Source organism: Umezakia ovalisporum Ak1311 (assembly GCF_029891685.1).
Taxonomy (GTDB): Bacteria; Cyanobacteriota; Cyanobacteriia; order Cyanobacteriales; family Nostocaceae; genus Umezakia; species Umezakia ovalisporum.
On record NZ_JANQDJ010000067.1, the window covers coordinates 1 to 57,671 of the forward strand.

At 40.6% G+C, this 57,671-nt stretch carries 54 protein-coding genes and 1 pseudogene (1 of these 55 running past the window's edge); 28 read left to right on the top strand and 27 right to left on the bottom strand.

What is annotated here, in order from left to right:
• Positions 1 to 216 (bottom strand): annotated as a pseudogene (locus NWP25_RS12320) (photosystem II D2 protein (photosystem q(a) protein)); the annotation flags it as partial.
• 446 nt (positions 217 to 662) lie between these two features.
• On the opposite strand from NWP25_RS12320, the gene NWP25_RS12325 reads away from it, so the two are divergent.
• The 8 genes from NWP25_RS12325 to NWP25_RS12360 all read left to right on the top strand — a co-directional run bounded on the left by NWP25_RS12325 (position 663) and on the right by NWP25_RS12360 (position 9,094).
• Positions 663 to 1,259 carry a photosystem I assembly protein Ycf4 gene (locus NWP25_RS12325; RefSeq protein ID WP_280651215.1) on the top strand — a complete coding sequence of 199 codons (597 nt, stop codon included), beginning with the start codon at positions 663 to 665 and terminating at the stop codon, positions 1,257 to 1,259.
• 96 nt (positions 1,260 to 1,355) lie between these two features.
• The gene (locus tag NWP25_RS12330; protein WP_280651208.1) at positions 1,356 to 2,126 is read left to right on the top strand and encodes a peptidylprolyl isomerase; all 771 of its coding nucleotides are present in this window, start codon (positions 1,356 to 1,358) and stop codon (positions 2,124 to 2,126) included.
• 110 nt (positions 2,127 to 2,236) lie between these two features.
• Entirely contained in the window at positions 2,237 to 3,430 is a 1,194-nt protein-coding gene (locus NWP25_RS12335) for a beta-ketoacyl-ACP synthase (RefSeq protein WP_280651209.1), read from the top strand.
• Between the two features lie 110 nt (positions 3,431 to 3,540).
• On the top strand, positions 3,541 to 4,929 hold the full coding sequence (locus tag NWP25_RS12340) for a folate/biopterin family MFS transporter (RefSeq protein ID WP_280651210.1): 1,389 nt from the start codon (positions 3,541 to 3,543) through the stop codon (positions 4,927 to 4,929).
• A 169-nt stretch (positions 4,930 to 5,098) separates the two neighbouring features.
• Positions 5,099 to 6,388, top strand: coding sequence for a Glu/Leu/Phe/Val family dehydrogenase (locus NWP25_RS12345; RefSeq protein ID WP_280651211.1), 1,290 nt, complete (start codon positions 5,099 to 5,101; stop codon positions 6,386 to 6,388).
• 114 nt (positions 6,389 to 6,502) lie between these two features.
• A complete protein-coding gene (locus tag NWP25_RS12350) occupies positions 6,503 to 6,934 on the top strand; it encodes a nucleoside deaminase (protein WP_280651212.1) in 432 nt (143 codons plus the stop codon).
• Between the two features lie 238 nt (positions 6,935 to 7,172).
• Positions 7,173 to 7,553 (top strand): calcium-binding protein, encoded by a 381-nt coding sequence (locus NWP25_RS12355; protein WP_280651213.1) that lies wholly within the window; start codon positions 7,173 to 7,175, stop codon positions 7,551 to 7,553.
• Between the two features lie 359 nt (positions 7,554 to 7,912).
• Positions 7,913 to 9,094, top strand: a complete 1,182-nt coding sequence (locus NWP25_RS12360; RefSeq protein WP_280656673.1) for a patatin-like phospholipase family protein — start codon at positions 7,913 to 7,915, stop codon at positions 9,092 to 9,094.
• Between the two features lie 298 nt (positions 9,095 to 9,392).
• Here the strand turns inward: NWP25_RS12360 and folB are convergent, their stop codons facing one another.
• A complete protein-coding gene (gene folB, locus NWP25_RS12365) occupies positions 9,393 to 9,761 on the bottom strand; it encodes a dihydroneopterin aldolase (protein WP_280651794.1) in 369 nt (122 codons plus the stop codon).
• A 116-nt stretch (positions 9,762 to 9,877) separates the two neighbouring features.
• Between folB and menD the strand changes: the two genes are divergently transcribed.
• Both menD and menB read left to right on the top strand, forming a co-directional pair.
• A complete protein-coding gene (gene menD / locus NWP25_RS12370; RefSeq protein WP_280699514.1) occupies positions 9,878 to 11,632 on the top strand; it encodes a 2-succinyl-5-enolpyruvyl-6-hydroxy-3-cyclohexene-1-carboxylic-acid synthase in 1,755 nt (584 codons plus the stop codon).
• A 152-nt stretch (positions 11,633 to 11,784) separates the two neighbouring features.
• A complete protein-coding gene (gene menB / locus NWP25_RS12375; protein WP_280651792.1) occupies positions 11,785 to 12,621 on the top strand; it encodes a 1,4-dihydroxy-2-naphthoyl-CoA synthase in 837 nt (278 codons plus the stop codon).
• A gap of 118 nt (positions 12,622 to 12,739) precedes the next feature.
• Here menB and NWP25_RS12380 read toward each other — a convergent pair whose 3' ends face one another.
• Complete coding sequence (locus NWP25_RS12380; protein ID WP_280651791.1) at positions 12,740 to 13,054, bottom strand: hypothetical protein; 315 nt, start codon at positions 13,052 to 13,054, stop codon at positions 12,740 to 12,742.
• 328 nt (positions 13,055 to 13,382) lie between these two features.
• Positions 13,383 to 13,925 carry a DUF721 domain-containing protein gene (locus tag NWP25_RS12385; RefSeq protein WP_280651790.1) on the bottom strand — a complete coding sequence of 181 codons (543 nt, stop codon included), beginning with the start codon at positions 13,923 to 13,925 and terminating at the stop codon, positions 13,383 to 13,385.
• Between the two features lie 649 nt (positions 13,926 to 14,574).
• Here NWP25_RS12385 and NWP25_RS12390 point away from each other — a divergent pair.
• The 7 genes from NWP25_RS12390 to NWP25_RS12420 all read left to right on the top strand — a co-directional run bounded on the left by NWP25_RS12390 (position 14,575) and on the right by NWP25_RS12420 (position 21,482).
• On the top strand, positions 14,575 to 14,883 hold the full coding sequence (locus NWP25_RS12390) for a zinc ribbon domain-containing protein (protein ID WP_280651789.1): 309 nt from the start codon (positions 14,575 to 14,577) through the stop codon (positions 14,881 to 14,883).
• 130 nt (positions 14,884 to 15,013) lie between these two features.
• Positions 15,014 to 15,721 (top strand): PspA/IM30 family protein, encoded by a 708-nt coding sequence (locus tag NWP25_RS12395; RefSeq protein ID WP_280651788.1) that lies wholly within the window; start codon positions 15,014 to 15,016, stop codon positions 15,719 to 15,721.
• 162 nt (positions 15,722 to 15,883) lie between these two features.
• On the top strand, positions 15,884 to 16,654 hold the full coding sequence (locus NWP25_RS12400; RefSeq protein ID WP_280651787.1) for a PspA/IM30 family protein: 771 nt from the start codon (positions 15,884 to 15,886) through the stop codon (positions 16,652 to 16,654).
• 314 nt (positions 16,655 to 16,968) lie between these two features.
• Entirely contained in the window at positions 16,969 to 17,304 is a 336-nt protein-coding gene (locus NWP25_RS12405) for a thioredoxin family protein (RefSeq protein WP_280699516.1), read from the top strand.
• Positions 17,305 to 17,335: 31 nt separating this feature from the next.
• Complete coding sequence (locus NWP25_RS12410; protein WP_280699518.1) at positions 17,336 to 18,526, top strand: LL-diaminopimelate aminotransferase; 1,191 nt, start codon at positions 17,336 to 17,338, stop codon at positions 18,524 to 18,526.
• A gap of 265 nt (positions 18,527 to 18,791) precedes the next feature.
• On the top strand, positions 18,792 to 20,678 hold the full coding sequence (gene uvrC / locus NWP25_RS12415) for an excinuclease ABC subunit UvrC (RefSeq protein ID WP_280699520.1): 1,887 nt from the start codon (positions 18,792 to 18,794) through the stop codon (positions 20,676 to 20,678).
• Positions 20,679 to 21,281: 603 nt separating this feature from the next.
• Complete coding sequence (locus tag NWP25_RS12420) at positions 21,282 to 21,482, top strand: replication restart DNA helicase PriA (RefSeq protein ID WP_280651783.1); 201 nt, start codon at positions 21,282 to 21,284, stop codon at positions 21,480 to 21,482.
• Between the two features lie 4 nt (positions 21,483 to 21,486).
• On the opposite strand, the gene rlmN is transcribed toward NWP25_RS12420, so the two are convergent.
• Together rlmN and NWP25_RS12430 are read right to left on the bottom strand one after the other, a co-directional pair.
• Entirely contained in the window at positions 21,487 to 22,545 is a 1,059-nt protein-coding gene (gene rlmN, locus NWP25_RS12425) for a 23S rRNA (adenine(2503)-C(2))-methyltransferase RlmN (RefSeq protein ID WP_280651782.1), read from the bottom strand.
• Between the two features lie 169 nt (positions 22,546 to 22,714).
• Complete coding sequence (locus NWP25_RS12430; RefSeq protein ID WP_280686521.1) at positions 22,715 to 23,017, bottom strand: TIGR03792 family protein; 303 nt, start codon at positions 23,015 to 23,017, stop codon at positions 22,715 to 22,717.
• 247 nt (positions 23,018 to 23,264) lie between these two features.
• Between NWP25_RS12430 and NWP25_RS12435 the strand changes: the two genes are divergently transcribed.
• A complete protein-coding gene (locus NWP25_RS12435; protein WP_280651780.1) occupies positions 23,265 to 23,588 on the top strand; it encodes a phasin family protein in 324 nt (107 codons plus the stop codon).
• Positions 23,589 to 23,671: 83 nt separating this feature from the next.
• Complete coding sequence (locus NWP25_RS12440) at positions 23,672 to 24,193, top strand: FKBP-type peptidyl-prolyl cis-trans isomerase (protein ID WP_280651779.1); 522 nt, start codon at positions 23,672 to 23,674, stop codon at positions 24,191 to 24,193.
• A 93-nt stretch (positions 24,194 to 24,286) separates the two neighbouring features.
• On the opposite strand, the gene dnaB is transcribed toward NWP25_RS12440, so the two are convergent.
• The 11 genes from dnaB to NWP25_RS12495 all read right to left on the bottom strand — a co-directional run bounded on the left by dnaB (position 24,287) and on the right by NWP25_RS12495 (position 36,980).
• Positions 24,287 to 25,639, bottom strand: a complete 1,353-nt coding sequence (gene dnaB, locus NWP25_RS12445) for a replicative DNA helicase (protein WP_280651778.1) — start codon at positions 25,637 to 25,639, stop codon at positions 24,287 to 24,289.
• A gap of 175 nt (positions 25,640 to 25,814) precedes the next feature.
• Positions 25,815 to 26,273 (bottom strand): 50S ribosomal protein L9, encoded by a 459-nt coding sequence (gene rplI, locus NWP25_RS12450; RefSeq protein ID WP_280651777.1) that lies wholly within the window; start codon positions 26,271 to 26,273, stop codon positions 25,815 to 25,817.
• A gap of 219 nt (positions 26,274 to 26,492) precedes the next feature.
• A complete protein-coding gene (locus NWP25_RS12455) occupies positions 26,493 to 27,506 on the bottom strand; it encodes an Npun_R2821/Npun_R2822 family protein (RefSeq protein WP_280699522.1) in 1,014 nt (337 codons plus the stop codon).
• Positions 27,507 to 27,524: 18 nt separating this feature from the next.
• A complete protein-coding gene (locus tag NWP25_RS12460; RefSeq protein WP_280651775.1) occupies positions 27,525 to 28,415 on the bottom strand; it encodes an Npun_R2821/Npun_R2822 family protein in 891 nt (296 codons plus the stop codon).
• A 3-nt stretch (positions 28,416 to 28,418) separates the two neighbouring features.
• Entirely contained in the window at positions 28,419 to 29,393 is a 975-nt protein-coding gene (locus NWP25_RS12465; protein ID WP_280651774.1) for an Npun_R2821/Npun_R2822 family protein, read from the bottom strand.
• Positions 29,394 to 29,398: 5 nt separating this feature from the next.
• The gene (locus NWP25_RS12470; RefSeq protein ID WP_280699524.1) at positions 29,399 to 30,358 is read right to left on the bottom strand and encodes a glycosyltransferase family 10 domain-containing protein; all 960 of its coding nucleotides are present in this window, start codon (positions 30,356 to 30,358) and stop codon (positions 29,399 to 29,401) included.
• 17 nt (positions 30,359 to 30,375) lie between these two features.
• Positions 30,376 to 31,245, bottom strand: a complete 870-nt coding sequence (locus tag NWP25_RS12475; RefSeq protein WP_280651772.1) for a polysaccharide pyruvyl transferase family protein — start codon at positions 31,243 to 31,245, stop codon at positions 30,376 to 30,378.
• The gene (locus tag NWP25_RS12480; RefSeq protein WP_280699526.1) at positions 31,245 to 32,384 is read right to left on the bottom strand and encodes a glycosyltransferase; all 1,140 of its coding nucleotides are present in this window, start codon (positions 32,382 to 32,384) and stop codon (positions 31,245 to 31,247) included. Before NWP25_RS12480 ends, NWP25_RS12475 begins: the two co-directional genes overlap by 1 nt.
• A 99-nt stretch (positions 32,385 to 32,483) precedes the next feature.
• Positions 32,484 to 34,331 carry an ABC transporter ATP-binding protein gene (locus NWP25_RS12485; protein WP_280651770.1) on the bottom strand — a complete coding sequence of 616 codons (1,848 nt, stop codon included), beginning with the start codon at positions 34,329 to 34,331 and terminating at the stop codon, positions 32,484 to 32,486.
• Positions 34,332 to 34,416: 85 nt separating this feature from the next.
• Positions 34,417 to 35,595, bottom strand: a complete 1,179-nt coding sequence (locus NWP25_RS12490; protein WP_280651769.1) for a glycosyltransferase family 4 protein — start codon at positions 35,593 to 35,595, stop codon at positions 34,417 to 34,419.
• A gap of 20 nt (positions 35,596 to 35,615) precedes the next feature.
• A complete protein-coding gene (locus tag NWP25_RS12495) occupies positions 35,616 to 36,980 on the bottom strand; it encodes a glycosyltransferase (protein ID WP_280657507.1) in 1,365 nt (454 codons plus the stop codon).
• A gap of 321 nt (positions 36,981 to 37,301) precedes the next feature.
• Here NWP25_RS12495 and gloB point away from each other — a divergent pair, with 321 nt between their 5' ends.
• The 3 genes from gloB (at position 37,302) to NWP25_RS12510 (ending at position 40,404) form a co-directional block, all read left to right on the top strand.
• Entirely contained in the window at positions 37,302 to 38,075 is a 774-nt protein-coding gene (gloB, locus tag NWP25_RS12500; RefSeq protein ID WP_280651767.1) for a hydroxyacylglutathione hydrolase, read from the top strand.
• Positions 38,076 to 38,232: 157 nt separating this feature from the next.
• On the top strand, positions 38,233 to 39,207 hold the full coding sequence (locus NWP25_RS12505; protein ID WP_280651766.1) for a GDP-mannose 4,6-dehydratase: 975 nt from the start codon (positions 38,233 to 38,235) through the stop codon (positions 39,205 to 39,207).
• Between the two features lie 99 nt (positions 39,208 to 39,306).
• The gene (locus NWP25_RS12510) at positions 39,307 to 40,404 is read left to right on the top strand and encodes a glycosyltransferase family 4 protein (RefSeq protein WP_280651765.1); all 1,098 of its coding nucleotides are present in this window, start codon (positions 39,307 to 39,309) and stop codon (positions 40,402 to 40,404) included.
• 206 nt (positions 40,405 to 40,610) lie between these two features.
• Here the strand turns inward: NWP25_RS12510 and pyk are convergent, their stop codons facing one another.
• The gene (gene pyk, locus NWP25_RS12515) at positions 40,611 to 42,383 is read right to left on the bottom strand and encodes a pyruvate kinase (RefSeq protein ID WP_280651764.1); all 1,773 of its coding nucleotides are present in this window, start codon (positions 42,381 to 42,383) and stop codon (positions 40,611 to 40,613) included.
• A gap of 432 nt (positions 42,384 to 42,815) precedes the next feature.
• Between pyk and crtR the strand changes: the two genes are divergently transcribed.
• Positions 42,816 to 43,706 (top strand): beta-carotene hydroxylase, encoded by an 891-nt coding sequence (gene crtR / locus NWP25_RS12520; RefSeq protein WP_280651763.1) that lies wholly within the window; start codon positions 42,816 to 42,818, stop codon positions 43,704 to 43,706.
• Between the two features lie 473 nt (positions 43,707 to 44,179).
• Here crtR and aroH read toward each other — a convergent pair whose 3' ends face one another.
• The 3 genes from aroH to NWP25_RS12535 form a co-directional block, all read right to left on the bottom strand.
• Positions 44,180 to 44,593, bottom strand: a complete 414-nt coding sequence (aroH, locus tag NWP25_RS12525; protein ID WP_280657509.1) for a chorismate mutase — start codon at positions 44,591 to 44,593, stop codon at positions 44,180 to 44,182.
• A gap of 81 nt (positions 44,594 to 44,674) precedes the next feature.
• Positions 44,675 to 45,496, bottom strand: a complete 822-nt coding sequence (sppA, locus tag NWP25_RS12530) for a signal peptide peptidase SppA (RefSeq protein ID WP_280699527.1) — start codon at positions 45,494 to 45,496, stop codon at positions 44,675 to 44,677.
• 497 nt (positions 45,497 to 45,993) lie between these two features.
• A complete protein-coding gene (locus NWP25_RS12535; protein WP_280651760.1) occupies positions 45,994 to 46,290 on the bottom strand; it encodes a hypothetical protein in 297 nt (98 codons plus the stop codon).
• Positions 46,291 to 46,698: 408 nt separating this feature from the next.
• Between NWP25_RS12535 and NWP25_RS12540 the strand changes: the two genes are divergently transcribed.
• The 4 genes from NWP25_RS12540 (at position 46,699) to plsY (ending at position 50,047) form a co-directional block, all read left to right on the top strand.
• A complete protein-coding gene (locus tag NWP25_RS12540) occupies positions 46,699 to 47,496 on the top strand; it encodes an MlaE family lipid ABC transporter permease subunit (RefSeq protein ID WP_280651759.1) in 798 nt (265 codons plus the stop codon).
• Between the two features lie 62 nt (positions 47,497 to 47,558).
• Complete coding sequence (locus tag NWP25_RS12545; RefSeq protein WP_280651797.1) at positions 47,559 to 47,975, top strand: DUF3119 family protein; 417 nt, start codon at positions 47,559 to 47,561, stop codon at positions 47,973 to 47,975.
• A 116-nt stretch (positions 47,976 to 48,091) separates the two neighbouring features.
• Complete coding sequence (locus tag NWP25_RS12550; RefSeq protein ID WP_280699528.1) at positions 48,092 to 49,324, top strand: DUF3086 domain-containing protein; 1,233 nt, start codon at positions 48,092 to 48,094, stop codon at positions 49,322 to 49,324.
• 42 nt (positions 49,325 to 49,366) lie between these two features.
• Entirely contained in the window at positions 49,367 to 50,047 is a 681-nt protein-coding gene (gene plsY / locus NWP25_RS12555; RefSeq protein WP_280699530.1) for a glycerol-3-phosphate 1-O-acyltransferase PlsY, read from the top strand.
• A gap of 101 nt (positions 50,048 to 50,148) precedes the next feature.
• Here plsY and tatC read toward each other — a convergent pair whose 3' ends face one another.
• From tatC to NWP25_RS12575, 4 genes are all read right to left on the bottom strand, one after another.
• Positions 50,149 to 50,940, bottom strand: coding sequence for a twin-arginine translocase subunit TatC (tatC, locus tag NWP25_RS12560; protein WP_280651756.1), 792 nt, complete (start codon positions 50,938 to 50,940; stop codon positions 50,149 to 50,151).
• Between the two features lie 110 nt (positions 50,941 to 51,050).
• The gene (locus NWP25_RS12565; RefSeq protein WP_280699531.1) at positions 51,051 to 53,246 is read right to left on the bottom strand and encodes a lytic transglycosylase domain-containing protein; all 2,196 of its coding nucleotides are present in this window, start codon (positions 53,244 to 53,246) and stop codon (positions 51,051 to 51,053) included.
• Positions 53,247 to 53,429: 183 nt separating this feature from the next.
• On the bottom strand, positions 53,430 to 54,695 hold the full coding sequence (locus tag NWP25_RS12570) for an FAD-dependent hydroxylase (protein ID WP_280651754.1): 1,266 nt from the start codon (positions 54,693 to 54,695) through the stop codon (positions 53,430 to 53,432).
• 182 nt (positions 54,696 to 54,877) lie between these two features.
• A complete protein-coding gene (locus tag NWP25_RS12575) occupies positions 54,878 to 55,024 on the bottom strand; it encodes a hypothetical protein (protein ID WP_280651798.1) in 147 nt (48 codons plus the stop codon).
• A gap of 36 nt (positions 55,025 to 55,060) precedes the next feature.
• Here NWP25_RS12575 and NWP25_RS12580 point away from each other — a divergent pair, with 36 nt between their 5' ends.
• Positions 55,061 to 55,762 carry a class I SAM-dependent methyltransferase gene (locus NWP25_RS12580; protein WP_374912304.1) on the top strand — a complete coding sequence of 234 codons (702 nt, stop codon included), beginning with the start codon at positions 55,061 to 55,063 and terminating at the stop codon, positions 55,760 to 55,762.
• A 90-nt stretch (positions 55,763 to 55,852) separates the two neighbouring features.
• Here the strand turns inward: NWP25_RS12580 and NWP25_RS12585 are convergent, their stop codons facing one another.
• A complete protein-coding gene (locus NWP25_RS12585) occupies positions 55,853 to 56,128 on the bottom strand; it encodes a hypothetical protein (RefSeq protein WP_280651753.1) in 276 nt (91 codons plus the stop codon).
• Between the two features lie 107 nt (positions 56,129 to 56,235).
• Positions 56,236 to 57,671: the 3' end of an efflux RND transporter permease subunit gene (locus NWP25_RS12590; RefSeq protein ID WP_280651752.1), read on the bottom strand. 1,714 nt of this gene lie beyond the right edge of the window; 1,436 of the gene's 3,150 nt are visible here — the last part of the coding sequence; the start codon falls outside the window, past its right edge; its stop codon occupies positions 56,236 to 56,238.

The window sequence follows — 57,671 nt, forward strand, 5'->3', positions numbered from 1 at the left end:
GTTACAGCCTTCTAGGTAAGATGAAGCTAATCCGTGGGTGTACCAAGAAGTGACGAAGGTTGTACCGGTTAGCCAACCGCCTAATGCTAAGTAAGCGCAGGGGAATAATAATATCCCTGACCAGCCTACGAATACAAAGCGGTCGCGTTTTAACCAGTCGTCTAGTACGTCAAACCACCCTCTTGTACTGGGGGCGCGCCCAACTGCGATGGTCATTGAACTAAAATCCTCTTTTACTAAAATTGCAACGTTTTTTTGAAGCAACGCTGTCGGCAATTTTCCCGACTTAATGCGACTGCGATGAGGAATTAACGTTTATTTGAGAATCTCAGCAGCGTGAAAGCGTCTGAGAGCCTGAGGCTTCACCGTCTTGATGAACGGCATTTCTCAGAGTTATTACATTACACGTACCATCGGCCAATTATTTAGCTTTTGGTAGCTTAATGATTCTTAACTTATCACATTAGTTTGGGTTTTCGCCCAATTGATTTCAGTAAATTAGGTATTAAACACAAACCTATTACTTATTAAAAATATCAGAATTTTAACAATCTGACACAAGTTTTCTCAGAAATCTGAAAACTATAGCTCCTTAACTTGCAAGAAAAGCTCCCGAAATGGCAGACTTGAACAGGGAAGAACTCACGAGCCAATGTAGTTCAATGACGGCATCAACAAAAATTAACGCGGGCGATTTGCCCAATGGCGATCGCAAACCTTCAACTACCCTGCATCAAAATGTTTTGGGTTCTCGTCGGTTTAGCAACTACTGGTGGGCAAGTATCGTTACAATGGGAGCCACAGGCTTCTTGTTGGCTGGGATATCAAGTTACTTGAAGGTAAATTTACTTCTAGTTACTGATCCAACTCAACTGATATTCGTACCCCAAGGACTAGTTATGGGACTATACGGTACTGCAGGCCTACTTTTAGCCTCATATCTATGGCTAGTGATCTTATGGGATGTGGGAGGCGGTTACAACGATTTCAATCAGGAAACTGGTGGGATCAAAATATTTCGTTGGGGATTTCCTGGCAAAAACCGTCGCATTGAAATTGACTGCCATATTCAAGATGTGCAGTCTGTACGAATAGAGATAAAAGAAGGTCTCAATCCCCGTCGTGCGCTCTACCTACGCGTCAAGGGGCGGCGAGACATCCCTTTAACACGGGTAGGTCAACCCTTATCTTTAGCAAAGTTAGAAACTACAGGGGCAGAATTAGCCCGCTTTTTGGGAGTAGCGTTGGAAGGATTGTGAGAAAGAGGTAAGAAACTTAAAAATCGCAATACTCAATTTAAACTCTCAAAAATCACTTAAAAGGATAAGATACTCTGATTGAATCAGTAACTGACTATGCGGTTTAAAGTTCCACAATTTCTAGTTGCGTTTTTGATAGTCGGTGCTTTGATGTTGGGAGGATGTTCAACACAAGATGTGACTTCTAATTCAGCAATCGCTGAAGCAAACACTGAAGCAACATCTGTATCTGAATCTGAAACAATAAGTAATAATGTTCCGGGAATGAAAAATTTACCACACCTCGAAGGTAAAGCCACTGTGGTGATGACGGTTAACGGTTCGCCGATTACTATCGAGGTAGACGGCACTAATGCCCCATTTACAGCTGGCAACTTCGTTGATTTAGTCCAAAAAGGTGTTTACGATGGGTTAGTTTTCCATCGAGTTATACGCGAACCCCAACCTTTTGTGGTTCAAGGCGGCGATCCTCAAAGCAAAGACCCAAACTTTCCAGAAAATAAACTGGGAACGGGTGGTTACGTTGACCCAAAAACCGGGAGAGAACGCCGTATACCCTTGGAAATTAAGGTGAAAGGGGAAAAAGAGCCAATTTATAGCAAGACATTGGAATCGGCTCGGGTCACTAAGCCACCTGAGTTGCAACATAAACTCGGTGCAGTGGCAATGGCCCGATCGCAAATGCCAGATTCAGCTTCCTCACAGTTTTACTTTGCCCTATCAGATTTAGCTTTCTTGGACGGTAACTACGCTGTGTTTGGTAATGTTACCGAAGGGTTTGATGTAGTTAACAAAATTCAGCAAGGCGATCGCATTGAATCAGCTAAAGTCACTGAAGGCGCAAACAATCTGAAAACAGCTAATTAGGATAAATTAGGGCAGTAGAAGGTCAGGAATTTTAAATTTTAGATTATGTTTTCATCTAAAACACCTGCTGAAATTGACTTTCTCTGTCCCCATTATTCCTCATTGCCGAAATGGTTGTTGTCACTGGTATTGGTTTAGTTTCATCCTTGGGAACCAGCTTAGAGCATAGCTGGCAAGAGTTAATGGCAAATAAATCTGGTATTCAATGGCATCAACCATTTTCAGAACTGGAAGCATATCCTCTGGGTCTAATTGGTACACAACCTGCTGAATTAGAAATTTTGACCCAACTGGTTGTCTCTGCAGCATTAAAAGATGCTGGATTAGTTCCTCCTTTACCTGATTGTGCCGTGGTGATTGGATCAAGTCGCAGTCATCAGGGTTATTGGGAGTTGCTGTCCCGGAAAATGTATGGGAATAATATCCTCCAAGCTGCTGTTCATAGTAAGAAGGTAGTAATAGAGAACTGGTTAGATTTTTTACCTCATATGATCGCAATGGCAGCCGCTCGACAAATCGGTACATCTGGCATAGTTTTAGCACCAATGGCTGCTTGTGCTACTGGCATTTGGGCCATGGCTCAAGCCACTTTACTGATTGAAACTGGGCAATGTCAACGAGTGATCGCAGGTGGGATAGAAGCACCAATTACACCCCTCACGCTGTCAGGGTTTCAAAAAATGGGCGCTCTGGCAAAAACAGGGGCTTATCCCTTTGACTTGCACCGACAGGGCTTGGTACTAGGTGAAGGTGCCGCAGTGTTTGTGTTGGAATCGCCAGAATTAGCAAAACAGCGTCAAGCTAAAATTTATGGCAGTATTCTGGGTTTCGGCTTGACAACAGATGCTTTTCATGGTAGCAAACCAGAATGTACAGCAAAAAGTGCGATCGCAGCTGTTCAGCAATGTCTACAAAGAAGCTCTCTCAGACCAAGTGATATTGATTACATTCATGCTCATGGCACAGCCACAGAGCTAAATGATAGAATAGAGAATAAAATTATACAAAATATCTTCCCGAAGGAAGTAGCAGTAAGTTCTACCAAAGGCGCTACAGGTCACACTCTAGGAGCATCGGGAGCTTTAGGTGTGGCATTTTCGCTTTTAGCCATGCAGAAGAAAATACTACCACCTTGCGTAGGATTAAAATCACCAGAATTTGATTTAAATCTGGTAATGGAGCCGCGTGAAAGTCAATTACAAAACGTTTTATGTTTCAGCTTTGGCTTTGGTGGTCAAAATGCCATTATCGCTTTGAGTAATAAAACTGAATCCAATTTAGGAGTTGAGATTACCCAAAAATAAATTCGCCAATTCGTTAAATTTACCAGCCCAACCATCGCCTCCAGCAAAACCTAGATTGTAAGAAGTCGATATGATAGAAAAGTAGATAAAACTTAAAAAATATCAATCAAATGCTGATTGACTTACCCGGCTTGGCCAAAGTCAAAGACTCAGTAAAAGAAAAACTTTTCTTCGGTCATGAACCCAGCGGCGAATTAATTGCAATTCTATCCGTGTACCTTGTCCAAGGAATTTTAGGGTTGGCGCGTCTAGCCGTCAGCTTTTTTCTGAAAGATGAATTGCTATTAAGTCCAGCTCAAGTCTCAGCAATATTGGGAGTTGTGGCCTTACCTTGGATGATCAAACCAGTATTTGGCTTTGTTTCCGATGGTTTACCCATATTCGGCTACCGTCGCCGACCATATTTAGTCATATCTGGCATCTTAGGAGCCACTTCTTGGATTAGTCTGGCAACCATAGTTCATACTAGCTGGGCAGCTACCTTGGCCATCGCCCTTGGTTCTCTCTCGGTTGCGGTGAGTGATGTCATAGTTGACTCATTAGTTGTTGAAAGAGCAAGAGTAGAATCTCTAGCAGGAGCCGGTTCACTACAATCTCTATGTTGGGGTACTTCGGCATTTGGAAGTTTACTGACTGCCTACTTTAGCGGAATGCTGCTAGAAAACTTTACCACGCGCACTGTATTTTGGATTACTGCCTCATTTCCCCTCATCGTTTCTGTAGTAGCTTGTTTAATTGCTGAAACCCCCATCAGCAAAAATGGTAAAGATCATCAAAGCAATAATTCTCTCAGCACTAAGGATCAAATCAAGCAACTACGCCAAGCAATTACCCAAAAATCAATTTGGCTACCTACAGCTTTTCTATTTGTCTGGCTAGCCACCCCAACAGCAGATTCCGCCTTTTTCTTCTTCAGTACTAACGAACTACATTTTGAACCAGAATTTTTAGGCCGGGTACGACTGGTAACAAGTGCTGCTTCTTTACTGGGAATTTGGATTTTTCAACGCTTCCTTAAAAGTGTTTCATTTCGCAAGATTTTTGGTTGGAGTACAGTCATTTCATCAGCCTTGGGAATGACAATGCTCCTGCTGGTGACTCATACTAACCGAGTTTTGGGCATAGATGACCGCTGGTTTAGTTTAGGTGATAGTCTTATCCTTACTGTCATGGGGCAAATCGCTTATATGCCAGTGCTGGTACTCGCAGCAAGATTGTGTCCCCTAGGAGTAGAAGCGACATTATTTGCCTTATTGATGTCCGTTTCTAACCTAGCCGGAATGGTTTCCTATGAATTTGGCGCTATGATCATGTATTGGCTGGGTATTACCGAAACTAACTTTGAATTGCTCTGGCTATTAGTGATTATTACTAACCTCAGCACACTATTACCACTGCCCTTCATTAGTTGGTTACCTGCTAACGACCCGGAAACCGAGTCACCAAAATTACAACCCCCTCCAGTAAAGGGTAGAGAAGAAACATTTTTGCCTCAATGAATGCTAATTCGTCAAAAAAGTGCGGGCAAGTACGAAATGCGCCCAACTCCTTAACAACAAATGAAAATGTAACAAAAACTACAGAATAACTATTTCTTCTCCAAGTCTAGGATAAAATAGGCGGACATATATCCGGTACGCAAAGATACCGCGACTAGGAGAAGATTTTATGGTTTTAACATCTCCGTTGCCTTTAGCAGCCACTACTCCGGCGCACATTTGCCCCTTTGCTCAAGCTTGTAGTTACTTAGAAGCAGCAGGTAAAGAATTAAAGCTACATCAAGGTGTATTGGAAATCCTCAGCCATCCCCGCAAAGTAGTGACGGTTTCCATTCCCGTAAAATTAGATAATGGTGAAATTCAAGTTCTTGCCGGACATCGGGTACAGCACTGTGATATTTTAGGCCCCTATAAAGGAGGAATTCGTTACCACCCATCTGTGACATTGGGAGAAGTTTCAGCTTTGGCCATGCTCATGACGTGGAAATGTGCGTTGTTGGGTATACCTTATGGTGGTGCAAAGGGCGGTATAGCCATAAATCCTAAAAGTTATAGTGTCAGCGAATTAGAAAGAATCAGTCGCCGCTATATCAGTGAGTTAATTAAAGATATAGGACCATCAGTAGATATACCTGCCCCGGACATGGGTACTTCTGCCCGTGAAATGGCTTGGATGATGGATACTTATTCTGTAAACGTTGGTCACGCTGTTCCAGGAGTTGTGACCGGTAAGCCTCTTTCTATTGGTGGTTCCTTGGGACGGGAAATGGCAACGGGAAGAGGTGTAATGATTATTGTACGTGAAGCGTTAGCAGAACAAGGTAAATCCCTGACCGGAGCCGAAGTAGTCATTCAGGGTTTCGGTAATGTCGGGGGTGCAGCAGCAGAATTGTTACACGAGGTAGGAGCGAAGATTATAGCTGTCTCAACGGGTGCAGGAGGTATTTTTGCCCCAGATGGTATTGATATTCCAGCATTGAAAGCCTACGCTGCCGAAAATCTTAAAAGTGTTGTAGGTTTTCCAGGAACAATACCAATTACCAATTTAGATTTACTAACTTTACCTTGCGATGTTTTGATTCCAGCAGCTTTAGAAAACCAAATTACCACAGAAAATGTGAATCAGGTACAGGCGAAAATTATTGCAGAAGCTGCTAATGGGCCAGTGACCTTAGAAGCTAACAAATTTCTAGAAGCCCGTGGTGTAACAGTTCTACCAGACATTTTAGCTAATGCTGGCGGTGTTGTTGTCAGTTATTTAGAGTGGGTGCAGGGTCTTTCTTATGTGTTTTGGGGTGAGGAGCGTGTTAATCATGAAATGGAAAAATTAATGGTGCAAGCTTATCAACAAGTGATCCAGCAGTCGAAGATGAAGCAAATTCCTTTGCGATTAGCAGCTTACACTTTGGGGGTGGGTAGAGTTGCACAAGCCCTGACCGATAGGGGTATTTATCCTTAGTCATTGGTTATTGGCACTCAATTTATTATGGTTAGTTTATTTTAGTATGCGAAACTTAGTCAGCCAGGGGAGTGTCAATGACACGGTTATCACAATCTATAGGAGAATTAACAAATGGATGAATTTATGAAAGCCGCGATGGCAGAGGCAAAACAAGGTAAAAAAGAAGGTGGGATTCCTATCGGTTCTGTTCTTGTCAAGAATGGTAAGATTCTCGGTCAAGGACACAACAAGCGTGTGCAAGATGATGATCCTGTCACCCACGCCGAAATAGATTGTCTCCGCAATGCTGGTAGAGTTGGTAGCTATAAAAATACAACACTCTATTCAACCTTAATGCCGTGCTATTTGTGCGCTGGTGCAGTAGTGCAATTTGGTATTAAAAAAGTCATCGTAGGTGAATCGAGAACTTTTCCAGGTGCTAAAGAATTTATGGTATCCCACGGTGTAGAAGTCATTGATCTCAATCTTGATGAGTGCGAACAAATGATGAGTGAATTTATTGCCGCTAATCCCCAATTATGGCATGAGGATATTGGCAAGTAGTCAAAAATATGGTGATTCACAATTAAAGAAAGACCCACCACCAGGCTTGATCATTGACCTTTGCTAATTTACCTTTAACAACTCAAATTCACCGTTTTTTTGCAACAAAGTCTAAATATTGGCGAAATACCTATGATTCGTTGCCTCCATGATTGGATAAAACAGTAAATAGCAAATTGACAGAAGAGCTTCAAAAGGCTATACCTATCAAGGTGCATCATACATAAGCTGTAATCTTATGCCTAGTGTTGAACGTGACGAAAATAGAGAGCATCGCATTGAAACAGAAATAATTGTCGATGCTGAAGATAAAGAAGACAGGGCAATGGGTTGGTATTACTACCTGGACGATACTTTAAACGTGCCTTTTATGGCTAAGTTGATTAAGAAATCACGTAAAACATCCACAGAGGAGGAGAAAATAGTTGAGGTGCTGGGAATGGCACCAGACGATGAATGCTTAAAAGATATGTATGTGGAAGTAGTTGAACCCAATGGCAAGGATGAAGACGTGTTTACTGCCAAGCTCTCAGATATAGTAGCAATTGATACCGACAGTGAAACTGAAGAAGCCATGGCAGATTGGCGTTATTGGCTTGCCAGAGGTTATAAATTCTAGAAGCGAGCCAGTAAGAAAATTACGTTGCTAGGACTAATAATACAATTAGTAGTCTTGTGGCTGATTGTCAGTTCTGGACAAATAATTGCACTACCGCCAATGGGAAAATTACATCACTAAAAACAGTTAGCTCACAGGCTTTTAGCCCTGGGATGGGTGCCTATTACCTTTAGGTGCAGTGATTAATTCAAATTTACTTGATTGAGACACCATAACCACTGTGCAATGGTGTGCCTAAAACTTTAATTTTCAAAAATAATTACTGGTAAATATACTGTTCCAGTTTGTACATTAATATTGATAAATCTTTAATTAAGAGTTATTACAGAAAAATATTATTGCAAGGAGTTGGGTCAAACATGCCCTTTCGGATTTTAAGTTTAGACGGTGGGGGTATTCGTGGAGTAGTTGCGGCAGCTATGCTGGCTGCCATTGAGAAGGACATTAATCAACCCTTAAATCAGTACTTTGACTTAATTGCCGGAACTTCCACCGGGTCGATTTTAGCAGCTGCCATCGCCACAGGAATCACTAGTCAAGAAATTATTGACATATATAAAGAAAAAGGCTCGATTATTTTTCCCTACACAAGTTATTTTTCATTAAAGCGAATTCCTTTATTATTCAGGTATGGTTTATCTGCTCCGAAGTTTTCAGATCGTGGTTTGACTCAAGTCCTTACAGAAACTTTAGGAAATACAAAACTATTAGATATTACGGATCCGTTACTATTAATTTTTGCTTATGATACCATTACCAGAGAGCCAATAGTATTTAAAAGCTGGCGTGAAGATGCATATTATGGAAATCTGCCTTTATGGCAAGCCTGTGTTTGTTCGGCTTCTGCCCCAACTTTTTTTCCGGCACATAAATTAGACAAAAGAATCAATGGAACAGTGCAATGTGCAACTGTAGATAGCCTTATTTTATGTGATCAGGTATCTTCAACTAACAACATATACAAAAATGCACAGTTGAGAATAACCAGTGGCCCAGGGAAAGGTCAAATTCGTACTATTAAACAGTATGAAGGAACAAAACGACGAGCCTGGATAGATTCCCCTTGGGAAAATATCCCAGATAATACCTCTGGCTACTCTATTAAGACTATCTATTCTGCCATTGATGGTGGTATTGCTGCTAATAATCCTTCGAGTTGTGCAGTTGCTGAAGCTATAAAATTAGGCCATAAAATTGAAGATATTACTGTCCTCTCCATAGGCACAGGGGACCTTACACGAATCATACCATTTGAAAAAGTGCAAACTTGGGGTACCCTACAATGGGTGCAGCCTTTAATCGGTCTATTGTTGGATGCTTCTTCAATTGTTCATGAATACATCACCAATCAAATCATTGGAGAGCGGGTTTTGCGGTTGCAATTCAAGCTTGATAGAGAGTTAACAGGTGAACGCTTAAGTGATGATATTGATGATGTGAGTGAAAAGAATATCAATAATTTAATTGAGGCGGCAGAAGTTTATATTCAACAACCAACAGTGCAAGCTGACTTGCAGAAGTTTTTAGAACTTAACAAATAAATATTGAATTGATAAAACTTATGAGTAAATTGTGATAGCGTTTATCCGTTGAGCGACATAGAAGAACCCCACCCCCAAGCCTCCCCCCAGAAGGGAGGAGAGGAACATAGAGGAATATAGTATATGGGAATCTGATTTGATGGATGAAAAAACTAAGTATTTTAAGGTGCGTGGGGATTAAATCCGCAAAGCACTATTATTACGCTTTGTTACGTTACTTGTCTGTTCAAAAATCAGATAGGAGTCCTTTGACCCACAATTGAAAAATTGTATCATTAAGCAAAAGCAGGTTAGAAATTCACAGGTTAGACCTAGTTCTGGTGTATTCAATACTGATTTTGCCGCCAAAATCTGGAATAGGTGCGGCGGGTTTACTGACAATGACTTGGACTTGTGTAACGCCATCACATTGTTGGAGAATAGAATCAGCGATCATACCCACTAACCTTTCCAGCAAAGAAAACTTAGCAGTTTTAACGATATGTTGTATCGAGCTAATGACGCTGCGATAATCTAAGGTATCTTCAATTACGTCAGTCTTAGCAGCTGTGGAGAGATCTAACCATAACTTCACATCCACCTCAAACCATTGTCCTAGTACCTGTTCTTCTGGTAGATACCCAGTGTAGCCATAGCAGCGAATATTGGTTAAATGAATGCAATCCATAAGACCTAAGAATGAATTTGACATTTGGGGGAAAGTGCAAAAGCCCAACTTGATCAGAAGAATTTTAAATTGAATTTAACTATACAAAATCTAAAATTAAAAATTATTTGATATCTATGCTTGATTCAATACCGTTTGCCCATAAAAATGTTAATCAACTTTGGGCTTATATCTTAACCGAGACACTAAAGCGCCTGGGATTGAATTGTGTCATCATTTGTCCTGGCTCACGTTCTACACCTTTGGTAGTCGCCTTTGTGCAACAAATACCTCATATTGAAGCTATTTCTATTCTCGATGAGCGTTCAGCCGCCTTTTTTGCCATGGGTAGAGCTAAAGCCACTGGGCTTCCCGTAGCATTAGTTTGCACTTCTGGAACAGCAGGAGCGAATTTTTACCCAGCAATCATTGAAGCCCAAGAAAGTCGCATACCATTATTAGTCCTCACCAGTGATAGACCACAAGAATTGAGAAATTGTCATTCTGGGCAGACCATAGACCAAGTTAAATTATACGGTAATTACTCAAACTGGCAAGCAGAGTTAGCTACACCCTCCCCAGACATAGGAATGCTCGCTTATCTGCGACAAACAATTATTTATGCTTGGGAGCGCTGTCAAATTCCTACACAAGGGCCAGTACATTTAAATATTCCCTTTCGTGACCCCCTTGCACCCATTCCTGATGGAGTTGACTTGACTGATTTACAGTCACAGTTCAACTCAGAAGAGTTTTTTTCAGGTACAGCCAATAGCAACCCTGTTTCCCATTCGCCATTCCCTATTCCCCAGCAGTGGTTAAAATATCAACGAGGGATAATTATTGCTGGTGTAGCCCAACCCCAAAAACCAGAGAAATACTGTCAAGCAATTGCGCTTCTTTCTCAAACACTCAACTGGCCTGTTTTAGCTGAGGGACTTTCCCCTGTGAGAAATTATGCTAACCTTAACCCCTATTTAATTTCTACCTACGATATCATTTTACGCAATCAGCAACTTGCCCAAGAATTAATGCCAGAAATAGTAATTCAGGTTGGGGAAATGCCTACTAGTAAAGAACTACGTAACTGGCTATCTAACACGCAACCCCAACGCTGGATCATCGATAGTAGCTATCAAAATTTAGACCCTTTACATGGAAGAACCACACATTTAAGAATATCTGTAGAAGATATAATTTACAGAGAAATTCAGAATTATGAACGAGGAGTTTATTTAAAAAAATGGTGTGCAGTTGAAGAACAAGTCCGAAAAAATATTGATCAGACTTGGGAAAATATAGAAGAATTGATTGAAAGTAAAGCCGCTTGGTTAATTTCGCAAAATCTCCCCCCCCGAACACCATTATTTATTTCTAATAGTATGCCAGTGCGGGATGTGGAATTTTTCTGGAAACCGAATAATTTAGGGATAAAACCTTATGTTAATCGAGGTGCAAATGGTATTGATGGCACACTTTCCACTGCTTTAGGTGTTGCACATCATCAGCAAAGTACTGTGATGTTAACAGGAGATTTAGCTTTGTTACATGATACCAACGGATTTTTAATGAAAAATAAATTTGTTGGACATTTGACAATTATTTTAATTAATAACAATGGTGGGGGGATTTTTGAAATGCTACCCATAGCCAAATTTGACCCACCTTTTGAAGAATTTTTTGCCACTTCCCAGGATATAGATTTTGCTCTGTTGTGTGCTACATATAATGTCCAACACGAGTTAATTAGTTCTTGGGAACATTTAAAACAAAACTTGAAAACGTTACCAAATACAGGAATTAGGGTTTTAGAGGTCAAAACAAATAGGAAATTAGATGCTAAGTGGAGAAAAGAGAATTTAGAGAAATTGGCGCTGGATATTACAGTATGAACTTAACTTTTACATTCTTATTTACGCTTATGCGCCCCTGGATGAGATTTACTTCTGCAACCACTCTGAAAAATCCGCCTGATTCGAGATATTAGCGATCGCTTGTCCCTGAAGTCGCGATAAAATTCTCAAGCACAACAGCGCAATTACCCATGACGCAAATCAACTGGCAAATTGCCAAAGACTACGAAGATATCCTGTATCATAAAACCGACGGTATTGCTAAAATCACTATTAACCGTCCCCATAAACGCAATGCCTTTCGTCCTAAAACTGTCTTTGAACTACACGATGCTTTCTGTAATGCTCGTGAAGATACTAACATTGGCGTAGTTCTATTTACTGGTGCAAGCCCCCACACTGATGGTAAATACGCTTTCTGTTCTGGTGGAGACCAAAGTGTAAGGGGACAAGCGGGTTATGTTGACGACACTGGTATCCCCCGCTTAAACGTCTTAGACTTACAACGGCTAATTCGTTCCATGCCAAAAGTAGTAATTGCTTTAGTGGCTGGCTATGCTATTGGTGGTGGACAAGTTCTGCACTTGATTTGCGACCTAACTATTGCCGCCGATAATGCCATTTTTGGACAGACTGGCCCTAAAGTGGGCAGTTTCGATGGTGGTTTTGGCGCAAGTTATCTCGCCCGCATTGTGGGACAAAAAAAGGCCCGAGAAATTTGGTTTCTTTGTCGGCAATATAATGCACAACAAGCTTTAGATATGGGTTTGATAAATTGTATTGTCCCAGTGGAACAACTAGAAGCTGAAGGTATTCAATGGGCGCAAGAAATTTTAGAAAAAAGTCCGATTGCGATTCGCTGTTTGAAAGCGGCCTTTAACGCTGATTGTGATGGACAAGCTGGTTTACAAGAACTGGCGGGGAATGCGACTTTACTGTATTACATGACAGAAGAGGGTTCTGAAGGAAAACAAGCCTTTCTAGAAAAACGTCCCCCAAATTTTCGCAGCTTTCCCTGGCTACCTTAAAATTATTACAATCGCACCCTAAAAACAGGATGCGATTTTTTAAGATGTAAAAATTTACAGCACTAGAAATATTAAATATTTATCTTATTTTCTACAAATTGAGTTGAATTCAGGGCAACTAAATTTGCATAACCTTCGTCTTAGCCTCTTGTGAGGTGCAGTTACCTATTTCCTCTACAGGGGTAATGATACTAGTGTTCGTATCTGTGGCCAGAGTTTGTGAGCAACCTAAAACTTTTGTTGCATCTGGTAGACCCCAAGCATCTTCCAAAGTTTCCCAAGAAGGTGCAAAAGGTGGAAGTGCTAAAGAACAAGCTTTCCAACCTGCTTGCACTCTCGCTCCTAACTGCTGGCACATTCCGCCTCGGCGACCTTCTGGTAGGTAATGACGACAATATCGACAGGCAGATGTTAAGGATTTAATTGCTTTCATTTGGATCCATCTTGAATGCAGTTTATGGCTGATTTGCATGCTTATATTTTCCTCCCATATATAAAGAGGTAATATTAGCAAAAAGTCATTATTTTACATATGTTTCAGCGATCCCCACGAAAAAATAAACTTTACAATGTTTTTATATTCTTGTTATATATTTCAATGATCACAGTAGTGTATACACAGTAATTTTTAATTAAAAATGCATGGGGATCAACGGTAAAGTTATAAATTTTGATTTGCCTAGTATGTTTCTGTAATGGAGTGCTGTGCTTTATTCAGGATGACAGCATCATTTTGTCTAAGATTATATGTCTTTCAATAACTAAAACTGCTTGGCAGCACAAACACAACAGACCTGCCACCGCTGAAGTTCACCAGGTGGGGTGGGAGATTGACATTGAGGACAAAGGGGTAAGCCTTGCCATCGCCCTTGGATTTTTTTAGCCCAAGATGCAAAAGCAGTGTTGGCGTTCTCAACAGTGGGCGTAACCTCAGTGGGAGAAATATTGACATCACCGAGATAACTGGGATGTTCCCGTGGGATGAGGTTTTTTTGCTGTAAGTAATCTGGAAGAGGCTGCCAATATTGAGTAGAAAAGCGAATATCCACCAACGGCAAAGACAACTTCTGATTTAACTTTAAAAGTAGAGTTCTCCGGGCAAATGTCATATTCTGTGCCCAAGCAGCACTAGAAGTTGCTACCAGCAAAACATCACGCTGAATTGATAATGGTCGCGTATGAGTGGCCGCAACTTGTCCGACAATATCTGTCCATAACTGGAGTAAGCCCTGAAATGGGTGCTCTTGCCATTTAGCCTGCTGTTTGAGAACACCTAAAATATCATTAACTGATTCCAACGACATTTTTGAGATTGCTCAACTTTAGTTATGGATTAAAAGATTTTCTCTATGATTACGCTTAATGTATCTTAAGTTAATTCAGTTGCCAATGCAGAACTCAAACCATCAGCAGATGGGTTTGATGATGTAATTACCGATAATAAAGGCTATCACCCGCTCTTTACCGCATAAAAAGTAGTTACTGATGCTTATTTATCACCTGGACAAACCGCGATTAGTCTAGCTGGATTAAAGACCGTTGAGACAGCACAACAAAGGATAAAAGAGCTAGAGTCCCAAGGTATTAAAGCTAGGATTCAGTAGCAATGACCTGTAAAAATCTACGATAGGATGAGGTGCTGGGATTGATTCTTGATTTTTTCTCCCTCCCCCCTAAACCAGTACCAAGGGCTAGTAAGTGAATCAAAATATCTATTTAAATCTTTTCGTATCTTATTAAACAGGAAACTAACAACAAAGCTTCAGTGTTTACACGATGCTTATCAGTGAGGAAGAGAATTAATTAATATCTTAACTCTCAGTGGTGGACATGATGTACTGTCTTCTATGTACTAGACTTTATTCCCGGAAAAGTTGTAAAATGGTGGAATAATAACATTTTTTGTAGAAGATGTAAAAATCATTGCTGATAGCGGATTTGAATGTATCTCGGATGTTAGCTAATCATCAACTGGCAAAAGCAACTTCTGATTTGGGTTTTTATGAATTGAGGAAACATTTAAACTATAAATGTCAAGTACATAGCTCAAAATTAGTGATTATTGATAGATGGTTTCCTAGTCCTAAAACCTGCTCTAATTGTGGTATAAAAAAGAATCTCTCATTGAGTGCAAGAGTGTTTAACTGTGATAGCTGTGGATTTGAATGTGACAGGGATTTCAACCCAGCTATTAATTTGAGTCAGTGCAGTCTTGGAATTTCCCTAAATGGAGAAACTGGTGTATTAAAAGCTGTCAGTTAGGCAGCGTTAGCCTGTGCATTGGGTAGTGCGCCGACACTTACAAGATGAAGCAGGAAGCAAATAAAGCCCAAAGTAGATTTGAGTAGATTTTATATAACGGCTGTGGACAAAAAGTAAATGGAGAGCTGACATGGAATTCATCAAGCGTATCCTGGGGATAATTCGCGCTAATATCAATAGTCTAATAGGCAATGCCGAAGATCCGGAAAAAATTCTGCAACAAGCTGTGAACGCCATGCAGGAAAACTTGGTGCAATTGCGCCAAGGAGTAGCACAAGCTATCGCTACTCAAAAACGCACAGAAAGACAGGCCGCAGCTGCACAATCCACCTCAGAAGAATGGTATCGCCGCGCTCAATTGGCACTACAACAAGGGAATGAAGTTTTAGCACGGGAAGCTTTAACTAAACGCAAGGCTTACCAAGAAACTGCCACGGCTCTATATAGTCAAATTGAGCAGCAAAATGATGTGGTAGCAAGATTGAAAAAGGATATGCGATCGCTGGAGTTAAAAATTGGCGAGGCTAAAACTAAAAAAGATATGTACATAGCTCGCGCCCGTTCCGCTGAGGCTTCTGTCCGACTTCAGGATATGTTGGATACTAGTTCTCGTACAAGTGCTCTGAATGCATTTGAGCGTATGGAAGATAAAGTTTTACAACTTGAAGCACAATCAGAAGCCATCGCTCAACTCGGTGCTGACGAATTGCAAAAACAATTTGACTCCCTAGAATCAGTCGATGACATTGATACGGAATTAGCAGCGATGAAACGTCAAGTTTTAAACCCGGGTGAAAATGCCTCGCCACAGAAGTTACCTAAAAGTGAAGACTCTTAAAGATTGGGCAATCATCGAAGTTAGGATATATCTTAAAAAATAAAGGGTGTCGGGAAGTACCGAACCACACCGGAATGATTACATTGAAATAGGAAGCTATTAAATAGTAAAAAAGCGAACTGTCGCAAAAAGCGCATAAAGTCTACAAGGAAAAACACAATTATGGGATTATTTGATCGCCTTAAACGAGTAATCAGTGCTAACCTCAACGATTTAGTTAGTAAAGCTGAAGATCCAGAAAAAATACTAGAACAAGCCATCCTGGAAATGCAGGAAGACTTGGTGCAGTTGCGTCAGGGAGTAGCTCAGGCCATCGCTGCCCAAAAACGAACTGAGAAACAGTACAATGACAATCAAAATGAAGTTAACAAATGGCAACGCAATGCCCAATTAGCTCTACAAAAGGGCGATGAGAACTTGGCACGACAAGCCCTAGAACGCAAAAAAAGTTTCAGTGATACCGCACAGTCCCTCAAAACTAGCCTAGATCAGCAATTTGACCAAATTGAAACTCTCAAGCGCAACTTAGTCCAGCTAGAAAGCAAGATTGCGGAAGCTAAGACGAAAAAAGACACCCTTAAAGCTCGTATTACCTCTGCCAAAGCTCAAGAGCAACTTCAAGGTATGGTGCGCGGTTTGAGTAGCACCAGTGCTATGGCAGCATTTGAGCGCATGGAAGAAAAAGTCCTGATGCAAGAAGCTCGCGCCCAAGCAGGAATAGAGTTGGCAGGGACAGATTTAGAAAGCCAATTTGCTCGGTTGGAAAGTAGCGATGTTGAAGATGAATTGGCAGCGTTAAAGGCACAGATGTTAGAGCCTGGGCCTCAACCCCAAGGACAGCTACCACCACAAGGCCAAACCACCCAACCCAAATCTAATGAAGTGGTTGATTCTGAATTGGAAGCTCTCAAAAGGCAATTGGATCAAATGTAATTTGACTTGATGATGCTATACAAGTCCCACACCTATTGGTTGTGGGATTTTCCATGACTAAGCTGTTATGCATTTAACTTGTATAATCACAGGAGGCAACATACCCACACTACCTATTTCACTGCCTTCCCAGAGCACACAGAGAAAAAACATGACTAGTCTCTTCACGAAAACAAAGTAATTAAATTAATCAGAAGTACTTTTTATAAATAATCAGTGTAGGCTCTGCCGTTCTAAGCTAACAATATTCAGCACTTTTAAGATAGAGTATTGTGTGTGCGAGCTTTGATCGATGTCAGCCAATGGAGAGTGTCATGAGTAAGGGTGTAATCAGCATAACTGATAGTGAGTTTGAAACTCAAGTATTAAAGGCCGAGCAGCCTGTGTTGCTTTACTTTTGGGCTTCTTGGTGTGGCCCTTGTCAATTGATGTCGCCATTAATTGACCTAGCGGCAACCAAATACAGCGATCGCCTGAAAATTGTTAAAATGGAAGTCGATACCAATCCGATGGCGGTGAAACAGTACCAAGTAGAAGGCGTACCAGCCCTGATACTATTTCATGGAGAGCAAGTCTTAGCATCTGCCGAAGGAGCTATTGGCGAAAAAAAATTACTTCAATTCTTGGATACAAACTTAACTATTAATTAGTCCATAGGCAGCAGTAGCTGACTAACAACTTATGCAGTTTGCTAAACGTTTACAACCTCTGCAATCCAATGTGTTTGCTGATATGGACAAGGCCAAGGCAGTGGCTTTATCAGCAGGAAAGCAGTTAATTGATCTGTCTTTGGGATCTTCAGATTTACCAGCCCAGCCCCATGTGATTGCGGCTATTGGCGACTCTCTCCATGATGCCAGTACCCACGGTTACTTGCTGTTTCATGGCACTAAACCATTTCGCCAAGCAGCAGCTAACTGGTATGAACAAAAATTTGGGATTAAAGTTGATCCAGAAACTGAGGTACTGCCCCTGATTGGCTCCCAGGAAGGTACTGCCCATCTACCCTTAGCACTCCTTAACCCCGGAGACTTTGCTTTATTACAAGATCCGGGTTATCCATCCCACGCTGGGGGAGTGTATTTGGCTAGTGGTCAAATCTACCCAATGCCACTACGGGCAGAAAATAATTTTTTACCAGTGTTTGCTGAGATTCCTGGGGATGTTTTGGCTCAATCACGCATGATGGTATTGAGCTATCCTCATAATCCCACGGCTGCCATGGCTCCTTTATCTTTTTTCCAAGCAGCTGTGGCTTTCTGTCAGCAATATGACCTTGTGTTAGTTCACGATTTCCCCTATGTAGATTTAGTATTTACGGAAACGGGAGATGCACTGAGTAGCCAATGTTTAGCTCCTTCCATGTTGCAAGCTGACCCAGATAAAAGTGTCTCTATTGAATTTTTTACCCTTTCTAAGTCATACAACATGGGCGGGTTCCGTATAGGTTACGCCATCGGTAATGCCCAGTTAATTCAAGCTTTACGCCAAGTTAAAGCGGCTGTTGATTTTAATCAGTATCGGGGAATTTTGAATGGTGCTATCGCTGCCCTCACGGGTCCCCAAGCTGGAGTCACAGATGCCGTTGCTACTTTCCGTAAACGCCGTGATGCTTTTATTACATCTCTACAGCGAATCGGCTGGCAAGTCCCCACTCCTCAAGGCACAATGTACATTTGGGCTAAGTTACCCTCGCCTTGGCATCAAAGTTCTGTGGAATTCTGTACTCAGTTAGTTAAACAAACCGGTGTAGCAGCTTCCCCTGGTGCTGGCTTTGGCAAATCAGGAGAAGGATACGTCCGCTTCGCTTTGGTGCATGAACCACCTGTGTTAGAAACTGCTGCAGCAAGAATTGCTCAGTTTATTGCTTAATTGCTATGTTAACGGGGGTAGACCAAGCCAAGGTGTAGAAGCCCAAATCTAAATAAAGGCAACAGCATATAATAAGGCACCCAAATTATATTTAATCAAACTTTTAATCAGTTTCCCGAAATTATTGCCGAAATTATTATACAACATTGATTTTTATCGCCTTAAACTTTCATCCTTCGGTTCCACTATCCGTATAAATTTATATTGATAAACGGTTTTCTGAAAATAAATATGGGTACATTTGTAAAATTACTTCAATGTAGCTGTGACAATATTTGCTGAAACACTACCACTGATTAAAGATCCACAAGGCTTGGAAAGTCGCTTAACCGAAATTCCACCGGAACCGGGAGTTTATTTGATGCGGGAGAGTAGCGATCGCATTATATATATAGGGAAATCACGTAAATTGCGATCGCGTGTTCGTTCCTATTTTCGCGATGGGGATAACAAAAGCCAACGTATAGCCACAATGGTCAAGCAAGTGACAGAAATTGAATTTATTGTCACTGATACGGAAGCTGAAGCTTTAGCACTGGAAGCCAACTTAATTAAGCAGCATCAACCATATTTTAACGTCCTACTCAAAGATGATAAAAAATATCCCTATGTTTGTATTACTTGGTCAGAAGACTATCCCCGCATTTTCATCACCCGGAAACGCCAAATAGGTAAAGCCAAGGATAAGTTTTACGGACCTTACACAGATGCGGGTTTATTACGAGAGATATTACGATTATCCAAAAGTATCTTTACATTGCGACAAAGATCTCAACCACTGTTCAAAGACCGTCCTTGCTTGAATTATGACCTAGGGCGATGTCCGGGTGTGTGTCAACAGCTGATTTCCCCTGAAGAATACCGTAAAATTGTGCAGAAGGTGGCGATGGTGTTCCAAGGACGAACTCAGGAGTTGATTGAAATTCTCAGAACACAAATGCAAACAGCAGCCGAAGCGTTAAACTTTGAATTGGCTGCCCGGATTCGCGATCAAATATCTGGTTTAAGATCCTTAACGGCTGATCAAAAAGTTTCTTTACCAGATGATACAGTTTCACGGGATGCCATAGCACTAGCAACTGACAAAGAACACGCTTGTATTCAATTATTTCAACTTCGGGCTGGAAAATTAGTAGGACGTCTGGGATTTGTGGCTAATACCCAAGGGGAATCTGGTGCTATCTTACAACGAGTTTTAGAAGAACATTATCAAACTGCCGATCCAGTGGAAATTCCTGCCGAGATTTTGGTACAGCATGAGTTACCAGATGCAGAAATATTGGCGGATGTTTTGACTCAACGCAAGGGAAGAAAAGTCACGATTTTAGCTCCCCAGCGCCAAACTAAAGCAGAATTAATTGAGATGGTAGAGCGAAATGCTGAGTATGAATTGCAAAGAATGCAAAAACTGAGCCATCGCAACCATCAAGCAATGCAAGATTTAGCCGCTATTCTCGATTTACCAGACTTACCGCACCGCATTGAAGGTTATGATATTTCTCACATTCAGGGTGCAAATGCTGTCGCTTCCCAAGTTGTGTTTATTGATGGCTTACCTGCTAAACAGCACTATCGCCATTACAAAATTAAAAATCCCACAGTCACAACCGGGCATTCAGATGATTTTGCCAGTTTAGCCGAAGTTATCCAAAGGCGGTTTCGCAAGTATAACCCAGAGCCACAATTACCTAGATTGGGGAATCCTGACTGGCCTGATTTAATTATGATTGATGGGGGGAAAGGACAGTTATCCTCGGTTATCGCTGTTTTGCAAGAAATGAATTTATTAGAACATTTGCGAGTTGTCAGTTTAGCGAAGCAGCGAGAAGAGATTTTTGTACCAGGAGAATCTCAACCTTTAAAAACTCATGCAGAACAACCAGGGGTACAGTTGTTGCGGCGGTTACGAGATGAAGCCCATCGATTTGCTGTGAGTTTTCATCGTCAGCAACGTAGTGATGGATTGAGGCGATCGCGTTTGGACGAGATTCCCGGTTTAGGACACTATCGCCAAAAGCAGCTTCTGGGGCATTTTCGCTCCGTTGACTATATACGACAAGCGACACCCGCACAACTAGCTGAGGTTCCAGGCATTGGGCCAAGGTTAGCTCAGGAAATTTATGAATATTTTCATCCCCTTGAGAAAAACTAAAAATTAGCGATCACAATGATAATTCTGCAACGCTACTTGATATAAGTCAGTATTAATGTTTCCTGTTTTGTTCAACAACGCTACTGTGGGCTGTGTTGTTGTTCAGCCTAACCCACTGTCAACAATTCAACGTACACCACTATGACATAACACACCCTATTAATGGCAAGATTTAAATTATTGACCTCATAAAATTCCACATAAAATATTAATTAAATCTTAAAATAAAAATTTTTGTTACTAAGGATACAGTATTTTCTATGTCTTAACTTTTCAATACAATAACAGCTTTTAAAAATTGCCCAACATAACCAATAAATAAAGCTCTCTCAAGCTATTGGTGATAGGGATCACTGAAATCCTAAGCAATGTGTGAGTGTAAACTTAATTTATATATCCAAAGTAAGATTGTAAATTTAGATAAAATTGGAGATAATGTACAACAGAAGATAAAAAATGGAAATTTAAGCAAATCTAAAATTTTTTTAAAATAATAGATCAGCTTACATCAGGGCTGGTTGTTAATTTAAGTTGCAGCAAATCATTTTTTTTGATTTAATTTACACTTTTGTCAAATAAAAAGTAATATAACCAGGGGGAAAAATGAATACAATACAAAAAATTCACTGTCCAAATTGTGGCAGTGAAGCGGAGCGTCACTATATTTTTGATAGTCAATTAACTCGGACACAATGTCCAAGTTGCGATTATTTAATGATTAATTGCACTGTAACTGGCAAAGTAATTGAAGCTTATGCTCCAGGTATTAATGTTAAAAAACAGTTCAGTCTTAAGGTGAAATAAAAACTTATTTACCAGCACGAAGTTGTCCGCAAGCAGCATGAGCTTCTAAACCACGAGAGTAACGAACACTGACAGCGATTTTTTCTTGTTTGAGAACGTTAACAAAAGCTTGAATGCGATCGCGGGAGGGACGCTTGTAGTCAACTTCTTGAATGGGGTTGTAGGGAATTAAATTCACATGACTTTGGAAGCCCCTGAGACATTTTGCCAGTTCCAATGCTTGTTCTGGTAAGTCGTTGAACCCAGCAAGGAGGATATATTCAAAAGAAATGCGTCGTTTAGTTATTTCCACATATTCCCGACACTCATTCAGTAAATCTCCAAGAGGATAGCGTCGGGCGCTGGGAATAAGTTGTTCTCTGAGTGCTTGGTTAGGGGCGTGCAGACTCACAGCCAGGGTAATTTGTAAATTGTGTTGGGCAAATTGACGGATGCGACCGGGAATACCAACTGTAGAAACAGTAAGTGATCGCTGTCCTATCCCTACATCTTGATTCAAAGATTTCAAAGATGCTAAAACACTATCAGTATTCAACAATGGTTCACCCATGCCCATAAACACCACGTGGGTAACCCGTTGCTGAAAGTCTTCTTGCACCGTCAAAACTTGATCAACAATTTCATGTTTTTGCAGATTGCGGGTGTATCCACCTTTACCTGTAGCACAGAAATCACAAGCCATTGGACAACCCACTTGAGTAGACACACAAACTGTCAGGCGTTTTGCTGATGGAATACCGACAGTTTCAATGATTTGATTATCTGCAAGTCCTAGGAGATATTTGATAGTGCCATCGGCTGCAACAGCACGATGATGTGTAGTGGAACGTCCAATGGGGACTGCTGCAATTTCTGCACGCCATTGCTTAGGAAACACAGAAATATCGGCTAGCGATCGCACACCCTGATGATAAATCGAATCGTGTAGTTGTTTACCTCTGTAAGCCGGTTGTCCCTGTTGCTGTACCCAAAAGCTTAATTCCTCAACCGAAGCACCTAGTAAAGGAGGAGTTAGTTCCGATTTGACTGAATTATCCTGAGAAACAAGCGGTGTAGCAGACATATATATTCAAAAATAAAAAATTAAAAAATTGATCTAGACTTCCATGCTACAACCTTAAAATCCTTTTGAGGGTAATCAGTGACCATTGGGTATAGTCCTTTGTCGGCGGTTGAGTCTTTTCTTTGAACTAACCCCAGGACACAAATAAAGAAAAAAATAGTAATTTTATTTAGGTATGTGGGAATACTTCAAATTCTGCCGACTTGACGATGGGATAAGATTTTCCCATTATTTGGGTGAATTTGTCCTCAATTATTTGTAAATCTTGTGAGGGTATGGCTTTCCACTGTTCTCTTGTTCCCCACCGAATGATTAAAATCAGTTCTGTGGGGTGGTTTGGGTTAATCCAAACCTCTTTGCCCAAAAATCCTGGATATTTAGCCAGGCTTGTTGTCCAGATTTCTGCATCCTTCTGGATATAATTGTCCCGTTCTTCTGGGACAACCTCAACCTTTAGTAGTTCTACAACCACAGTCTTTAATTCCTTCTCCATCAAAAAAATATAAGTAAATCCTATCGTAAACGTTGCATCCCACGGCTTCAGCCCGGGTAGCAACATCAGTTTGGAATCCCTTGTGTTTCAACCAGGGGAGATGTCGAGTTTACAAATTTGCCAAAATAAAGATGTAGGCTAAAATCACCACTTTTCCAGCGTAGCTTGATTACACACAGTCAAGTAGCCCAATCAGCTACAGGAAAATAATAAAGAGGAAGGGAGTATGGATAATAACAACTGGTTGCAACAGTTAATGATGCTCGGTATTGGTACAACGTCTTTGGTAGCTGAAAAAATGCGGCAAGTCAGTGATGAATTAGTTAAGGATGGTAAACTCAATCCTGAGCAAGCTAAGGCAGTAATAGATGACGTTGTGCAACAATTAAGGTCAGAGCAGGGCACATGGGAAGAGCAAATGCAACGACAAATGCGGAATATAATGCAGGATTTTGGCGTGGCTCGTCAGTCTGAAATGGATGAATTAAGGGGTAGAATCGACCGTTTAGAGCGTCAAGTGCGTGATTTAGAAAATAAGCTTTGGCGTTAAAAGTCTGATTCTGATTTAAACTAAGTTGTGTCCTGTTGGTAAGCTTAAAAAATGCCACATTGCCCAATGAGGGAGGACTCATTTTGAAATCAATTTTACTCAGCGTGGGTTTCATGCTGGTATGCGTTGTAGTTTTGGTCGTGGCACAAGTTGGGAATAAAAACAATTCTTTTGTCGCAGCTAATTTGAACGACACCACACCAGCGTCCACGAGTGTCACCAAAAACCAAACCTTGATTGCGAGCAATACTATGTCTGATGTCAATGTCGTAACCACTCCATCTGGACTCAAATATATTGAACTAGAGGAGGGAACTGGGACGACTCCTAAACCTAGACAAACGGTTGTAGTCCACTACACAGGTACTTTAGAAAATGGTACTAAGTTTGATAGTTCACGGGATCGCAATAGTCCCTTCGAGTTTAAAATCGGTGTCCAACAGGTAATTAAGGGTTGGGACGAAGGACTCAGCACCATGAAAGTAGGCGGTCGTCGTCAGTTAATCATTCCCCCAGAATTAGGTTATGGCTCCAGTGGTGCTGGTGGAGTAATTCCACCCAATGCTACTTTGCTATTTGAGGTTGAATTGTTGAATATTAAGTAGGTAATGGGGGCTGGGGACTAGAATTTAGGAAATAAAACCTATTTCTTCATTCCCCATGCCCAATGCCTATTAAATTATTAAATTATTAAATTATTAATAGCCCTGTCTGGCTAAATTTTTAAATTTTGTAAATTGCGGGTCGAATAAAAGTTTAACTGTACCTGTGGGTCCGTTGCGGTGTTTAGCTATGATCACTTCTGCGATTCCCCGATCAGGACTGTCAGGATTATAGTAATCATCGCGGTATAACATGACCACTAAATCCGCGTCTTGCTCAATAGAGCCACTTTCGCGCAAATCTGACAACATTGGGCGCTTATTGGTACGTGCTTCCACACCACGACTCAACTGAGATAAAGCAATCACTGGAACACATAATTCACGGGCTAAACCTTTCAAAGAACGGGTAATCCTGGATAATTCTTGAACACGGTTGTCACCAGCACCTTCCATTAATTGCAAATAATCTATCACGATTAATCCTAATTGATTTCCTTGTTCTGCTTGCAGTCGCCTGGCTTGACTACGCATTTGGGTGATAGTCATATTCGCTGTGTCATCGATAAAAATGGGCATATCTGAAAGCTTATCAATAGCACTGGTTAAAGCATCCCATTGTGTTTGACTAATGCGACCACTGCGGAGATAACTAGTTTCAATTCCCGATTCACTAGCCAATAGTCTCTGCACTAACTGTTCTTTAGACATTTCTAAGCTGAAAAAGGCAACGGGTAATTTATAACCTGTTGCGATGTTATGAGCCAGATTAAGGCAAAATGCCGTTTTCCCCATTGATGGTCTACCAGCCACAATAATCAAATCAGAACGTTGGAAGCCGCTAGTCAAGGCATCTAAGTCATAAAAGCCACAAGGAATTCCGGGAAGGGCAATACCTTGGTGACGAGTTTCAATATTTTGAAAAGTATTAATAAGGGTATTGGAAATGTGAGTTAGACCTGATAAGGGGCGTTCTTGAGTTACACTAAAAATCTTCTGTTCTGCTTGATCAAAAACTATTGGTAATTCGGTTTCTGTCTCGTAACCAAGATGGACAATTTCGTTACCAGCTTTAATTAATTGTCGCCGCAGGTATTTTTCCATGACCAAACCTGCTAAGGCATCAATATTAACCGCTGACACTGTGCGGTCTACGAGAGTGGCTAATTTATTTCTCCCACCAATGCGTGCCAGAATATCGTTATCAGCTAACCAACTGGTCACTGAGAGTAGGTCTGTGGGTTTACCTTGGGCATGGAGGCGCAGCGCTGCTTGATATATGTCTTTGTGGGCGCTAATATAAAATGCTATTGGTAAGAGGCGATCGCTCACTCGCCCAATGGCTTCTGGATCTAGTAGAATTCCCCCCAAAATCGCTTCTTCTGCTTCAATATTTTGGGGTGGTAAGCGATCGCTACCATCGCCTTGAAAACTTAATTCTTCAGACATAAGCGATTTTAATTGGGGTATTTTGGATTTGATTTTGGGATTTGTTGTTGCCCTGATTCTCCAAAATTGAGGGGAAACTTACTCAGTGTGCTGAGAGGGAAGCAACTAAGAGCATTTTTAACCCTAGTTAGATTCTTGCTTGTTACTCAGCACTGAGGATGTGTAATATTAAAACTTAGCTACCTACAACTTCAACATTGATTTGAGCTGTCACTTCAGAATGTAGCTTAATTTCAGCTTTGTAAGTGCCAATATGGTTAATATCAGGGATGGTAATGCCACGGCGGTCAATTTCTTGACTGGTAGCTGCTTTAATTGCATCTGCTACATCTTGGGTGGTGACTGTACCGAAAATTGCTTCGTTTTCACCCAGGGGTTTAGCAATTTGCAAGCTGACAATTTTTTCTAAAGCTGCTTTTTGCTCTACAGCTTGTTGACGCAGTTCTAATTGGCGTTGACGCTCTTTCTCGCGACGGCGCTCCACTTGTTTGAGAATACCGGCAGTAGCATGGGTGGCCAAATTCTGGGGAATTAGATAATTACGAGCATAGCCAGGTGCTACCTCTACTAAGTCGCCAGATTTTCCCAGCTTACTAATATCTTGATTTAAAACTAACTGTACACGTTTCGCCATCGTTTTGGTTTTTTCCTGTAAAATCTGATTAACTTGGGTGTATGCAGCATAGCTCGCATGAGTGTAGCTTCATCCCCAGCAGCTTTGCCATACCCTAAAGCTTACAGATCCTAGCGAATCCTAGGGTGCGATCGCAACCATTTAGCTATTTTAGTTGTGAAAAAATCAAAATGCCATCGCTGTGAGGTGGCACTCAGTTGATTAGATGCTTGTCAAGCCTTAGACTGAAATTCTTGCCTTGATGTTGCTCAATTTTTGATTGAAAAAACTGGTGCTAGTTTTTTGCCAACACACTAACTGACTTTCACGTTTAAAAGTTTTTGGTCTTTCCTCTGGTGACTTTAAGTAGCGATAATGTAAAAACACATCTCGATATGGAATCTGGATATCTTGACCGAGGCAAAGTTGAGTAAATTTTGATGCTGCTATACTCATATAGTGTAGATATGTCAGCCGACGTTGTCCGTCGTATAAAACGTTATCTACCATCTCAAATTGAGAAGACCAATGGGTACCAGTTCCCCTTTCCGGATCATGATAAGCAAAGTTATAGTACGAAATGCCACTCCGCAATACCATGTAGTTAAATAAAGATTGGTCTGGACCACCCACAGCCATGACTTCAGCTTCACCAGCATTTAATTTTTCAAGGAGATTTGCCAACATTTCTGGCGGAAAAACCTGTTTTTTAGTAGCAAACCAACCTGCACAAAAAACTTTATTCTGCAAATTTTTATCAGCAAAAACTGTGTCTAAAAGCTGCTGGCCAGCATCAAAAATATATTTCAGTTCCGACTTATATTGAAAATCATGTACCACCCAATCAAAGCTATCTAACTTTTCATAAATGTAGTCTATGGACCCCATCAATAGGGTATCTGCATCAAAATAAATAAATTTATCAAAGGAACCATGTAAACCACAAAGTTTGCGGTGCATTGGTAGACGATAAAGTTCTGACCAGCCCCGTTTGCGCCAATTTGTTTGCGCCCTGGGGTAGTTTTTCCATACCTGAGTAGCAAAATTATCCCAGTAAGCTATGGAATCAGAATTTTCAAATAAAGTTACATAATCTCTACGTGCAACTTCTGCTTGCACTTTGTCTAGCCGTTGATCATAGGGAATTACACAAACAGGAATTTCTCTACCGGCATTAACTTCGATGCTGTTCAGCAAAGCAATTAATTGGTCATACACAATATCATTAGCCAATGTGTAAATACCATCAATCATTGATTATATTCCTAAAATTTAAGTACACAAATTCATTAAGCTAAATAAACGACTAGTCAACTTGGATATCCAAGCAAATTTACCTTTATGAAGGTAACGATAATGTTCCCATAATTGCCAATATGGGCTACCAATTTTCATTTTTGTCCCCGCCCAATGCAGATATTTTAGCCTTTTGCCTTGATCATAAAGGACGTATTCTTGCTGTTGAAAATTGGGAGACTTCGCCCAACTACCAGAACCTCCCCCTGGAATTTTCACGAGATTGGCACGCTTATTAATTAATTTCAAAACGAGGTAATTGAGAATTGGCTGATCTGTGACTCCTTGGGAGAAATCAAAATATTCACGATGACTAGCACATTCTCCCAAGACCTTATCCATTTTTTGTTCGGTAATAGTGCCTTTTTTGGAACCCCAAAATCCGCTATTAAAAACATCTTCTATTTGTGTATCTGTCAAGATATTCTGCTCTTTGACAAGGGGAGAAAAGATATTTTTGAGCTTGTCATTAGCATGGTGATAATCACAACAAAAAAAATCAACTTCTGCAAGTTTATCTAAATTATCGGCTATTTTTTCAAAAACCACAATATCAGTATCAATATAAATAAACTCATCTAAAGGGCCAAACCATGTCAGCAGTTTACGCATTTTGTTGGGTAATGGGAGGAAATCTCGATCAAAAATTTCACCTATACGTTGAGTGAACTTCTCAATTAGTTCTAAATGTGGGAAAATTTTGACATTATGTAGCCTTACAAGTTGCTCTGCTACTTGGTGATAATGATCGTTAAAAGGTATGAGATAAACTTCAACTTCTTTGTCATAGAGACGAATACTATTGAGTAAGGCGATGGCGTTATCAATAACGCGATCATTGGCAACAATATAAATTCCCCGAATCATAAGTTATCCTTTTATTAACTTAAATTTTCGCAAACCTCGGATGAGTAAATTTGGTGATAGTGCGCGGTAACTCTCAGGAGGACTGGTAAACACTGGGCGCTTCTCTGGTTCATGGAGGTAGCGATAGTGAAGAAATAAATCCCGATAGGGAAAACTAAGATTATGTCCAGCACAAACTGCTTGATGAATTTTAGGAGGAATGCCAATATAATGCAGGTAAGTTAATTGACTACCTTTGTCATAAAGAATGTGGTCTCTTTCTTCAAAGTGCTTTGAGGTAGCACAACATCCTGTAACTTCACTAGCCGGCAATTGTTCTGCCAAGTTATAAGTAGCAAGATGAGAACGCATTACCATATAATTCAGCAAAGGTTGTTCACCAGCACCACCATACAAGATTTCCGTTTCGCCACTTTGCAAATTAGATATTAGCCACCTTCTTATCTCGTCGTTAAATAGTCCCCGTTTTGCGCCATAGAATCCTGAACAAAATATTTCAGAATTTATCCTTTCTTGGGAAAAAACTTCAATTAATTTGGGAGAATTAACATTGTAGATTTTACTAACATCTTTAAATTGAAAATCGTACACAATAAAATCATAGCTATCTAGCTTTTCAAATATTGTTTCTAGTGTGTTTAGCACCAGAGTATCTGCATCTAGATAGATAAACTTATCAAATGGTCCATCAAAAGCACAAAAACGACGGTGAGCGCCATAAAGACGGGATTTACTACGATTCAATCTTTCTGGTGCTGCGGCGAGCATAAATTTATCCCAGCGATTGATTGATTCTTGATTATCGTAAATAAATACATTTGGGCGCTTGTCTATTTCCTTAGTAATTCGTTGTGTCTGCTCATCAAAGGGATAAATACAAACAGGAATTTCTCTTCCTAAGAAAACATCAATACTATTAAGCAAAGCCACCAGTTGATCAAAAACAGAATCATTTGCAAGGGTGCAAATACCATTCATAATTTTTATAATTCTCGAGCAACAAATTCTGATAACCAGTTAAGCAGATTGAGTTTATGTAAGATAACTTGCCGAGCTTCAGCAATGGCATTTTTAGCAGTATACCAAGCATCAGGTGTAGCAGTTACTTCTCCAATGCAAGCAATACCTTTTTCATCCAAACTAGGTAACCGCAAAAAACTTCCTGGTGGTAATAACTTATCAGCAGCAGGCCCACCATAATAAATTGGTAAACACCAAGCCAACAAAGAATCCCACAATTTTTCACTCACATACCAACTATTTTCTGCATAATTTTCAATGGCAAGATTGTAATAGTAAGGAGCCATACCATGCCATTTACTACCCAATTCACCAGAGCTTTTTGACCATGAAGGCAAGTTGCGCCCATACAAATCAAATTTAATTTCATGTGTTTGTAGGGACTGCAAAAAATTTAATCTCTGGCCATGGTTCCTTGTGCGATTAATCCCAGAGGTTATCCAACTACAATAGTAAACTTTTTCAGGTGGTGGCAATTCATTTAATTCTCTAAATGAATTGCCATGATACCAAATCGCAGGCATATAGTCAGGAATGGGGGCAAATTCATCCGGTCCAGAAATATAACCGCAATATTTTTGTGCTTCTTGATAATTTCGTTGAGTAATGTTGATAACTTCAGGTAATGGTGGTTCCCGCACAAGATAAATAATCCTTTCTTTGGGAACACCACGTAAGATAGAGCTGATGTTTAACTTAGGTTTTTGGTTTTTTTTACCTAACTTTTCCCACCAGGCTTGGCCCCGGTCAGGTTTGGGAAAATCAAACTGATACATGAGCAGCAAGTCTGGTTTTGCTTGCAACGCCTGCATTTGTATATTGTTCCAAATCCCAAAGTGATTTGGAGTTTGTTGCCACAGCCAATCTCCTGTTTTATCAAGATTTCCATAGCTGCTAATCATGCCAATAATTTTAAGGTTCATATTAATTGATAATTTGTTTAACTATTAGATAATAAATTTAATATTTCAGAGTAGTACCAATAATTACGTTGACGATTCTCCTCAAGACTTTCAGGATAAACTCGACAGTTTTTAAGATAATTTTGCCAATTATCAAGACTACAGGAAAACTTATTTTCATAGCGGAACTCAAACAATTTTTTATTCCATAGCGACAGCTTTATTTTCTGCTGTATCCATTTTTGAATAGGGAAAATTCCGGGAGGATGTTTGAGTGTATAGAACTTGCTGCTAAATGGAAAAGATAGAACTTTTCTACCAAGTAGTGTTCCCCAATACGCTCCATGATATGAACTAGTTAATATAGTTTCACCAGAACCGAGAAAATCTAAAATTTCATAAATATCTTGATTGTTGTTAGTCATGTTTGGGAATTTAGCAATTTTTATTTGAAACTTTTTATGTGAAAAAACTACAAATTCATGTTTTATATCCCGCTTTTTATCAAATGCTGGGTGCATACAGCTAGGGCAAGGTACCCAATTATATTGATGATTAAAATCTCGAATACCAACTAAATCAAAATCTGTCAGATATTCACAATAACCAAAATTCTCTAACTTCTGTTGCGTAAAACTACTACTGTAAATCTGCTGGCCAATTCCCCAAGCAATTAGTTTTGTATTTGCTTTAGATGCAATCAGTTTTTTAAAGGAATGTAAAAATGGTTCATAAAGCAGTCCACCTCCACCGACAATAATATATTGGTCTGTGAAGTCATCATTGATTGTTCTGATATCAGCTTGTTGGACATTGTACCCAGGAAAAGTAAAATATTTCGTGGGAGCGGAAAATAAATCTCCGATATTTGTAAAATCAATAACATGATAATTGATAATTGATTTCATCAGTTCCAGTTAGATGTGAACATTGTCGCTTTTGTGTCAAAGTAATAAGTAACAAGCTCATTTATTTCTGACATAAACCTCTGGGTAGAAAATAAATTTCTTTGATTGGTCAAAGATTTAAGGATTTTTCTTTGTTGTTCACAACTACTTAAAACAGCAATAATTTTTTCCACAGCTTCCTCTTCTTTATCAAAAAATAATTCTTGATTATTCTCACCGACAATTTCAACCTGTCCCCCCTCGTTTCTGACAAAAGGAATAGCACCAGCTTTGACCATTTCAGCAATAGAAATACCAAAAGGTTCTTTTTTAAAGTGAATACCGTATTTACAATTAACAATAACTTGAATATATTCCTGATAAGTAAGATTTTTGTGCAAGGTGATCCAAGATGAGTTTTCTTGCACCATCTTTTTAACTAAATTTGTGTATTGCCACTCATAAAAATCACCACCTCCACCTGTGATGTGTAGTTTAATATCAAAGCCTCTCTCACGAACCTGTTTGAGAATTTTGATCACTTTATGAGGCTGTTTAGGTTGTACTATTCTACCGCTACAAATAAATGCGTCTTCTTTATCAATCCAATGTATATCAGGCGTGTCCATTACAACAGGAGGATAGACAACATGAGCATTAATACCATAGTGTTTCTTGACATTATCTGCCACACAGTAAGAATTAGCAATGGAAATATTTTTGATTAGTTGTTCCTGAGAAAAAGTAGATATTTTTCTGTGAAGCGGTTTGCCTTCAATAACTTTAATCCAATGTATATACTGAATGCCTGTTTTACCCATATCCATTGCATTATACGCGGATATCACTAAGTCATATTTGCGACTGTTTTCCTTAAAAATACGAATTAATAAATGAATAAATAGCGTGTTGATATCCTGATTTTTGGACATCATGAAATAGCAAAGAATATCTAAGAATTTTGGGAAAATAGTTTTAATCCTAATATCTCCATTTGATATACTTGTCCCATATATAGAATTGAGTTTTTCAATTTGAATATTTCCAAGAGTAAATAATGTCAATTCGTACTTGTCTTTTAGTGCTTGGATAATCCATAATCCCACTGCTTCAGCACCGCCCCCCATAAAACATGGGTAATAAACAGCTATTTTTTTCATAACTTAATGCTCGATACCATATCTTAATTCATTACTTTTTTTATAATTGTGTTTTTAATTTCTCTAGTAAGTCAATATATAAATTATGGGAATCAGTGGTTAATTGATGTTCTTCTTGAGGAGAATCGACATCTGATTATATTTGCTGCTCTTGTCTTCCTGTTCACCAAATTGCATGGAATAAAGGCGCGAGTAGTAACCGCCCTTTTTTAATAGTTCTTCATGGGTTCCCAGTTCTACCACACGACCTTGATCAAATACAGCAATTTGATCAACTTTTTGAACTGTAGAAAAACGGTGTGCAATTACTAAAGTTGTGCGATCGCGGCTGAGATTATCTATAGCAACTTGCACTAACCGCTCAGAAACGGTATCTAATGCTGAGGTAGCTTCATCTAAAATCAAAATTTCTGGATCTTGCAGTAAAGCACGTGCTATGGCTAAACGTTGGCGCTGTCCACCAGACAACATAACACCGCGATCGCCAATCAAGGTGTCTAATCCCTGGGGTAATTTGCTAATAAATTCATAGGCATTTGCTTGCTTGCTAGCTGCGATAATTTCTTCATCCCTAGCTTCTGGTTTTCCGTAGGTGATGTTATTTTTTACCGAATCATTGAAAAGGAAGGTATCTTGACTAACAATACCCATAGCCCTGCGTAGAGATTTGATATCAAACTTGCGTATATCTAGCCCATCAATGGCAATGTAGCCAGAAGTAGGATCATAAAATCTCGGTAATAAATCAGCCAGAGTTGATTTACCTCCACCAGAACTACCTACCAAAGCTAGAGTTGTCCCTCGTGGTAAATATAACTCTACATCTTTGAGTACTAACTTATCAGTACCGGGGTATGAGAAAGACACATGATTAAAATGTATTCCCTGGTTTAATCTGGTGTAGGGTATATCACCATTGACCATTAAAGGTTTGTTATCCCGCCTTAAGAACTCAGCCACAACTTCTACACTGGCTGAGTTATTGGCAAAGCTACTGCGAATAGAATTTAACTGGGAAACAAAAGGAAGTAGTTTCAGGAGTACCAATAAATATGTCAATAGAACAGCTGAAAAGGAAGCAATTTGCTCCGTGAATATAATTCTTCCTATAAAAACAATCAGAATTAAACATATAAGTCCGGCTACTTCACTGGTTGGTCCGATAATATTGGCATTAACTTGAGATTTAAATTCTGCTGTTTCGCGGTTATGAATTAGCTGGTTAATTTTTTTATATGTTCTTTCTTCATTGGCCGTGGCCTTAACTAGGCGAATTCCACTCAGTGTTTCTATGAGGCTAGATGTCTGAACTTTAGACATCTCTGTTAGTATTTTGCCGAAATATTTTGAGCGGGAAATTGCATACTGATTTATCAATGTAACAAACCCTAGTAAAACTGTAGAAATAATAGTTAATTGCCAAGATATTGATAGTAAAATAAAAATAAAAATAAAAATTGTAATTATAGTTATTATTAATTTAATCATATTATTTAAAGAAACAGCGGCTCTGGAAACCTCCCCATTAACATTTGTCATTAAATCACCAATTTTCATCTTAGTGTAATAATTTATGTCAATATCTAATAGTAACTTGACACCCGCCCTTCGCATATCTGATGTCAAGGTACGAGATATAGAACTAGATGCTAAATTACTGGCATAGCTAGCTGCATTTTTAAAGAAAATTATCAATACAATCGCTCCTGCCATCATTACCAAGCGGTAAGTCTCTGGAAAATTATCAAAAGGCGAGATTACATTTTTGATAATAGGTGGAGCATTGGTTAAATCTATTTCTTGTCCGACAATTTTTAAAATAATTGGCACAATCATTGCTGTGCTAATGCCATTAAATAAAGCTCCTGAAAATCCTAACAGTATTGTTAAAATAATTCTACCCGGATAGGGTTTAGCAAATTTCATAAGCTGATTAATGGTAGACATAGGTAATTTCAAAATGAAAGTTTTAAATTTAAAATATCCTCTGGAATATATTCAGCTGATAGTATTTATCAAAACTGTAAAAATACTATGTTACTAATTGGGAACATATTTCAGATAATGTCGACGCCATGGTATTAATACTATAATGTTTGACACACCTAGCCCTGGACATTTTGCCTTTTTCTTTGGCTTCATCTAAATGCTCGAATATCCATTGAATTTTCTCAGCAATTTGTTCAGGGGAACTTGGGTCAACTAAATAACCAGTTTCATCTAATATTTCGGGAATATCTCCCACTCGTGTTGCTAACACTGGCTTTGCCATTGCCATTCCATCTGTTAATTTGATGGGAAACTGTGCTCTAGCTACAGGTGTATCCCTTTGAGGAACGATAACTACATGAGCAGCAGCAACGATTTCTGGCATTTTTTCTATTGGTACTGGGGGTAGCTTAATAATCCAACGTCCCCAGCGGGCTATGAGTTTTTCGTCATAATCATCATAGGGATTACCACCTACAATTACTAATCTGAAATTTAGTTCATTTAACTGATCAAGTGCCATTAAAACATCTTCTAATCCTTTATGTGGTCGAGGCGCTCCTGGGAACATGAGGACACGATATTCTGCTAGGCCATAACGTTCTCGACTTACTTGGGCATCAAACTTTTGCGGATCAAAAAGGCTAGTATCTTTGCCATTGGGAATATAAGTGCCACCAAAACGATTGAGCAAGAATTTAGTGTCTGCTGTGACAGCGTTAGCTTGCTTTATCAATGACTCCATCCACTTTAAATACAATGGATGGTCTGGATTTCTTAAAGCCCCTTCTTTTTTGAAAACGTCTCTAACTAACCGCTTGAACGTGGGACGATAGCTCCACTCATCACCCCCGTGCCAACTTAACTCCCAATCATCAATATCTACAATTACAGGTTTGCCATGGAAAATCTTCTTAATTAAAGCGACACCATAGCTTGTAGGTTTTGGTTTCACCGCCCAGATAATATCACCATCAATTTTTAGCAACAGCTGCTTGACGGAAGCAAATAACTGTGGATAATTGGAACCGGGTAAGTAATAAATTGGTATGTATGATGGTGGATGAGGATAAATGTTTTCTCCAAATAAAAATCCCAAAACTTCTACTTCATAATTCAATTTCTTACATACCTGACTTAGCAAATATGCTCTATCCACCCCACCTTTGGAGAAATTAGGTGTAAGTATGGAAATTTTTAACTTGTCTTTTTGTCGATTCATACATAATAATTAACTGTTAATTAATCCGCAGAGTATTTTGGGTAATTATTGGTTATTTCTCTATAAATCTGTACCATTTCTGAGGCCACATTATCCATTGTCCGCACAGGCTGAATACCTTGACGTAATCTGGCAATTAAATCGGGGTTTTGGACAAAATGAGCGATGCTACTACTCCATGCTTGTATATCTTGAGGTGGCACTAACCAACCATTAACCCCATGCTGAACTAACTCGGCAATTCCTCCCAAGTTGGAACCCAGTACAGGAATGCCAACGGCTTGTGCTTCTAAAACAACAAGAGGGCCTGTTTCCAACCATTGCGATGGCACTGCCAGTAGATCAAAACCTGCCAGTGCCCCTTGGACTTCTTGGCGTGAAAGCGGTTCCGCAATGTGAATCCGGTTATCATGAGCAGCAATTGCTAAAACTTTTTCTCGATTGGCTACACCATATTTTTGGGGATGGGTGGCATGAATGATTAATTCAACAGCCACGTCAGCAGGTAGACGATGTACAGCTTCGGCTAGAACTTGTACTCCCTTGGTTTCTTGCCAGCGCCCTAAAAAACCGATTTTTAAAGTAGCGTTTTTTGGTTTTCTTGGTACTGTTTGCCGTGGAAAAGTCTGAGCAACACCCTGACGGCAAAGAGTGAGTTTGTTTTCCGGAACTTTGTTTAAACGAAAAGCATCATATTGCCACTGACTCGGTACGACAATGCGATCAGCTAGTTTTACTAGTTGCATCAGCTGGGTACCATGTTCAGATACTTGCCTAGGTATACTGAAAGTTTTACCCAGTAGGCGGAGTCTAATACTCTTGTAATTACGTACTTTGGTTTCAGCGGCCATACCTAAATTCATGGGAATTAGCCTTAATGTGGCCATCGCCCAAGACGGTACTCTCTTTGGAACACCTAAACAATAACTACAATCCGTTGGATCAATTAATCCATTACAAATTTGCTGACCATACCGCATCATTGTACCCCGCAGACACAGAGGTTCCGGCATATGGACAGTTACCACAGTTGCCATAGCTAATTTCTTTGCCATAGCGAGATGAGGTAAACCACAGTCAAATCGCCAGGAATGCTGATGATAGACATCTGCTCGATTATTTTTTAGCCAATTGGCAAAAGACTCAAATCCTCCGTGGGGTAATTGTTTATGCACCTGTATCTTCCGCTGGTTGGCAAAAACTGGATAGCGATACACTGGGACGTTGTTATGTTTGTAAGTTTCTTCCTCAATGCTATGCCGGCAGGCTGCAACTATGGCTCCGACTCCATGTGTTTGTAAGCCTTGTACCAGGGAATCTATGTATACTTCAACACCGCCTGATGTTTCGGGAAAATACCAAGAGCTTGTGTGGATTGATTTCATTTATGAGTTCATAAATATAGGCATTCCGAGAATAGTTGAATTCATAGTACATTTTACGGCTTGAATATGGGGTCAATGTTTAACAAGATTTAGTTTAATCTTGCTTTTATTTCTGTTAAATGTCACTAAAATTACACTTATATATCCCCAAGTATATTTTCAAGAAATTGAATTATTGAAGCAGCAACTTTACCCTACTATGAAAAATTAATAATGTGTGAGCATTGTAAATGTAGTAGCCTGTGATCAGTCAATAGTCATGCAAACAGTTAATACTGAATTAATAGGCAAAACATCTACTGAGTCAGAGAAACAAAGCTTATGCAGGTAATCCGTCTTCAGGCGCTCTCAGACAACTACATATTCTTACTGCACGATCATCAGCAAAATATTGCTGCTGTTGTCGATCCGGCAGAGGCTGAACCAGTATTAACACAGCTTGCAGAAATTAAAGCCGAGTTAGTGGCGATTTTCAACACTCACCACCATCATGACCATGTAGGTGGAAACAAACAGTTAATCAAACATTTCCCTAACCTGACAGTGTATGGCGGAGCCGAGGATCAAGGGAGAATTCCCGAACAACAGGTATTTCTACAACAAAGTGATCGCGTTGAGTTTGGCCATCGCACCGCCGCAGTTTTATTTGTTCCTGGACACACCCGCGCTCATATCGCTTACTACTTTCCGCCGGTAACATCTGGTGAACCGGGAGAGTTATTCTGTGGTGATACTTTGTTTGCTGGTGGTTGCGGTCGTTTATTTGAAGGAACACCGGCACAAATGGTGGAATCCTTGAATAAACTACGCTCTCTCCCGGATAATACTCGTGTTTGGTGCGCCCACGAATACACCTTAAAGAATTTGCAATTTGCCCTGACTGTGGATAGTGAGAATACTGAATTACAAAGGCGTTACCACGAAGTGAAAAACTACCGCAGTCGTCAAGAAGCCACTGTTCCTTCATCATTGGGAGTGGAAAAGCTCACCAATCCCTTTTTACGTTGGGAACAACCATCATTACAGTTAGCTACTAAAAGTAGTGATCCGGTACAAACTTTTGCTCGTTTACGAGGAATGAAAGATAAATTTTAGTTAATTAGTTAATTAACTGATGTGTAACTAAACATTCTCCTGTACCGAACTTTTATATTAGCCCTCATGGTGTGGGAATATGATTCTTGGAACTAAAGATGTGAATCAGTACCACAGTTACTTACCCACATCACAACTCATACTTCCAAAACATTAAATGACAATTAAAAAAGCCCTAATCACCGGCTTAACTGGACAAGATGGCTCCTATCTTGCCGAACTTCTCTTAACAAAAGGTTACCAAGTATTTGGTCTCGTCCGCCGTTCAAGTACCAGCAACTTAGAGCGTATTAGCCACCTGTCAGGCAACATTCAAATAGTACCTGGTGACCTCTTAGATCAATGTTCCTTAATGGACGTAATTGCAAACTCTCAACCAGATGAAATTTATAACCTCGCCTCTCAAAGCTATGTCCCTCTTTCTTGGACTCAACCCTCTCTCACAGCGGAATACACAGCCCTTGGTGTCTCCCGTCTTTTAGAATCCATCCGTCGCTGCAAACCAAACGCCAAATTTTACCAAGCATCTAGTAGTGAAGTTTTTGGTCAACCAGACGAATCACCTCAAACTGAACGCACCGCTTTCCGTCCCCGTAACCCCTACGGTGTGGCTAAAGCTTATGCCCACTGGATGACTGTTAACTATCGGCAAAAATACAATCTCTACGCCTGCTGTGGTATCACCTACACTCACGAGTCCCCCCGGCGTGGTACAGAATTTGTATTTCGTAAAATTACCCACACAGCAGCCCAAATTAAACTCGGTTTGGCAAATGAATTAAAATTAGGTAATTTAAATGCTCGTCGTGATTGGTGCTACGCCAAAGATGCTGTTTATGCCATGTGGTTGATGTTACAACAAGAGCAGCCTGAGGATTATATTATTGCCAGTGGCGTAACTCACTCAGTCAGAGAACTCGTTGAGTGTGCCTTCAACTGTGTCGGTCTCAACTGGCAAGATTATGTTTCAGTTGACCCGGCATTTTACCGTTCCGATGAACCAGTGCAGTTAGTTGGTTCTATTGATAAAATTAGCACTGAATTAGGTTGGCAACCTCAACACTCTTTTGAGGAAATGGTTGAGTTAATGGTTGATTATGACCTCAAAGAATTGAGCAGCCGCCCAGCTTAAAGATTTTGGTGTTAAAGTTTGTAGTTAAACCACTTCCAGAACATAAAAACTATCTGGAGTGGGTTTTATACTGCTCAACAAAGATTTTTTTCATCAAAAATGCTCAAAAACGCATTAAACCATCAATTAATTATAAATTTATCCATTCTCTTATCTAAGCCAACAGGTATCAGTAAATATGCTCAAAATATTTTTCCTTATTTAAAATCTTTGGAACCCACTTTATTAACAGCGCAAACATATTCTGAATTTAATTGCTATTCAGTCCCAAATAATCTGACCCCCGCTCAAGGTACAAAAGGTCATTTGCAGCGCTTATTGTGGACACAGTTTGAACTACCACAAATTTATAAAAACCTCAAATCCCGGTTGTTATTTTCTCCTTTACCAGAAGCACCCCTGAATACTAACTGTCGTTTTGTAGTGATGTCTCACGACCTAATACCGTTGCGCTTCCCTAAACCTTTCTCGCCGTTAACACCATACCATCGTTACTATACTCCCCAAGTTCTTCAACAGTCGCAACACATTATCTGCAATTCCCAAACCACAGCCCAGGACATGATAGACTTTTACCAAATTCCTGCCAGTAAAATTACCCCCATTCCCCTAGCTTACGATGGCCTCCATTTTCGCCCTCTGAAAGAAACATCGGGAGATGGTCAACGGTATTTTCTCTACATTGGGCGGCATGATCCTTATAAGAATTTACATCGGCTGATTGCGGCTTTTGCTCCACTAGCAAATAAAGGTGAATATGAACTGTGGTTAGCAGGCCCCATTGATCAGCGTTACACTCCACTTTTACAAACACAGGTTGCAGAATTGGCAATTACCGAGCAAGTAAAATTCCTCGACTACGTATCTGATCAAGAATTACCAAAAATTATCAATGATGCCATTGCTTTAGTTTTTCCCAGTTTGTGGGAAGGTTTTGGTTTCCCCGTCCTGGAAGCCATGGCTTGTGGAACTCCAGTTATTACTTCTGAGCTTTCTTCTCTCCCAGAAGTTGCTGGTGATGCTGCGATTTTGATTAATCCTTACAACGTAGCAGAAATTACCGAAGCAATGCAGATGATAGGGGATGATATGAAATTGCGATCGCACCTTTCCAGTCAAGGTCTAAATCGAGCCAATCAATTCAGTTGGGAAAAAACTGGACTTGCCACCGCAGAAGTTTTATCACAGTATCTTTGAATGTGAGGCTCCAAATGGTAATTGACTAGGGAACAGGGAACAAAGAATAAATTCGTGTGTACTTTGTCAAAATCTGTAGGGCATTATTGACCGTACCTACTAGATTTCACACCTGGCAAACCAGAACTAGAAAGCCGAGGGGAGCGACTTTAGCCCTCCCAGTAGCAACAGTTTAGAATCCCCTCGCCTAAAGGCGAGGGGAGAGGTCAAGGAGTTCCCACCGCCCCAGAATAAACTAAACCCCGTTGCAGATCCAAAGTCAGAATTGCTCCATCATTAATAACTTTTGTTGCTGTCTTCACACCCACAATTACGGGTACACCCAGACGCAAAGCAATCACTGCAGCATGACTGGTAAGACTATCATCTTCCGTGATAATCCCAGCCGCTTTACGAATTGCATCCACAAAATCGGCATCGGTGCGGGGTGCAACCAAAATGTCTCCCGGATTAAAATTAGTCACTTCCATGCCAGTGTGAGCCACCCTAGCACGACCACTCACCGAACCTTGTCCCAAACCAATGCCTTGACCGAGAACGGCTGTTACCACTTCAACTTTCAACAAATCCGTTGACCCAGACACTCCTTGCAGTGTACCAGCAGTCATGACGACTAAATCACCCTCAAACACGTACTTATGCTCTTGAGCAACATTGATAGCAGCTTGAAACGTCTGCCCAGTGGAAGGTAGCCCCAGCACCAACAGAGGTTTAACTCCCCAAACCATTTGTAGCTGTCGCGCCACGTTGACATGGGGTGTCACAGCCAAAATAGGTGTACGGGGACGGAATTTAGAGACATTACGCGCTGTAGCCCCTGTTTGTGTAAGGGTCATAATTGCCGCAGCTCCCAACTGTTCTGCAATTTGTCCCACGGCCTGACTAATAGCATTGGGAATAGAGCGCCGATTATCCCGCTCTTCTGGACGGGTCACTGAATGCAGGACTTTTTCCTGTTCAATACGTTCAGCAATTCGTGCCATTGTTGCCACTGCTTCCACTGGATAATTACCCACAGCAGTTTCATTGGATAGCATCACAGCATCAGTGCCATCTAAAATCGCATTAGCGACATCTGATACTTCCGCACGAGTGGGACGGGGGTTATTCACCATGCTATCCAACATTTGAGTAGCTGTGATAATGGGAATTCCTAAGCGATTAGCTGTAGCAATGAGCCGCTTTTGCAGTACAGGGACATCTTCTGCAGGTAGTTCCACACCTAAGTCACCTCTGGCAACCATCACCCCATCACATAAAGCCAGAACTTCTTCCATTTGTTCAATAGCTTCATGTTTTTCAATTTTGGCAATTACTGGAACCTGCTTGCCTGTGCTAGAAATTAGCTCTTTAATTTCAATCATGTCCTGGGGGTTGCGGACAAAAGAAAGTGCTACCCAGTCTACACCTTGATCCAGACCAAACATCAGATCTTCACGATCTTTGTCGGTCATAGCCTTAATCGACAGGTAAACACCGGGAAAATTGACACCTTTGTTGTTAGACAATTTACCTGCCACGGTGACGCGACAATGTAAATCCCCGTGATCACGGTTAATATCCTCAACTCGCATTTCTACTCGCCCATCGTCGAGGAGAATTTTGGCACCCACTGGTACTTCCGTGGACAAATGTTCGTAAGTGACACAGCTAATTTCTTGTGTGCCGATAATTGGGCGATTTGTCAAGGTGAAGCGATGGCCTTTTGCTAAAATTATCGACCCATTCTCAAACTTACCTAAGCGAATTTTTGGCCCTTGTAAGTCTTGTAGAATTGCCACGGGCTGGTTTAATTCAAAGGCAGTTTGCCGAATTAAGCGAATACTACGCTGATGGTCGGCATGAGTACCGTGGGAGAAGTTGAGGCGCAGTGTCGTTGCACCGGCTTCAATAATAGCCTTCAGCATTTCTGGGCTGCTAGTGGCAGGCCCAATTGTAGCAACAATTTTTGTCCGGCGTAGAGAGTCTCTTAATTGCATAGGGGCTGATTTTAGGGGGCTATCTCTATCTAGAGATTCATAATAAGTTAAGGGGCGTTTCGTTTTCAGTCACTGCTATATCCATAACCAGAGACTCGCGGTATCAATGGGGGTGTGAGGGTAACTCAAAGCAGAAATTATTAATTTTTCTTGTCTTAATATTTCCCAAGAGTTGTGAGATAGAGTAGATATCGTACACCAAACTTGGTTACTTCCTCCGCAAGAGAGATTTTTTTATCAACCCTTTGGTGGTTGCCTAGCACATCTTATCTGAGTCGGCAAAAATTTATCTCTCGTCTGGAATCATAGCGCCATTCATCTGCTCTTCAACAAAGATAAGGTTAAATATTTCTAAACAAAAGCTTACAAAACTTTATAATCCACTCATATTTATCGTATATTCGTAATGTTTAATCAAAGAAGGAGTTAAGAATGCTCGCATTGGAGGCACAGAAGTCACTGAAAATCCCACCTAAAGAATTTTTAGCGCCTCCTGGTGATTTTAATCCTACACTGTTGCTGTTTTTAGCTACGGTAACAATGTTGGTGTTATCTAACTTTGGTTACTGGGTATGGCAATGGCCACACTGGTTATGCTTTGGTGTTAACACCATTGCTTTACATTGTGCTGGCACGGTAATTCACGATGCTTGTCACCAATCTGCCCATCGCAACCGAGTGATTAATGCCATATTAGGGCATGGTAGCGCACTGATACTAGCTTTTGCTTTTCCAGTATTTACACGAGTCCATTTACAGCATCACGCCCATGTGAATGACCCCAAAAACGACCCAGACCATTACGTGTCCACAGGAGGTCCTTTGTGGTTGATAGCTGTGCGTTTTTTATACCATGAGGTATTTTTCTTTCAGCGACGACTGTGGCGGAATTATGAACTACTAGAGTGGTTCATCAGCCGCTTAATTGTTGTAACGATTTTTTATATTTCCATTCAGTATCATTTTTTAGGCTACATTCTCAATTTTTGGTTTATCCCAGCGTTTTTGGTGGGGATAGCATTGGGATTGTTTTTTGATTATTTACCACATCGTCCCTTTGTAGAACGGAATCGATGGAAAAATGCCCGGGTTTATCCTGGTAAACTGCTTAATATCCTGATTTTAGGACAAAATTACCACCTCATACATCACTTGTGGCCTTCAATTCCCTGGTATAATTACCAACCTGCTTATTATGTAATGAAGCCGTTATTGGATGAAAAGGGTAGTCCTCAGACATCTGGACTACTGGAGAAAAAAGACTTTTTTGAATTTGTTTACGATATCTTTGTCGGAATTAGATTTCACCGCCATCACGAATAGAAACACCCCCAGCCTCACCCCTCACAGGGGTAGGTTTTTTACAAAGACATTGATAATAGGGCTAGACTTGGTAGACAAGTAAGGAAAGTGGACAAGGAACAAAAAGCAAGAAAAATTAAAACCTATGAAGATGAAGATTTAGTGATACATCAAAAAGCGTTTAATGCCGCGATGACAATTTTTTAATTATCAAAACAGTTTCCTGGGTAAGAAAGATATTCTCTCAGTGAGAAAATGCGTGGTTCTTCTCGTTCAGTGTTTGGGAATTTTGCAGAAGCTTCGAGAAAAAGAAGATATCAAGCCTCATTTATTGACATTTGGCAAAAATTTCAACAATCAAAAGAAAATCATTAATTGCTGAAATTTTGTATCACCAATGCACAACTTGGACAGTCAACATTTCTGGTTGAGGAGTATCACCACCCTAATTGCTAATTTTGTGCTAATTTTTACATATAATTTACAGTGGTACTTTAAAGTTTTGAGTTGATTACCTGCTGTGATGGTTGTAACGACTCAGGTAAACTCCAGTCTGGACGTAACTTAGCAGCTTGGCGCAAATAAATATGATTAATTGGTGTAGAGGCTGGGAGGTAAGCGTGGATGAGAAAGCGGATGCAGCGCTGTAAGCTACCTTCGACGTGCATTTGCTGTACATCCAACATAGCTACATTATCCCAACCAGAACGCGATCGCGCAATCGCTGCCGGAAAAATCGCATCTAAATCACGGGTCACAGAGAAAGTAACGCTTATCATCTCCTGTGGGTGAAGATGATTCCGTCGTTCTAATTCATCTATAAGTTCTGTTACCGCTTCTCTAATGGCTTCAATGGTGTTTTCAGAAACGGTTGTTGCTCCGCGAATAGCTCGCATTTGCCACTCCACGCCAAAATCCTCCTTAATTAGTCATGATCTATGAGTCATTGGTCATTGACGCAAGATGATTGACCAATGACTATTAATTAGTTATGGTCTATATAACCACAGTGGCAGACCACTAGTAGAAATTTCAAACTCCAGCCAATCAATTCCCCCTCCAATTCCTGATGAAAGCTGACGGCTTCCGGACAAGACCCGACTCAATAAAGGTTTACGTTCTTCTAGCGTATAGCAAGGTGCTTTCTCAGGATCAAGACCCACCATTTCTGCTGTCCAGCAACGTGCATCTTCTTCGGTTCCCAGGCGGTCTACAACACCCAATTCTAAAGCTTGTTCTCCGGTAAAAATTCTCCCATCAGCAAAACTTTTGACAGTTTCTACTTGCAAAGAACGCGCCTCGGCCACTGTGTAGACAAACTGCTGATAACTGACATCAATCAATTCTTGCAGGATACTTTGTTCCGGTAAAGTTAATTCCCGGTCAAATGCCAAAATATCTTTGTAAGGGCCAGATTTGATAACTTTGAACGAAACACCAATTTTGTCTAGCAACCGTTCCAAGTTGTTCCCCCGCAAAATCACGCCAATACTCCCGGTGATGGTTCCGGGGTTAGCCATGATGTGTTCAGCTCCCATACCAATGTAGACACCGCCAGAAGCGGAAATATTACCAAAGCTGGCGACAATTTTGATCTTCTTGCGTAACTTCTTGAGAGCGCTGTAGATTTCTTGAGAATCCCCAACTGTACCCCCAGGACTGTCAATGCGTAGGAGTAAAGCGGGGAATTTTTTCTCTTCTACGGTTTTTAGGGCTTCTAACACGCGCTTGCGAGTAGAACTTGCGATCGCACCAGTAATTTCAATCCGGGCAATTTGTTTACGAAACTTGGACTTAAAAGGCCAGACCATGAGCAGTTAAAAAACCTCTGTAATACACCCAATATAAAATGCCCTGGGCTTAAACAACCTACTTTACCCTGTTCCAAAAATAAGCAGGTATTGTGCTGTGGAGAATTTTACGTTACTGTAGAATAACCTCCCTTCAAGGCAGGAGAGTTTCAACTAACTAAATATCCTTCTTTATCAGGATTACAGAAATTTTGACTGTTGACTGTCCAAGTTGTGCCTGGGTGATACAAAACTTGAGCAATTAATGACTCTATTCTTAATAGACAATGAATTTTACTGGGGTAAAACGCAAAAATTGTAAATTTTTATTGCAGGATTCAACACTTCTGTCAGGATTTGTAATTTTTGTCAACTATTAATTAAATAATTAATATTTTTTTTAAAAAAGTTTTTAAAAATTTAATTATAAACAAATTCAACAACCATAACCTTCATCTAGGTTGCCAGTTGCTGGCAGTTTATCACTGTGTGAACACCCAAAAAAGTGTTGTCATCACTTAAGAGTCAATGCGTAAAATTTGACAACGGTAATAAGCATAAGTATCAAAGAGCGCCCCGACGAAACTACAGGTCAAACTAATGATGACTAGCCCACGAAAAGGATTACCACTGCCAAAGATGAAGAGAAAATGCATGATCCCAGTGCTGGTGGCATCAGTTCCGCCTTGTAAGGCGGGAAAGTGACCCATGAGGGCTAAAAGGAATAATAAGCCCCCGATTAAGAACATGGGAGTGATAAAACTAAAAAACATCGTCAGCAGCAGGGAGCGGAGAAAGTTAGTGAAAACAGTCATTTACAGTAGGCTCCGTGAAGAAAGTGAATAATAGCGAAAAAAAGCTATATCTCATCTTCCAGAATAAGTGCGATCGCTTTTTATCACACAAGATGTCAAAAATCTTAAGTTTTCATTAAAAAAAACAGCCACCTGCGAAATGAGATAATTTGAGGATTAAGAAGTCTAAAATTGTCTGTAACCCCAGCAAAATAAAGGTTTGAGTCAAAAATATTTAGTAATCAGGCTATGAACACATAAATTACATAAGTTTACTTTCTGAGACTAGTTTTAAATTAAGTTAATGTTTTAGCCAGACGGCGAAACGCAGGAGAGGAGGAGAAAGGAAAGTTCTCAAGCCCATTCCCCTATCAATTAACAACAGACATCCGCTATTCTTAATGCAGTTACCGAGTTAGCTACAAAACATTGAGTGAAACTAAATCCAAATCCAGTTTAGGAGCATGGAGTCAGCGATTGCTGGCAGCGATTTTCCTGGGTGGACAAGTAATAGTTCACCTCTTGAGGGGAAAAATCAATTGGCGCAACACTGTGGAGCAAATGGCAGCTGTTGGTCCAGATTCCCTATTTATTGCCCTGTTAACCGCTGTGTTTGTTGGTGCAGTGTTTACCATTCAGGTAGCGCGGGAGTTTATTAACTTTGGTGCTGGTAATCTGGTGGGCGGAGTTTTGGCGGTAGCATTGACACGAGAACTATCACCCGTGCTCACCGCAGTGGTTTTGGCCGGAAGAGTCGGTTCCGCCTTTGCGGCGGAAATAGGAACTATGCGGGTAACCGAACAAATCGATGCTTTATTTATCTTAAAAACTGATCCAATTGATTATCTGGTAATCCCTCGCCTGCTTGCTTGCTGCTTAATGTTGCCAATTTTAACCCTTCTGTCTTTAGTAACAGGGATTTTAGGGGGATTAATGATTGCGACAAATATCTATGGTATTGCCGATACCGTATTTCTAAATTCAGCTCGTGATCTTGTCGGTATTTGGGATATTATCAGCGCTTTAATTAAGGGGTGTTGCTTTGGCTTGTTAATAGCCATTATTGGTTGCAGTTGGGGTTTAACCACTAAGGGAGGAGCTAAAGGCGTGGGACAATCAACCACAACGGCGGTTGTTACTTCTTTGCTGATTATATTTACCAGCAACTTCTTTCTTTCGTGGTTAATGTTTCAAGGTATGGGCGGTGCATTCCTTCAAGGGTTTTAACCTTGGAAACTGCTTGTTAACTGAGTGAAAACTCTGAACCCTTAACTCTTAAAATAAAATAGATATCTAGTGTCAAAACAGGATTGGAAACTGTGACCAGTTTATTTCCGCCTAACTCCACATCAACTGTGGAACTCCAGCCTAGTTACCATATCCCTGTGGTATTGCTGATTGCTGTCATTCCACTATTAGTACTACAACTTTGGTTAGGAGTAGTCATGGCATTGCTGGGTTTATTTCTTTTGTTGCAAACTGTGACAATAAGGTTACAGTTTACGGCTACGGACTTAGATATTTACAGAGGCGAAAAATTACTGCGGCGCTTTCCCTACGAAGAATGGCAAAACTGGCGTATATTCTGGAATGGAATTCCTATCCTGTTTTATTTTAAGGAAGTGAACAGCATTCACTTTTTACCGATTTTATTTGATCCCAAAACCCTCAAGAGTTGCTTAGAAGAACGTTGTCCACGTATTTGAGTGCTTTTCTAAGTTCTATGTTGATGTCCCATAGGTAGCCCGTACTGACGGCATTGAAACTAGACTATATTTCTGAAAGTTATTTATTCGCATCATAAGGAATTGCATTATTGTTTATGAACCCAGAGGAATCTCAAACCCCAGAACAGATTGATGAGTGGTTGGAACCAATACCAGCAGAAAACCCATCCATAGAGTCAGTCCTGGAAACAGAAGCGCCAACTTCATCTGCAAATCTAGAGCCAATCATATCTAATACAGAAGTGGCAAATTCTGTAATTGAGTCCACAACTGAGTCAACTGAGGCACAAACTCCTGTACTGGGGTCAGAAGTAGAATCAGAGTCACCAGATAATTCACCACAAGCGGAAGCCAAAGCCAGAATCCCAGAATTACAAGGGGAAGAAGCGGCTCTCAAGGCAGAAATAGCCAAGCTACAAGCAGCTTATAAAACCCTTCAGGAGCAACTAAATCAAACTCAAATATCTCTGGGAAGAATTGTACAAGAGTCCCTGGCACAGCTAGAACAACGCAAACAAGCACTGCAAATTTCTGTAGAGCAGCTAGAACGCCGACAAGAACGCATTCGTAATGAAATGCGAACCACTTTTGCAGGAGCATCCCAAGATTTGGCAATTCGGGTACAGGGCTTTAAAGAGTATCTCACGGGAAGCTTACAGGATTTGGCAATGTCAGCCGAGCAACTGCAACTGACACCACAAGTTGTAGTAGAACCACCAACACCGGTGGTTAAAGACGTTAAAACAACTCAAGAACAGCCAGAAACCCCCCAATTTGCCCAACAGCAGTTTCAAGATACTACAAATAAAATTCGCCGCCTGATTGACCAATACCGTAGTAAACCAGATTATTACGGACCTGCTTGGCAACTGCGTCGTACTTTTGAACCAGTCCACGCAGAAAGAGTATCAAATTGGTTCTTTAAGCAAGGAGGACGCGGTGCTTTGCAAACCATGACCAGCCGCTTGCAAAATATTCTCGTCGCTTCAGCGGTGGTTTCGATATTACACAGGTTATATGGCGATGGCATCCGTACCTTAGTTTTAGCTAGTTCACCAGAACGTTTAGGTGAATGGCGGCGCGGTTTGCAAGACTGCTTAGGAATTGGTCGCCCGGATTTTGGCCCAGACCGAGGGGTGGCTTTATTTGAAACACCTGAAGCCCTGGCTCAGAAAGCAGAGCGATTGATCAAAGCTAATCAATTACCTTTAATTATCATTGATGATTCCGAAGAGCGAATCAGTTTAGCGATGTTGCAGTTTCCTTTGTGGTTAGCTTTTGCCCCTGACCCTAAAACAGTGAAAAATTATAATAATGATGACTTTTAACTGAGTAAATCATGACTGTTTATACTTCTTTGTGATTTAATTATGACTATTTGGTTGAGTTTGTGTGGTGTGGCTTTGCTGGTAGCTTATCTGTTGGGTTCTTTTCCCACTGGCTACATTACTGTTAAACAGTTAAAAGGTATTGATATTCGAGAAGTTGGTTCGGGTTCAACGGGTGCAACTAATGTATTGCGAACCTTGGGGAAAGGCCCAGGCGCTCTGGTTTTAGTTATAGACTGCTTTAAGGGAGTCTTAGCCATCGTACTTGTTTATTGGTTGTTCAGTTTTGCCCCTAGTCAAAATCTTATCCCGTCAACTATAAATATCCCAGTGTGGCAACCCTGGATGATTACCTTAGCTGGGTTGTTTGCTATCTTTGGACACAGTAAATCAATTTTTTTGGGCTTTTCTGGTGGTAAATCTGTTGCTACCAGTTTAGGAATTTTATTGGCGATGAATTGGCAAGTGGCCTTAGCTACAGCAGGTGTATTTGCTCTGTTGATAGCCATATCGAGAATTGTATCTCTCAGTTCCATTGCAGGCGCTATTGCAGTTCCTATTTTGATGGTAGTTCTGGATCAACCACTACCCTATATCCTGTTTGGTATTACAGGGGGATTGTATGTAATTTTACGCCATCGTACCAACATTGAGCGCCTGCTGGCAGGTATGGAACCAAAAATTGGGCAGACCTTAGCAACAAAGAAAAGTGCTGATAGCTGACTATATTACTGATTAAAAGACAAGATAGACTTTACCTCAAGGTGGCAAACATTTATCCCACGGCTAAAAGCTGGTGGGATTTCTGCTTGAATTATTTTTTGTCATTTACCCGTGAGCTTTACTAGACCAATACCCCCAAAGTATAGTCCTAACACTGCCCCTGCTAACAAACTTTGGGTGAGGGGGTCTGTGGAAGGGGTCAGAATAGCACCTAGAACTACTGCTCCCATAATCACATAACGCCAGCCAGAAATCATCCTTTTGGAGGAAGCAATGCCCAAATTACCAAGTATTAATTGAATAATCGGAATTTGAAATGCTAAACCGGTGCTGAATAATAGTAGCAGGACAAATTCAAAGTACTTATCAATAGACCACAATTGATCTACTACATCTTCACCGTAACTAATGAAAAAATTCAAAGCGGCGGGAATGAGCAACAAGTAGGCAAATATTAAACCCGCAGCAAACAGCACACTAGAACCTAAAACTACTGGCCCCAATAAGCGGCGTTCACGGCGAGTTAATCCTGGGAGAAGGAACTGAATAATTTGGTAAAGAATAAAAGGGCTGGAAAGTACTAAGCCACTGTAACCTGCGACTTTGATGGAAACAAAGAAATATTCTCCGGGGGCAAGTTGGAGAAATTTAACTCCTTGGGCTGGGACTTCTAGTAACTTGACAATGGGTTTAACGGCTATGAAACAGCCAATAACACCAACTGCGACAGCAATTAGAGAATAGAAAATTCGTTGTCGTAACTCTTCTAGGTGGTCGAAGAGTGACATTTCCACTTCATCTGGCAACTCATTGAGAGGATCAATTTTTGATTCTGAGTTGCCATATTCCTCTAGGTGGAGGTCAGGAGTAGTTACATCTTGTGAGGGTGTCATTAGTCGAATCAATAGGCAACATTTGTTAACTATTGTATCCGGGGAAGCAGCGACCAAGCTATGTTTTTGGCCGCTTAAAGATTTTTGTACTTTTGTTCAGCAACATTACCTTACCTTTGGGGTAATTTTGGATGTGTATCTGAGTACTTTGCTACCTGAGCCGAAATCTCTGGGTTATAAAGTCTCAGATAATTCCAGTAATTACCAAATACTTGTCGCACATAATTTTTAGTTTCATCAAAAGGAATGGCTTCTACAAAATCATCTGCATCGTTTTTGCCAATAGTTTGCAGCCATTTAGCAACATTACCGGGGCCTGCATTGTAACTGGCGATGGCTAACATGGAATTATCCTTATACTGTCTATGGGTATAGTCTAAATACCATGTCCCCAGATTAATATTTTCGTTGGGGTCTTCTAAGTTAATTGTTTTGCTATCCAACTGTATCTGGGGGGCAATCCATTCACCTGTGCTGGGCATCACCTGCATTAACCCAGTGGCCCCCACAACAGATCTGATTTTTGGCTGAAACATTGATTCTTGACGGATCAAGCCAACCACTAGCAAAGGATTTAATTGACGTTCAGCAGACCATTTTTTAATTTCCTGGCGATAGAGAAAAGGATAACGGGCTTTCCAGTAAGTAATTTTTTGGCTCAAAGCCTGATACTCGGCTTGTTCTTCTGGTTTTTCCCGGTCTTCCAATCGAGAAATCAAGTTAATTGCGGAGAGATTTTCTCCCCTAGTTAACCGCATTAACCCCTCAGTAAATTGTTCTGCTACGGTGGGCTGGTCTTTATTCAAAAATTCTGTTTCCCATTGCAACCAAGCATCACGGTCTTCACCTAGTAAATACAGTTCTTTGAAGGTGTCTGAACCTGCGGGAGGTATTGGACGTTGAGGTATAACTACTTCTGGTTGCAATTGGCGCAGGTTGTCAAAGTTGCCTACATTCAGCCCCAGATGTACAGCCGATCGCCACCCATAGTAAGAGTAAGGAAAGTTACTTAATACATACTCATAAGCTGCTTTAGCTTCCTGTTGCTTTCCTATTTTATTTGCCCATTTACCCATCCAAAACCCTGCTCTAGGAGCTAAAATACTCTGAGGATTGTTGGTAACAATTGGTTGTGCCCATTGCCAAGCACCTGGGTAATTTTGGGCTTTGGCTTGCTCTTTGGCTCGGTTCCAACGATACTCTGCAGCTTGATCAGAACTGCCGTATTTACTTAAGAGCAATTCCCAAGTCTGTTGAGCGGACTTTTGATCATTGAGTCCTTGGTAAATTTTGGCTTTTTCTACTACTGCATTGCTAGCTTGTTGGGGAAAATTAGCAATTACTTGGTCAAGATAGGGTAGAGCTTCTTTAGGGTTTCTAGCTAATTCTGCCAAGCGCAATAGAGCTAGTCCTGTCTCGTTACCTTGAGGAAATTTTTGTACCAGTTGCTGATAAATGGTTATTGCCTTTTCCCGTTCTTTACCTTCTATCTGTAACCCCCGGCCAGCGCGGTAAAGGCTGCGGGGTGTTTGGGGTGCTTTAGTATAGGCATTGGCAGCCTTAGCAAATTGATTGTTTTCCCAGTAGGCTCTCCCGACAATTTCCCATTCTTCGGCTTTGAGATGAGGTTGTTTGACCAGCTGATCTAACACACCCACTATTCCCGTTTGATTATAGGCGTACTGTGCCAAAATTAGCCTGAGTTTTGGCTGATTGGGATTCTGTTGTAACCTCTGATAAATAATTTCCCAGGTGAGGGGATGGGAAGGAAACTCAGCAATGGCCGTATCATGATGCTTTGGTAGTGCGATCATATACAAAGCTTTGGCTTTAGCCGCTTCTTGGGGATATTCTCTAAGCACTCTTTGTCGGAGATCCGAAGCCTTACCATCCTCACCCAATATGTCTTGTGCTTGTGCCTGTTTGAGTAAAATGTAGGGAGCAAGACTGGGATAGGTTTTTTCTAGCCCTTGCAGCAAACTCAAAGCCTTTTGCGCCTCTTTAATCTCCATCAAATCACTCGCCAATAAATAACGGGCACGTTCTCTGTCTGGTGAACTGGAACCCTTGGCGATGGTTTCTAGTTTTGCTGCCCGTTCTTGTCGTGACTTTGATACTAGTGGAAATACGCCTGAATTGGCTTGGTTATCTTTAGAAATTTGTTCAAACTGAATTTTGCTCAGGTTTAACCATTGTCCCAAGGATTTTTCTATCTCAGGTGCTGATGCTATTGCTCCTGCTGAGAAGGCAAACAGGGCCGCACCAGCCATGAGAAAAATTTGTTTTTTCTTTAGTTTCTTCAGCATGAATATTCGCTGAAAAGTTCCGATAAAGTTCTTGAAACTTTAGCATTCCTGGCTGTGAGTGTAATCACTTTTTTCGTTTTAATTTTCAATTCCTTGGAGAATCGAAACTTTTGCCAGTAATGAATCTTACATTACACAATTGTACCTGTTACATCTACCTTAAGGTTGACACTGTTATAACTATTAATCCCCGTGTTTCGCTAATTCAGGTGTACGTCCTTTTAACCCAATCATTAACTTCAGTGTAAACACTTTTAACATAGGTATACGTAGCATCATCCATAAACCGAGACGACGAATTATCACCAAGGGCAAAAAGTTATTAGAAAACATTCGATCTAACAAATCAGTGAAACCTAAAATGGTTAGGTTTTCTACCTTGCGCCAACGTTCATAACCTTTGAGGACTTTCAAGTGGCCAATGTCTTCTCCGGCTTCATCTGCTGTTTGTAGCACTTGAGCTAAAGCAGCTGCATCTCGAATCCCCAAATTTAACCCTTGTCCCCCCACGGGATGACAATTGTGTGCTGCATCGCCAATTAAAGCTAATCGGGGGAGAACGTAGTGATGGCTTTGCATCAGTTGCACTGGAAATATGAAGCGGTGTCCTAGCAATTCCAACTTACCCATTTGATTTCCAAAGCGGCGAGTGAGTTCTGCCAAAAATTCCTCGTCATCTAAAGCACATATAGCCTCCGCTTCTGCGTGGGGGGCTGTCCAAACGATTCGGCAACGGTTCCCCGGTAGAGGTAAAATCGCAAAGGGTCCACTTGTCCAAAACTTTTCGTAGGCAGTGTTATTGTGGGATTTTTCTGGTTTAACAAAGGCTACAATACAGGATTGCCAATATTTCCAGCCAGAAGTTTTAATTCCCGCAGCCTCACGAATGCGCGATCGCGAACCATCCGCCGCTACAAGTAATTTACTGCGGACTGTCTGAATTTTTTCGGCAATTTTCATATCTATAGCTACAATGTCCTGCTGATATTCTGTCTTGACCACTTCAGCCGGACACAGATAAGTTACATTCGGACAATTTTGCACAAATTCCTGCAAAGGCTCTAACAAGGCTTGGTGTTCCGCCACATAACCCAACTCTGACGTACCTAAATCATCGGTCACAAATTTCACTACCTCAGGGTAATCAGCATCAGAAAGGCGGACTTGGCAATATTTGGCAATTTGAGGCGATATTTTATCCCAAATTCCAATGCCCTGGTATATGAGAGCGGAAAGCATATGAACTGCATAGGCTTGTCCTTTGGCTACTGCTGCTGATGCGACTCTGGCTTCTATGAGTAGAATACTTAAGCCAGAATTTTTCAAAGCCGAGGCTAAAGTTAAGCCAACAATCCCACCGCCGACAATTACCAAATCATAATCATATCCTCGTTGATTTGGCGGTGTTTGTTGAGAAGAAAGAGTTTGATGTAGCTGTGTGAGCGCCATTGTTAAGATAAATTAAGGCATTCTTACTACTATTTTTACGCAAACTGATAAATCCGCGCAAGCTATCCGCTGATTTGACCTTTCCCCCACCGAAGGGCGAGGGGATTCTAAAGGGGCTTTCACCCTTCCCCTTGATTTCTTGTAATTTATGGATGGTCAGGATGATAATCCGAACTTTTTCTTTATGGTGATTGGTAATACTGGGATAAAATCTCATCACGGACACCATCCGCAACGCAAAGTTGCTGAATTAATCCTGCCTCATCTTTAAAATCAAAAAACCTTGGCGTACCTATGGGTTGATAAACATGAAAAATTACCATTACCATAAGTTAAATTGTTTACAATTTTTCGCTATTCTGTTGATGCTGGTAAACTTGCTGTTTACCCCGATGACCATAGCAAACGCTGCTTCTGTGTCTAATAATGTTTATGAACAGCGATGGCGTCCCAGTGCAGATGGTATGGGAAAATACTACATGGGGCGAGAAATAGCCAAAGTCATGGGACACACAGGTGCAGGTTGGCTAGAAAGACCAAGCCGCGAGGTAGAAGAACAGCCCAGTAAAATTGTGAGTGCCCTTAACTTACAACCCGACGATGTAGTGGCGGATATTGGCGCAGGTACAGGTTATCTCAGCTTTCGCATTGCACCATTACTAACAGACGGAAAGGTTTTGGCTGTGGACATTCAACCAGAAATGCTGGAATTTGTGAAATTTTTCAAACAAGAGAAAAATATTTTTAATGTTGAGCCAATTTTGGCAACTCTCACCAATCCCAATCTTCCTTCTGCAAGTGTTGATTTAGCACTGATGGTGGATACTTATCACGAGTTGGAATATCCCCAAGAGCTGATGCAGGGAATTGTCAAAGCCCTGAAACCAGGAGGTAAAGTGGTGCTGGTGGAATACCGGGGCGAAAATCCTTTGATTATGATTAAACCTTTGCACAAAATGACTCAAAAACAAGTCCGCAAAGAAATGGCAACTGTGGGTTTAGTTTGGCGAGAAACTAAAAATTTATTACCCCAGCAACACCTGATGATATTTGAAAAGCCTTCTTAAGTTCCTTCTTTGACAAAAAACCCAGAAAAATAAAGTTCTGACTACAAACTTTGACGGGAGAAAAAGCCTCCAACTAAGTTGGGTCGTCAACTATTGAACCGGAATCAGGCTAGGGCTTTTGGTCACATTATCCCAAACTATCCAGCTACAAGAATTATCTACATCTTTCCTATTGTTTGTCACTTTAAAATACAGCTTGTCCCGTCCCTTGGTTTCAATGGCAAAGTCGGCATTTTGAGCATAAACTACTTTAAACCCTTTGTCCCGTAAGCAATACATAGCCCAAGCTTTCAATGATTGCTTATATGGTTCATGGGGAATTGGTGGTTTTTTGATAGTTTCTTGGATAACTTCAAATATCTCCATTAATTTCTCGTTCAAGATATATGTTTTGATGTTGCTGAACTAAAATATTAGTTTATCGCGCTACAGCCCACTTCTTGAACACACCGAGCCGGAGGGATGTTTATTGGTCATTTTTTTGCTGTATCTAGCTGCATATGATGACCATAGGATTTGAACAAAGGCTCTGTAGTTGTTTTTATGACAATATATAAAATTGGCACCACAAACAAAGTCAAAAAAGTAGCAATTAACATTCCGCCAAACACCGTCGTTCCCAAAGACTGACGACTCCCCGCCCCGGCACCTGTGGCAATAGTCAAGGGAAAAATACCGAGCAGTGTAGAAAATGCAGTCATTAAAATCGGGCGTAAACGCTCTTGTGCTGCCTCCACAGCTGCTTTAGTTATAGAAAGCCCTTCCCTCCGCAATTGGTTGGCAAATTCTACAATTAAAATAGCATTCTTACTAGCTAAACCAATCAACATTACTAAACCAATTTGACAGTAAACGTCATTAGGAAAACCCCGCATTGATTGAGCTATAAGTGCGCCAAAAATTGCTAAAGGCACTGATAAGAGGATAATTAAGGGGTCTATGTAGTTTTCGTACTGAGCAGCTAGCACTAAAAACACAAAAACAATTCCTAAACCAAAGATAATGGGTGCTAAACCGCCAGAATTGATTTCTTCCAATGTCGTTCCTGACCACTCATAACCAAAAATAGGTGGTAAAACTTCTGTAGCTAACTTTTCCATGGCCTTAATAGCATCTCCAGAACTAAAACCAGGAGCAGGAGAACCATTGATTTCAATTGAGCGATATAGATTATAGTGGTTAATTACCTGGGCCCCCACAACAGAAGTAGTTGTAATTAAGTTTCTCAAAGGAATCATTTCATTGCTTTGAGAACGAACAGATAGTTGACCAATATCCTGGGGATTAGAGCGAAATTTTGCGTCTGCTTGGACATACACTCTGTAATTACGCTGCTGGAGGTTGAAATCATTTACATATTGAGAACCCAAAGCAGTTTGAAGAGTACGGAAGATATCATCTATGGAAACTTGCAGTGCTTTGGCTCTATTGCGATCTACTTCTACCAGAATTTGTGGGGTTTGTGCGGCAAAAGTACTAAATACAGCTTGTAATCCTGGTGTTTGGTTGGCTCCACCAAGCAATTCACCCATTGATTGTACCAAAGTTTCTAAGCCACTATTGCCTCTACGGTCTTGCAGTTGAAAATTGAAGCCCCCAAAGTTACCTAACCCTTGAATGGGTGGTGGATTTACCGGAAAGATTCTTGCTTCTGGGATAGCGAACAATTTTCCTCGTAAGTTACCGATAATCGCTTGTACTGATTGATCTGGTCGGGAACGTTCCGCCCAGGGTTTTAAGGTAGTAAATATAATGCCATTATTGGCAATATTACCACTGAAACTAAAGCCACCAAGGGCGAAGGTTCCCACTACTTCAGGGATTTGCAAGATTTCTTTTTCTACTTGTGCCATCACATCACTAGTATATTGTAAAGAAACCCCTTGGGGCCCTTGGATCAAGGTCATAA

Bases quoted from the DNA above. Each gene is read 5' to 3' on its own strand.
- NWP25_RS12325 (WP_280651215.1), top strand. From the start codon at position 663: ATGACGGCATCAACAAAAATTAACGCGGGCGATTTGCCCAATGGCGAT.
- NWP25_RS12330 (WP_280651208.1), top strand. From the start codon at position 1,356: ATGCGGTTTAAAGTTCCACAATTTCTAGTTGCGTTTTTGATAGTCGGT.
- NWP25_RS12335 (WP_280651209.1), top strand. From the start codon at position 2,237: ATGGTTGTTGTCACTGGTATTGGTTTAGTTTCATCCTTGGGAACCAGC.
- NWP25_RS12340 (WP_280651210.1), top strand. From the start codon at position 3,541: ATGCTGATTGACTTACCCGGCTTGGCCAAAGTCAAAGACTCAGTAAAA.
- NWP25_RS12345 (WP_280651211.1), top strand. From the start codon at position 5,099: ATGGTTTTAACATCTCCGTTGCCTTTAGCAGCCACTACTCCGGCGCAC.
- NWP25_RS12350 (WP_280651212.1), top strand. From the start codon at position 6,503: ATGGATGAATTTATGAAAGCCGCGATGGCAGAGGCAAAACAAGGTAAA.
- NWP25_RS12355 (WP_280651213.1), top strand. From the start codon at position 7,173: ATGCCTAGTGTTGAACGTGACGAAAATAGAGAGCATCGCATTGAAACA.
- NWP25_RS12360 (WP_280656673.1), top strand. From the start codon at position 7,913: ATGCCCTTTCGGATTTTAAGTTTAGACGGTGGGGGTATTCGTGGAGTA.
- folB (WP_280651794.1), bottom strand. From the start codon at position 9,761: ATGGATTGCATTCATTTAACCAATATTCGCTGCTATGGCTACACTGGG.
- menD (WP_280699514.1), top strand. From the start codon at position 9,878: ATGCTTGATTCAATACCGTTTGCCCATAAAAATGTTAATCAACTTTGG.
- menB (WP_280651792.1), top strand. From the start codon at position 11,785: ATGACGCAAATCAACTGGCAAATTGCCAAAGACTACGAAGATATCCTG.
- NWP25_RS12380 (WP_280651791.1), bottom strand. From the start codon at position 13,054: ATGAAAGCAATTAAATCCTTAACATCTGCCTGTCGATATTGTCGTCAT.
- NWP25_RS12385 (WP_280651790.1), bottom strand. From the start codon at position 13,925: ATGTCGTTGGAATCAGTTAATGATATTTTAGGTGTTCTCAAACAGCAG.
- NWP25_RS12390 (WP_280651789.1), top strand. From the start codon at position 14,575: ATGTTAGCTAATCATCAACTGGCAAAAGCAACTTCTGATTTGGGTTTT.
- NWP25_RS12395 (WP_280651788.1), top strand. From the start codon at position 15,014: ATGGAATTCATCAAGCGTATCCTGGGGATAATTCGCGCTAATATCAAT.
- NWP25_RS12400 (WP_280651787.1), top strand. From the start codon at position 15,884: ATGGGATTATTTGATCGCCTTAAACGAGTAATCAGTGCTAACCTCAAC.
- NWP25_RS12405 (WP_280699516.1), top strand. From the start codon at position 16,969: ATGAGTAAGGGTGTAATCAGCATAACTGATAGTGAGTTTGAAACTCAA.
- NWP25_RS12410 (WP_280699518.1), top strand. From the start codon at position 17,336: ATGCAGTTTGCTAAACGTTTACAACCTCTGCAATCCAATGTGTTTGCT.
- NWP25_RS12420 (WP_280651783.1), top strand. From the start codon at position 21,282: ATGAATACAATACAAAAAATTCACTGTCCAAATTGTGGCAGTGAAGCG.
- rlmN (WP_280651782.1), bottom strand. From the start codon at position 22,545: ATGTCTGCTACACCGCTTGTTTCTCAGGATAATTCAGTCAAATCGGAA.
- NWP25_RS12435 (WP_280651780.1), top strand. From the start codon at position 23,265: ATGGATAATAACAACTGGTTGCAACAGTTAATGATGCTCGGTATTGGT.
- dnaB (WP_280651778.1), bottom strand. From the start codon at position 25,639: ATGTCTGAAGAATTAAGTTTTCAAGGCGATGGTAGCGATCGCTTACCA.
- rplI (WP_280651777.1), bottom strand. From the start codon at position 26,273: ATGGCGAAACGTGTACAGTTAGTTTTAAATCAAGATATTAGTAAGCTG.
- NWP25_RS12455 (WP_280699522.1), bottom strand. From the start codon at position 27,506: ATGATTGATGGTATTTACACATTGGCTAATGATATTGTGTATGACCAA.
- NWP25_RS12460 (WP_280651775.1), bottom strand. From the start codon at position 28,415: ATGATTCGGGGAATTTATATTGTTGCCAATGATCGCGTTATTGATAAC.
- NWP25_RS12465 (WP_280651774.1), bottom strand. From the start codon at position 29,393: ATGAATGGTATTTGCACCCTTGCAAATGATTCTGTTTTTGATCAACTG.
- NWP25_RS12470 (WP_280699524.1), bottom strand. From the start codon at position 30,358: ATGAACCTTAAAATTATTGGCATGATTAGCAGCTATGGAAATCTTGAT.
- NWP25_RS12475 (WP_280651772.1), bottom strand. From the start codon at position 31,245: ATGAAATCAATTATCAATTATCATGTTATTGATTTTACAAATATCGGA.
- NWP25_RS12480 (WP_280699526.1), bottom strand. From the start codon at position 32,384: ATGAAAAAAATAGCTGTTTATTACCCATGTTTTATGGGGGGCGGTGCT.
- NWP25_RS12485 (WP_280651770.1), bottom strand. From the start codon at position 34,331: ATGTCTACCATTAATCAGCTTATGAAATTTGCTAAACCCTATCCGGGT.
- NWP25_RS12490 (WP_280651769.1), bottom strand. From the start codon at position 35,595: ATGAATCGACAAAAAGACAAGTTAAAAATTTCCATACTTACACCTAAT.
- NWP25_RS12495 (WP_280657507.1), bottom strand. From the start codon at position 36,980: ATGAAATCAATCCACACAAGCTCTTGGTATTTTCCCGAAACATCAGGC.
- gloB (WP_280651767.1), top strand. From the start codon at position 37,302: ATGCAGGTAATCCGTCTTCAGGCGCTCTCAGACAACTACATATTCTTA.
- NWP25_RS12505 (WP_280651766.1), top strand. From the start codon at position 38,233: ATGACAATTAAAAAAGCCCTAATCACCGGCTTAACTGGACAAGATGGC.
- NWP25_RS12510 (WP_280651765.1), top strand. From the start codon at position 39,307: ATGCTCAAAAACGCATTAAACCATCAATTAATTATAAATTTATCCATT.
- pyk (WP_280651764.1), bottom strand. From the start codon at position 42,383: ATGCAATTAAGAGACTCTCTACGCCGGACAAAAATTGTTGCTACAATT.
- crtR (WP_280651763.1), top strand. From the start codon at position 42,816: ATGCTCGCATTGGAGGCACAGAAGTCACTGAAAATCCCACCTAAAGAA.
- sppA (WP_280699527.1), bottom strand. From the start codon at position 45,496: ATGGTCTGGCCTTTTAAGTCCAAGTTTCGTAAACAAATTGCCCGGATT.
- NWP25_RS12535 (WP_280651760.1), bottom strand. From the start codon at position 46,290: ATGACTGTTTTCACTAACTTTCTCCGCTCCCTGCTGCTGACGATGTTT.
- NWP25_RS12550 (WP_280699528.1), top strand. From the start codon at position 48,092: ATGAACCCAGAGGAATCTCAAACCCCAGAACAGATTGATGAGTGGTTG.
- plsY (WP_280699530.1), top strand. From the start codon at position 49,367: ATGACTATTTGGTTGAGTTTGTGTGGTGTGGCTTTGCTGGTAGCTTAT.
- tatC (WP_280651756.1), bottom strand. From the start codon at position 50,940: ATGACACCCTCACAAGATGTAACTACTCCTGACCTCCACCTAGAGGAA.
- NWP25_RS12565 (WP_280699531.1), bottom strand. From the start codon at position 53,246: ATGCTGAAGAAACTAAAGAAAAAACAAATTTTTCTCATGGCTGGTGCG.
- NWP25_RS12570 (WP_280651754.1), bottom strand. From the start codon at position 54,695: ATGGCGCTCACACAGCTACATCAAACTCTTTCTTCTCAACAAACACCG.
- NWP25_RS12575 (WP_280651798.1), bottom strand. From the start codon at position 55,024: ATGGTAATGGTAATTTTTCATGTTTATCAACCCATAGGTACGCCAAGG.
- NWP25_RS12580 (WP_374912304.1), top strand. From the start codon at position 55,061: ATGCTGGTAAACTTGCTGTTTACCCCGATGACCATAGCAAACGCTGCT.
- NWP25_RS12585 (WP_280651753.1), bottom strand. From the start codon at position 56,128: ATGGAGATATTTGAAGTTATCCAAGAAACTATCAAAAAACCACCAATT.